This is a genomic window from Roseomonas sp. WA12, from assembly GCF_054165765.1.
This window is the reverse complement of the sequence record NZ_CM135108.1, coordinates 3033590-3088124: the sequence shown is the minus strand read 5'-3', so window position 1 is coordinate 3088124 and position 54535 is coordinate 3033590. Positions and strand designations below refer to the sequence as shown.

Sequence of the window (54535 nt, the reverse complement as noted above, 5' to 3'; positions counted from 1 at the left end):
TGGAACGACGCCGCGATCCTCTCGGAGATCCCGCTCGGCGAGTATGCGCGCAAGACCTATGGCGCCTCCTATCTCACCGTGCATCGCGGCGACTTCCACCAGCTGATGGTCGATGCCGTGCCCTCCGGCGGCATTCGCTACGACAAGAAGCTGACTGCGATCCAGGAGCGCGACCGCGACGTGCTGCTGCGCTTCGCCGATGGCACGACGGCCGAGGCCGATATCGTGATCGGCGCCGATGGCGTGAACTCGGTGATGCGCGAGCACATGCTGGGCACGGAGCTGCCGCGCTACACCGGCTATGTCGGGCACCGCGCGGTGTTCCCGGCCTCGGCGCTCGCCAAGTACAACTTCACCTTCGACCCGTGCGTGAAGTGGTGGTCCGAGGACCGGCACATGATGGTGTATTTCGTCACTGAGAAGCAGGACGAATACTACTACGTCACAGGCGTGCCGCAGGCCGAGTGGGACATGAGCAAGGCCTGGGTGCAGAGCAGCCAGGAGGAGATGCGCGAGGCCTTCGACGGCTACCACCCCATGGTGCAGTCGCTGATCGATGCCTGCTCCGAGATCACGAAATGGCCGCTGCTGGAGCGCGACCCGCTGCCGCTCTGGAGCCGCGGACGGCTGGTGATGCTGGGCGATGCCTGCCACCCGATGAAGCCGCATATGGCCCAGGGCGCGGCCATGGCGATCGAGGATGCGGCCATGCTCGCGCGCTGCTTCAAGGCGGTAGGGCTGGATGACTACGAGACGGCCTTCGCCCTGTACCGCGCCAACCGGATCGAGCGGGCGTCCCGCGTGCAGAAGGTGTCGCACGACAACACCTGGCTGCGCGAGAACGAGGACCCGTCCTGGGTGTTCGGCTACGACGTTTTCACCGCGCCGCTGGTCGAGCCGGCCCGCGCGGCGGCCTGATGGCCGACAGCGCCGCCCCGCCGCGCCGCCGCATCGGCCGCCGCCCGGCCGATCCGGAAGGCGTGCCGACGCAGGACGGCATCCTGGCGGTGGCCGCCCAGGTCTTCGCGGAGCACGGCTATGTCGCCGCCTCGCTGCGCGAGATCGCGGAGCGGGCGGATGTGACGCAGGCACTGATCATCTACTATTTCGGCAGCAAGCAGGCGCTGTTCGAGACGCTGTTCAAGCGCCGCGGCCTCGAGGTCTCGCGCGAGCGGCAGGCGCTGCTGGATGCGCTGCAGGCCCGCCCCGAGCCGCCCACCGTGCGGGAGCTGGTGACCGCCTATCTCACCCCGCAATTCGCGCTGCGCGGCGGCGGGCAGGAAGGGCTGGCCTTCGTGCGCATGCAGGCCCGGCTGCACCACGAGCCGGACGAGCTCGCGCTCCGCCTTCGCCGGGAGGTGTATGACCACGCCACGCGCAACTACATCGCGGCCCTGGCGCGCGCCGTGCCTGGGCTGGATGCCGGCGACGCGCATTGGCGCATGACCTTCGCGATCGGCACCTATCTCTACATGCTCTCGGGCTACGACCGGCTCGCCGAGATGTCGGATGGCCGGTTCACCACCGAGGACACGGCGGAGGTGGTGCGGCGGCTGACGGATTTCCTCGTCGCCGGCATCACCGCGCCCGCCAGCGCGTAGTCAGCCCAGCCACTCCGCCACGGCCTGGCGCAGGAAGGCGGTGTCCGTCGCGTTCCCCATCGGATTGCCGGCGCGGTGTCCCCAGATGCTCGGGATGGGGCGCAGCGCCGCGTTCCGCAGATGCGGCAGCTCCGCCTCGTTGTCGGCCACACGGAAGTACAGATCGGTCGCGCCGGGCATGAGCAGCACGCGGGCGGTGATGGCACGCAGGGCGGCCTGCAGGTCGCCGTTGAAGGCCGGGTTGTCGCTGATGTCGCCGGCGTCCCAGCAGCGCATCTGCGCCAGCAGGTTCGCGGCCTTCTTCACGTCGTACCGCGTCTCCCAGGTGCGGAGATAGGCTTCGAGGTCGGGCGTGGCGGGGGAGAGGTGCAGGCCGGCGCGGTAGAAGTCCTGGCTCATCGCCCAGCCCGCGTAGTTGCGGCCGAAGGCGCGCAGCGCGGCGGCGGGGTGGGCTGTGAAGCCACCATTCCCGTCGTATTCCGGCGCGGCTTCCAGGATCGCCATCTGCGCGCGCAGGAACACCAGGTTATGCGCGGCGGTGCGAGCGCTGCCGCAGTTGATCACCACGGCTTCCACTGCATCGGGGAACAAGGCCGCCCAGTGATAGGCCTGCTGCGCGCCCATGGACCAGCCGTAGACCGCCCGCAGCCGTTCGATCCCCATCACCTCCTGCAGCAGGCGACGCTGGGCGTGCACGTTGTCATAGGCGGTGACGAGGGCGGGATAGCCGGGCGTATCGGCGGGGGAGGTGGAAACACCGTTGCCGAACATGTCCACCTGCACGACGAACCAGCGCGCGGGATCCAGCACGCCATCCGGACCGATCAGCCATTCCAGCTCCGCCGTCGTCGCGCCATAGCTGGTGGGGTAGAGCACGGCGTTGTCCCGCGCGGGCGAGAGGGTGCCGTGCGTGCGCCAGTGCAGCACTGCACCCGGGATGGCCCCGCCCTTCAGCACGGGCAGGTCACCCAGGGCGAATTGCCCGCTTTCCTTGGCCCAATCGGTCATGAATCAACTCCGGCGGCGGCGCCCGGCATTTCAGCCCATGCCGGGCGCCGCCGCCAGAGAGGGCGCAGCTAGTCCAACTTCAGCCCGATACGCTGGACGATGTTCTGGTACAGCGCATATTCCCGGTCCAGGAAGGCGCGGGTGGAGGCGGGGGTGCTATCAAGCATCGGCGTGGTCCCGGTGCTCTCCAGCCGCTCGCGCACCCGCTGTTCGGACAAGGCGGCGTTGGCTGCCTTGCTCAGCGATTGCGCAACGTCGTCAGGCAGGTCCTTCGGCCCGACCATGACGGTCCAGGTGGTCAGCTCGTAATCGGGCAGCACGGCTTCGGCCACTGTCGGCACATCCGGGAAGTTCGTGTCGCGCGTGCGGGTGGTCACGGCCAGCAGCCGCAACGCGCCGTCCCGCACCTGGCCGACCACGGAGCCGAGCTGGTCCACCGCGTAGAGCGTCTCTCCCTTGATGAGGGATTCCGCCGTCTGCGAACCGCCGCGATAGGGGATGTGCTGCGCGCTCGTGCCGGCTAGGTTCGCCAGGTAGTCCGCGCCCAGATGCGATACGCCCCCAACGCCGGAGCTGGCATAGCCGATGCGGCCGGGCTCGGCCCGCAGCCGGTCCACCAGCTGCTTCACGGACGTGATGCCGGAGTTCGTCGGTACGACCACCCCCATCGGGCTGGTGCCGACAATGGTGATCGGCGTGAAGTCCTGGGTGGGATGGTAGCGCGCGGCGCTGGCGCCCGATGCTGGGGCGACGGCAAGGGTGGAGGCCGAGCCGACCAGCAGCGTGTAGCCATCTGGCCGGGCGCGCTTCACGTAATCGGCGCCGATCGCGCTGCCACCGCCCGGGCGGTTTTCCACCAGGGCACGGCCGTCTGCTGTCAGCAGCGGTCCCAGCCGATCGGCCAGCAGCCGACCCGCCAAATCGTTCGCCCCCCCAGGGGCGAAGGGGACGATGATGGTAATGGGCCGCTCGGGGAAGGCCGCCAGGGCCGGGCGGCTGAGGGTGACCCCGCCGGCGGCGAGGGCAAGGGCGGCGGTTCGGCCGCCAAGATGGCGTCGGGTGAGCATGGACGGATCTCCTCGCCGGCCCTGTCCCGGCCGGTCTTAGGCCCATGATGGCGCAGGCGGGCGGGGGCCGTCACCCACCCGCCCGAGGTCACGCGTCGCCCACCGTGACCGTGACCATCCCCGTGCCCTCGCAATCCGGGCAGGGCTTGTCCTGCAGGCTGCCTGAGCCGCCACAGGTCGGGCAGCTGTTCTCCGCCGTCTGCGAAGCGCTGGGCTCCGTCTCATCCCCTGGGCTGGGCGTTCCCGTGGCGGCGGGCACGGAAATGCCGCCGCGCGCTAGATCTCCCGACATTAGACGCTCTCCCGCTGGTCGAAGCGGAACGCGGCGGCGCGGGGCGGCGTTGCGGCCGCCCGCGCGCGCCTCAGGTCCCGAAGCCCTCCAGCACCACCTTGCCGCGGGCCCGGCCGCTCTCAAGCAGGGCATGGGCGCGGCGGAGATTGGCGGCGTTGATGGTGCCGAAGGTCTCGCCCAGCGTGGTGCGCAGTGTGCCGGCATCCACCAGCCGCGAGACCTCGTTAAGCAGCGCGCCCTGTTCCGCGATATCGGCCGTGTCGAACATCGAGCGGGTGAACATCAGCTCCCAGTGCAGGGAGATGGATTTGCGCTTCAGCAGGCTCACATCCAGCGTTGCCGGATCGTCGATCAGGGCGAAGCGGCCCTGGGGCGCGATCAGCTCCGCGATCTCCGCCAGGTGCTTGTCCGTCTGGGTGGTGGAAAACACGAAACCCGGCGCGCCCAGGCCGAGTGCCGCCACCTCCGCCGCCAGCGGCCGGGAATGGTCCACGACGTGGTGCGCGCCGAGATCCAGCGCCCAGTCCCGCGTCTCCGGGCGGGAGGCGGTGGCGATGACCGTGAGGTCCGTCAGCTTGCGGGCAAGCTGGATGGCGATGGAGCCGACACCGCCTGCGCCACCGACGATCATAACGGCCCGCGCGGCGCCCGGGACGGTGTGGGACCTTACCTGCAGCCGGTCGAACAGGGCTTCCCAGGCGGTGATGGCCGTCAGGGGCAGGGCGGCCGCTTCGGCGAAGCCGAGGGAGGCGGGCTTTGCCCCGACGATCCGCTCATCCACCAGATGCAGCTCGGCATTCGTGCCGGGGCGATTCAGATCACCGGCATAGAAGACCGCGTCGCCCGGCCTGAAGCGGCTGGCCTCAGGCCCGACGGCCTTCACGATGCCGGCGGCGTCCCAGCCCAGCACCTTGTACTCCCCCGCGGCCGGGGCGGCGCGCTTCCGCACCTTCGTGTCCACCGGGTTCACCGAGACGGCGCGGACCTCCACCAGGAGGTCCCGCCCCTTCGGCTCGGGGGCGGGCAGATCGAGGTCGAGAAGGGCCTCTGCCCCGTCGATGGGCAGGGGCTTGGCGTAACCGATGGCGCGCATGGCGCTGTCTCCGATGCGTTGTTGGCCACGGAGATGCGCGATACCCTCGGGTGCTGCAAGAACGCACATGAATCGCCCATAGTGTCGAAAAGGATACCGTGATGGCCCGAACCCGCCACGCCTCCCTCGACTGCAGCCCGGGCTGCGCGGTGGAGGCGACGCTCGCCCTGATCGACGGCAAGTGGAAGGGCGTGATTCTGCACCACCTGGGCGAGGGCACGATGCGGTTCAACGAGATCCGCCGCCGCCTACCCAAGGTCACCCAGCGCATGCTGACCAACCAGCTGCGCGAGCTGGAGGCCGACGGGCTCATCACACGCCGCGTCTATGCGGAGGTGCCGCCGAAGGTGGAGTACAGCCTGTCCGAGCGAGGGCGCAGCCTGGGGCCGGTGATCCGGGCTTTAAAGGAATGGGGGGATACGCATGTCATGGCGGGGGTGACGGCGCAGGCGGCCTGAAGGCCGGGGGAGGTGAACTCCCCCGGACCCCCTCCTTTCCTATCGGTCTGGCGTGCGTCCGGTCCTACGCCTCTTCCATCACCAGCAGTGTCTCGCCGGCTGTCACGGGCCGCCCTTGCCGGCAGCGGATGCTGCGGATGGTGCCGCTGACCGGAGCGGAGACGCGGAGCTCGGTCTTCATCGCCTCCAGGATGACCACGGCATCGCCGGCGGCGACCACCTGGCCCTCCTCCACCAGCACCTTCCACACGCTCCCATGGATATCGGCGGCGACCTTCTGGCCGTCCGTCTCCTCCACCTCGGGGCCGTCCACTGCCTCAGCGGCGGGCTGCACGTCCTCCTCCTTCCAAAGCGCCACCTCGCGCTCGAAAGCGACAGCCTGGCGGGCCTTGAATGCGGCGATGCTGTCGGCATTGGCGGCAAGGAACGCCTCATGCGCGCCGAGGTCGAACACCTCCTCCTCGATGCGAATGGTGGCGCGGCCCTCGCGAAAATCTTCGCGCAGACGGTCGAGCTCGGCCTCGGTCACCTCGTAGTAGCGGACCTGGTCGAAGAACTTTAGCAGCCAGGGTTCGCCCGGGGTGAAAACAGGGTTGCGCAGGAACTTGTTCCAGATCGGCAGCGTGCGGCCGACGAGCTGGTAGCCGCCTGGGGAATCCATCCCGTAGATGCACATGTACACGCCGCCGATGCCCACCGTGCCCTCGGCGGTGAAGGTGCGGGCGGGGTTGTACTTGCTGGTCAACAGGCGATGGCGCGGGTCCACGGGCACGGCGCAGGGGGCGCCGAGATATACGTCGCCCAGGCCGAGGATCATGTAGCTGGTCTCGAAGATGGTGCGCTTCACCTCCTCCCGCGTGGCCAGGCCGTTGATGCGCTGCATGAAGTCCACATTGTTCGGCAGCCAGGGCGCCTGCGCACGCACGGTCTCGCTGTAGCGCTGCACGGCGCCGAGCGTCGCACTGTCCTCGAAGGCCATGGGCATGTGGACGACGCGAGTCCGCACCTTCATGGCGGCCACCGGCGGCAGTCTCGCCTCGAGCGCGATCAGCGCGTCCAGCAGCGCGCGCTGGTGGATCACGCGGCTGTCGTAGTTGATCTGCAGCGATCGTACGCCCGGCGAGAGCTCCAGCACGCCCGCTACAGGATCGGCGCGCAGCGCCTCCATCAGCGCGTGGACGCGGAAGCGGAACCGCAGGTCCAGCACCGGCGGGCCGTATTCCAGCAGGATGTAGCGATCCCCGGCCTGGCGATAGGTCACCGCGGGCCGGTCGCCCTCGGGCGGCAACTCGGCCAGCATGCAGGCGGAAACGGTCCCGGCGGGCTGCAGATTCGGCGCGGGCGTCGGCACCGGGGACGGTGCGGCAAGCGATGCCACGGCGGCATCCTGCGCGTGCTCCAGCGCGAGCGCCGCGTCGAAGGTCATGGGCACGAAGCGGATGCGGTCGCCGGGCTTCGCCTGGCCCACCTTCCACAGCTCCGCCTTGGCGATGGTCACTGGGCAGACGAAGCCGCCGAGGCTGGGGCCATCCCGCGTCAGGATCACCGGGCTATCGCCGGTGAAGTTCACGCTGCCGATGGCGTACTCGCAGTCATGCACGTTTGAGGGGTGCAGCCCGGCTTCGCCACCATCGCTGCGCGTCCAGCCGGGCTTGGGGCCGATCAGGCGTATCCCCAAGCGGTTGGAGTTGTAGTGCACCTCCCAGGCCGCACCGAAGAAGGTCTCGATGGACTCCGGTGTGAAGAAATCCGGTGCTCCATGCGGGCCGTAAAGGACGCCCACCCTCCATTCCGTGGGGTAGGAGGGCACCAGCGCATCGGGTGCGGCGCCGGGCGTACCGGGGGCTGTGCGGCCGAGCGGCAGCATGTCGCCCGAGCGAAGCACGCGCCCGGCATGGCCGCCGAACTGGCCGAGCACGAAGGTCGAGCGGCTGCCGAGATACAGCGGCACATTGAAGCCGCCGCGCACGGCGAGGTAGCTGCGGCACCCGGATGTCGCGCGGCCGATGGCCAGCACCTGCCCGGCGCGCACCGGCACGGGGGCCCACCAGTTCACCGCCACGCCATCCAGCGTGGCGGGGGCGGGAGCGCCGGTCAGGGCGATCAGCCCATCCGTGTGGAAGCGCAGCGTCGGCCCGGCCAGCGTGCATTCCAGCCCGGCCGCGTCCTCCCCGTTGCCGACGATGCGGTTGCCCAGGCGAAAGGCGAGGTCGTCCATCGGGCCGGAGGGCGGCACGCCCACATCCCAGTGGCCGACGCGGCCGGGATAGTCCTGCACGGTGGTGAAGGTGCCGGGCTCCAGCACCTCCGCCGCCATGGCATGATAGGCAAAGCGAGAGAGGGCGCGGGTGGAGACGTCGCCTGCCAGGAAGTCGGGGGATGCGACGACCTGGCGCAGGTAGTCGAGATTGGTAGCGATGCCGCCGAGGCGCGTGGCGTCCAGCGCCGCGCGCAGTCTGCCTATGGCGTCGTCGCGATCCGCGCCGTGGACGATCAGCTTCGCCAGCATCGGGTCGTAATAGGGTGAGACCTCGGTGCCCGTGGAGACCCAGCCATCCACGCGGACATTGTCGGGGAACGACACCTCCGTCAGCGTGCCCGGCGAGGGCTGGAAGCCATGCGCCGGGTCCTCGGCATAGAGACGCACCTCGATCGAGGCGCCCTTCGGTGTCGGCAGTGCGTCCAGCGCCGGCGGCTCGCCGGCGGCGGTGCGGACCATCCATTCCACGAGGTCGATGCCCAGCACCGCTTCCGTCACGGGATGCTCCACCTGCAGCCGCGTGTTCACCTCGAGGAAGTAGAATTCCTCGCGCTCGCGGTCGTAGATGTATTCCACCGTGCCGGCGGAACGGTAGCCGACCGCTTGTCCCAGCCGCGCGGCCGATTCCAGCAGCTTGGCCCGGACTGTATCCGAAAGCTTCGGCGCGGGCGTTTCCTCCACCACCTTCTGGTTGCGCCGCTGCAGCGAGCAGTCGCGCTCGCCCAGCGCGACGACCTTGCCGCGGCCATCACCGAAGATCTGCACCTCGACATGGCGCGCATCGTCGATGCAGCGCTCGAGGAAGACGCCGCTATCCTTGAAGAAGTTCTGCGCCAGGCTCTGCACCGCGTCCCAGGCAGCCGCCAGCTCCGCCGCATCGGCGCAGCGGGTGAGGCCGATGCCGCCACCGCCCGCCGTGCTCTTCAGCATCACGGGGTAGCCCAGCCGCTCCGCTGCCGATGTTGCCTCGTCCAGGCTGGCGAGCAGGCTCGTGCCCGGGGTGAGCGGCACGCCCGCCTTCTCCGCGATGGCGCGGGCGGCGTGTTTCAGCCCGAAATCGCGCATCTGCGCCGGCGTCGGGCCGATGAAAGCCATCCTGGCGGCCTCGCAGGCCTCCGCAAAGTCGGCGTTCTCCGCCAGGAAGCCGTAACCGGGAATGACGGCCTGCGCGCCCTCCGCCTTCGCGGCGGCGATGATCAGCTCCCCGCGCAGATAGGTGTCACTTGCCGAGGCGCCGGGCAGCTCCACCGCCGCATCACAGGCGGCCACATGGGCGCTGTTGCGGTCCGCGGTGGAATGGACCGCGATGCTGCGGATGCCCATGGCGCGAAGCGTGCGGGCGATACGGACGGCGATCTCGCCGCGATTGGCGATCAGAACAGTTTGGAACACGTGCTGCGGGGCTCCGGGCTCTTGGCGCGCCAGGCCCCGCCCGATTTCGGGCGGTACCGGGCCGCGGAGCCCCCGCAGCAAGCCTCATGCCATCGGGCGGATTGCCGACCTCAGCTTGCCCGAAGGCCGGAGCGGGTAACGGTGATGGTGCTGGCGACACAGACATCGATGTTGCGCAGTTCCGCCGCCCGGCCATCCGTCCAGACGACGCGGAAGTCGTAGGCGCCCTGATTCGACGCGCGATAGGAGTTGGACCGCCCCGGCGGCAGCACGTTGCGCCCGAGCTGGTCGTTGCCCCAGCCTCGGAGTGAGGCATGGCTGAAATACAGTTCCTGCACCGTGGTGGAGGAGGCGTTCACCACCGTGAAGCTGGTATCGCAGCGCTGCGGGATGCCGACATATTGCGGTGCCATGCCATATTGCGGATCCGGCGCGACGCAGGCCGCAAGCGAGAGCATTCCCAGAACGGGCAGGGCACGGCGCAGCATGGGCGATCCTCCGCGGGCCATCCTTCAGGTCGTGGCCCATGGCCTCAGGATATAACGGTTCCGTATCGTCAGCAACGTTCCCTCGCTCCCTGGCGGATCGCCCTGCAACGGCCTAGCCTCCCCGCCGCACGGGCGCGGGGTCTTGACGGCATGCTGCATGGGCGGGTCTGGCGTGGTCTGTTCTTCGGCCTGGTGGCCCTGCTCGCGCCTCCGGAGACGCGGGCGCAGCCGGTGCCCGGAACCCTCACCGTCGCGGTGGAGAGTCCTTTCGGCATCGACCCGCATTTTCTTTTCGTCGGCCCCAACATGGGCGCCGCGCGGCATATCTACGACAGCGTAATCAACCGCGATTCTGAAAGCCGCTTCATTCCCGGCCTGGTGGAATCCTGGGAGGCGACGGACGAGACGTCCTGGACGCTCAGGCTGCGCCGCGGTGTCACCTTCTCCGATGGCAGCCCGTTCACGGCCGAGGACATCGCCTTCTCCATTGCCCGCGTGCCGGCCGTGCCGAACAACCCGGGCCCCTACACCTCCAACCTGCGAACGATCGCTTCCGTCGAGGTGATTGATCCCCACACGGTGCTGATCAGGACGGACCGCCCGAACCCCACGCTGATGGGGCAGCTCACCAACATCTTCGTCGTCTCCCACATGGCCGCGCGCGGCGATGGCTCGCCGGCGGGCGCCGCCACCGTCGATTTCAACAACGGCCGCGCCGCGATCGGCACCGGCCCCTATCGCCTTGTGCAGATGCGCGGCTCGGAGGGCATGTCGCTCGCGCGCAACCCCACCCATTGGGGCCCCGCGCCTGCCTATGAGAAGGTGGAAATCCGCGTCATCGGCAACGACGCGTCGCGCCTGGCCGCGCTGCTGTCGGGCGACGTGGATCTGATCGAGAGCGTGCCGCCCGGCGATGTGGCGCGGCTGGAACGCGAGCCGCGCGTTTCGGTGTTCCGCCGCAACTCGGACCGCATCATGTACCTCATCCCGCATGTCGGCGCCGAGCGGCTGGCGATGCTGACCGACGCCGACGGCAAGCCCCTGGCCGTCAACCCGCTGCGCGAGGTGCGGGTGCGGCAGGCGATGTCGATGGCGCTGGACCGGGCCGCGATAGCCGCGCGCGCGCTGGACGGGCAGGCCGTGCCCACCGGGCAGATGGTGCCCGAGCAGTTCGGCGCCTACGACCCTGGCTTCGCGGTTCCCCGCGCGGACCCGGAAGGGGCACGCCGCCTGCTCGCTGAAGCGGGCTATCCGCGCGGCTTCGGTCTGACCATCGGCTGCTCCAACAACCGCTTCGTCAACGACGCACGCGTCTGCCAGGCCATTGGCCAGATGTTCACCCGCGCCGGCTTCCAGGCAAAGGTGGAGACCATGCCCGGCAGTGTCTTCTTCCCGCGCACCGTCGAAGGGCGGAATGACTTCCCGGTCATCCTCTACGGCCTCTCGCTCTCCTCCTCGCGCGATGCGAGCTACATCCTCTCCACTGCCGTGCACACGCGGAACATTCGCGAGGCCTATGGCCAGGGCAACCGCGGCTCCTTTTCGGAACCCGAGATGGACCAGGCCGTCCAGGCCGCCATCACCCGCAGCGGCCCTGACCGAGAGGACGGCCTGCGCCGGACGATGCGCGCCGCCATCGACCGCGTGCCCATTATTCCCATGTACAACCAGGTGACACTCGTCGCAGCGCGGCGCGGCGTTCTCTATGAGCCGCGCATGGACGAGCAGTTGCTGGCGCAGCAAGCAAGGCCCGCTCCATGACCACACGCCCCCTCGTCTCCGGCCCGCGCCACGCCATCAGCGCCGGCCACTACCTCGCAACAGGCGCCGGCCTCGCCATCCTGGAAGCGGGCGGCAATGCAATCGATGCGGGCGTCGCGGCCGGGTTGGTGCTCGGCGTCGTGCAGCCGGATATCGTGAACTTCGGCGGCGTCGCGCCCATCCTCATCCGCCGCGCGGACGGCCGCGTGGAAAGCATCGCCGGCCTCGGCCACTGGCCCATGTCCCTGCCACCGGACATCTTCATGCGGGAGCATGGCGGCAAGATGCCCCGCGGCGTGCTGCGCACCGTCGTGCCCGCCGCACCCGATGCCTGGATCACCGCCCTGCAGCGCCACGGCACGATGGGCTTTGCCGATGTCGCGCAGGCCGCCATCCGCTTCGCGGAAGAGGGCTTCCCGGTCTATCCCATGTTCGCGGAGAGCATCGCCTCCCACGCCAAGGACTATGCGGGGTTCCCCAGCAACGCCGCCATCTTCTTACCCGGCGGAAAGCCACATCCCGTGGGCGCGCTGTTCATCCAGAAGGATCTCGCGGCCACCATCCGCCACATGGCCGATGAGGATCGTCGCGCCGGCGCGCAGGGTGGCCGCGAAGCGGGGCTGCAGGCCGCGCATGATGCGTTCTATCGCGGCGACATCGCGCAGAAGATCACCGCCTTCATGCGCCAGGAAGGCGGCTATCTCTCTGCCGAGGACCTCGCCAATTTCCGTTCCCGTATCGAGCCCGCGGTCACGCGCGACTGGCGCGGGCACCAGGTGACCACCTCCGGCCCCTGGTGCCAGGGCCCCGCGCTGCTCGAAGCGCTGCTGCTGATGGAGACCGCCGGGTTCGACGGCCTGGCCCATAACAGCCCCGAGTACCTACACCTGATGGCCGAGTGCCTGAAGGTCGCCATGGCTGACCGCGAGTACCATTTCGGCGATCCCGCCTTTCAGGATGTGCCGCTCGACGCCCTGCTGGGCGAAGCACATCTGTCCGCCCGCGCGGCCGCGATCGACCCCACCCGCGCCCATCCCGGCATGCCAAGCCCGCGCCTGAACGAAGGCACTGGCCGCCACGAACGTAGCGAGCGCCTCGTCGCGGCAATCGAGCCCGACACCTCCTACGTCGCCGTCGTGGACCGAGAGGGGAACGCCTTCTCCGCCACGCCCTCCGACGGCACATGGAACGTGCCGGTCATCCCTGGCCTCGGCTTCGTCGCGTCCCCGCGCGGCACGCAATCCCGCCCCGATCCCGCGCATCCCTGCGGCGTCCGTCCCGGCGCCCGCCCGCGCCTCACGCCCAATCCCGTGCTCGTCGTCACGCGGGATGGCGCCGTCATCCCGCTCGGCACGCCGGGCGGTGACGTGCAGATCCAGGCCATGCTGCAGGTCATCCTCAACCATCTGCATTTCGGCATGGACCTGCAGGAAGCGGTTGAGGCGCCGCGCGTCGCCACCTACTCCTTTCCCTCCTCCTTCGCGCCCTATGACTACTTCCCCGGCCGTCTCGCCGTGGAAGCGCGCATCCCCGCCAGCACGCGCGACGCGCTGCGCGCCCTCGGGCATGAAATCCAGGACTGGCCGGACTGGACCTGGCTGGCCGGCAGCGTGGAAGCGGTGCGCTACGATCCGGCGACCGGTGTGAAGATGGGTGCCGCGGACCCGCGCAGGCCCGCTTACGCGATGGCGATGTAGGCAAGGCGCTCGCTCCGGGGCGGGAACTTGCCGGAAGTGCTTTCCGAAACACCTTCGCGGTTGCAGCATCCCCCTGCCGCCATTCAGGAGCGGCAGGGGACGGAGCGATGATGGCAAAACCTGGCAGGCCACCCGAAGCGCCGCTCGACCTGCCCTCCCTGGCCGCCGCCGCGCGCGCCCAGGCGGCCGGCGACCCTTTCGCGACTCCAGCCCTCGCCATGGCGCTGGCCATCAGCCGCCGCCTGGATAATGGCGAGCTCGACCTGCCCCGCCTACGCGCCGCCCTGCGCCAACTCGGCGGCGAGGCCTTCACCGACCGCGCCGCCCGGCTGGCGCGCAATGTGGGCGGCCCGGATCCCGCAGCCACCGACGCCGCCCTCGTCGCCGTCGCCACCCGCGCCGCCCGACCGGACCCGGCGGACAGCCCCGTGCCCTTCGCCGCCTTCCGCCAGGGCTGTGAGCGCCCGCGGGCGGCCGCCGTCTTTACCGCCCACCCCACCTTCTCCCTGCCGCGCGCCACGAACCACGCCCTGGCCGAGGCGGCCTGCGGCACGCCGCCGCCCGAGGGGCTGCCGCTCCGCCCCGTGCCGCCGGACTTGGAGGAGGAGTTCTCCCAGGCCGTCGCCGCCATCAACAACGGGCGCGACGCGCTGGACCGCCTCTCCGCCGCCCTGCTCGGTGTCGCGCGCGACACCTGGCCGGACCGCTGGCGCAGCCTGATCCCCACCCCCGTCATCCTCTCCACCTGGGTCGGCTACGACACGGACGGCCGCACAGATATCGGCTGGCAGGACACGCTGCGCCTGAGGCTGCGCATGAAGGAGTTCGGCCTTGCCCGGCTGGAGGCGCAGATCGCCGCCCTTCCCGAGGACGGCACGGCGCCGCTGCGCGAGCGCCTCGCCCTGGCGCTCGACGCGGTGCGCGCCCAGATCGCCGCCTGCCCTCCGCCCGGCGCGCCGGAGGCCGAGACGGCGCAGCGCTTCGCCCAGCTTCTCGTCGGCCGGCGCGAGGACGCGCTGACGACGCCCGAACCCCTTCTGGAACTCTTTGGCGGCGCGATCGCCGCGGCGCCGGACGATCAGGCCCGCCTTGCCCTCCTCGTCGCGCGTGCCGGGTTGGTCGGGCACGGCCTGTCGCTCGCCCACACCCATGTGCGGCTGAACTCCGCGCAGCTGCACAACGCCGCCCGCCTGCGCGCCCCGCATCTCGGCGGCGCGCCGGACGACGCCACCCAGCGCCGCGCCCTGTTCGGCGCCGTCAACGCGGCGCTGGAGGATGCGAGGCCCGAGCCCGTGGACACCGGGGGACTGCTGGCTGAATCCGCCAGTGCCATGCGGCTGATGATGACGGTCGCGCAGATCGCCAAGCATATCGACGCATCGCAGCCCATCCGCTTCCTCGTTGCCGAGACGGAGAGCGGCTTCACCTTGCTCGCCGCGCTGCTGCTCGCCCGCATCTGCGGCGTAGAGCGTCATGTCGAGATCAGCCCGCTCTTCGAGACCGCGGAGGCGCTGGAACGGCGCGGCGAGCGCGTGATCGAGGAGGCGCTGCGTTCGCCGCACTGGCGCGCCTATCTCAAGGGCCTCGGGCGCCTGTGCCTGCAGTTCGGCTACTCGGATTCCGGCCGCTATGTTGGCCAGCCCGCCGCCAGCCACCTCATTGAGCGGCTGAAGCTGCGCGTGGCCGACCTGCTCGCCCGCCATGGCCTCGCGGATATCGAGGTGGTGTTGTTCGACACCCATGGTGAAGGCCTCGGCCGCGGTGGCCATCCGGATGGGCTGACCGCGCGCTTCGACTATCTCGACCCGCCCGCCACCCGCACCACCTTCGCCCGCGCGCGCATCCTCACGCGGCTGGAAACCAGCTTCCAGGGCGGTGACGGCTACCAGCTCTTCGGCACGCCCGCCCTGGCCCACGCCACCGTCGCGCGCATTGCCGAACACGCCTTCGCCCCCGTGCCGGCCGAGATCACCGATCCCGTCTATGCCGAGGCCGGCTTCGCCGCCGATCTGTTCGCCGGCATGCGCGGCGCGATGGAGGCGTTGGTGGAGGATCCCGGCTATGCCGGCCTGCTCGGCGGCTTCGGTCCAGCCCTGCTGGACCGCACGGGATCGCGCCCCGCGGCCCGCCAGAGCGACACCGGCGGCCCCGCCACCATCCGCCACCCCCGCGAGCTGCGCGCCATCCCCAACAACGCCGTGCTGCAGCAGATGGGATTCCTGGCGAACCTCACCCAGGGCCTGGGCGCCGGCGCTGCGCGCGAGCCGGAGGGCTTTGCGGAACTCCTGCGCAAATCCCCGCGCTTTGCCGGCGCCATGGCCTTCGCCCGCGCGGGACTGTCGCTCTCGGACCCCGACGTGCTGCGCGGCTACGTCGCTACCCTCGATCCCGGCATGTGGCTCGACCGTGCGGCGAATGCGCGCAGCCCCGCCAATGCGGCGGCGCTGTCGGCCGTCGCCACTGCGCTGGAGGAGCAGGGCCTTGGTGACCCCGTGCGCCGCACCTTCCGCCGCCTTCTCGCTGATGACACCGCGCTTCGCGGCGCCTGGCCGGATGACGAGAGGCCGCGCATGTCGGACCGCCTCTTTGCCCTGCACGCGTTGCGCCTGCTGCTGATCCACCGCATCTGGATGCGCGCGGTGAACATTCCCGAATTTTCGCCCCGCCATGGCGTGACGCGGGATGGGCTACTGCGCCGCCTGCTGCGCCTGGATGTGGAGGAAGCGGCCAAGCTGCTCGACGAGGTCTTTCCCGCCCATGAGCCGCCCAGCGCCGCGCTGGATTACGGCGAACCGCCCGCGCCCCGCCACGGCGGCTACGGCCGCGAGCACGCCGAGCTGATGGCGCCGCTGCGCGAGCTGTTCGCCATGGTGCGGGAGGTGAGCGCGGTGGTGTCGCTCGAATGCGGCGCGCATGGTTGAGGGCATGCGCCGATTACCCCGGACGGCCACCCCAGCCGATGCCGAGGCCATCTGGGATCTCACCCGCGCCGCCTATGCTAAATGGGTTCCGGTGATCGGCCGCGAACCGAAGCCAATGGCCGCGGATTACGACATGGCGGTGCGGAACCATCGCATCGACCTGCTTAGCGACGACGGCGTCCTCGCCGCCCTCATTGAGATGATCCCCGAAGCCGACCACCTGCTGATCGAGAACATCGCGGTTGCCCCGGCACATCAGGGCAGGGGTCTCGGCCGGCAGTTGATGGCCCATGCGGAGGAGGTGGCCGCTTCCATGGGCCTCTCGCTCCTCCGCCTCTACACGAACACCCTCTTCGCCGAGAACATCCGCCTCTACACCCGACTGGGCTACGCGGTGGATCGCGAGGAACCGTTCAGGGGCGGCACCGTCGTCCATATGAGCAAGCGCGTCGCGGCATGAGGATCAGGGCGTACCCGGCTTGTCACTCCCCTTCGCACGCTCCTCCTCGGGCGTGTCGCCTGCCCATTCGTCGGTGATCATCCCCTGCTGCTCGCTGATGTCGTCCAGCGCCTCGGGCGAGGGAGGGCGGGGGATCTTGCTTTCGCTGGCATGGTTGGCATCAAAATCGGCCTTGGGGCCTTCCGGCGGTCTGGCAGCCATGGGTGGAACTCCCTTTCCCTGTCCTCCCCTGAACGTGCCGGCCCATGGAAGGTTAGCCCCGCCACGCTTCCGCCACCCCCCGACGGCATCCTTCCATCTGTGACTCTGCCCCAACCCTGGCCCGGCGAACGGCCCGCGCTCCGCCGCGCCGTCTTCCTCCTGCTCTGCACCTTCGTCGCCGCGCCCCTTGCCGCGCTGCTCTGGCGCGTGCTCTCCCCGGGCGGCTGGACGGGATGGGAGGTGGCCATTTCCCTTCTCTACCTCGGCACCCTGCCCTGGACGGCGATCTGCGTGGCGAATGCCGTCACCGGCCTCGCGCTTCTGCTCACGAAGCCGGACGCCCCCGCCTTTCTCGTCCCGCAGATTGCCGCCCCACGCACCGGCCCGCCGCTTCGCACCGCCATCACCGTCTGCATCCGGAACGAGGCGATGGACCATGTCCTGCCGCCCCTCGCGCGGCTACTGGACGGGCTGGAGCGGGCAGGGGAGGGAGCCCGCTTCACCTTCTGGTTCCTCTCTGACACGCGGGATGCCGCCCATGCCGCCGCCGAGGATGCCGCGATCGCCGCATTCGCCGCGGGGCGCCCGCTTCCGCCGGAGCGGGGCGGCATCCCCATCCGCCACCGTCGCCGCACCGACAACACCGGCTTCAAGGCCGGCAACGTCATGGACTTCCTCGACCATCACGCGGAGAGCCATGACCTCGCCCTGATGCTGGACGCGGATTCCGAGATGTCGGCCGGGGCCGTGCTGCGCCTGCGCCGCGGGATGGAGGCCGATCCCCGCCTCGGCCTGATCCAGCAGCTCATCGTCGGCCGTCCCGCCCCGCGGGCCTTCCCGCGCCTGTTCCAGTTCGGCATGCGCGCGGGAATGCGGATCTGGGCGACCGGACAGGGCTGGTGGCAACTCGATGACGGCCCCTACTGGGGCCACAACGCCATGCTCCGCATCGCCCCCTTCCGCGAGCACGCCCGCCTCGCTCCGCTGCCCGACGGAAGCGCCATCCTCTCCCATGATCAGGTGGAGGCGGTGCGCCTGCACGCCGCCGGCTGGCGCGTGCGCTGCCTACCCGCTGAGGATGGCAGCCTGGAATCGAACCCGCCGGCGCTTCCCGAATTCCTGGCGCGGGACGTGCGCTGGGGCGCGGGCAACATGCAGTACCGCCACCTCATCCTGGCCCCCGGCCTGCGTCCGATGGGCCGCTGGCAGATGGCACAGGCCATGCTGCTCTTCCTCTGCGCACCGCTCTGGGTGGCGATGCTGCCGGCGGCGGTGGGAAACGCCCTGACAGGCGGCGGCGCGAGCACCCCGATGGGTGCCCTGGCCGCGTTGCTCGTCCTCACCTGGCTCGCCAATGCCGCGCCCAAGCTCCTCGGCTATACGGAACTGCTGCTGCGCCCGGATCGCGCCGCGCCCTATGGCGGTCGCGCGGCGGTGCTGCGCGGGGCAGGGGCCGAACTCCTCTTCTCCGTGCTGATCGAGCCGATCGGCCTCATCAACAAGACCATCGCCCTGGCCAGGCTGGCGCTCGGCGCGCGCGACGGCTGGGCGCCGCAGAACCGGGCCGATCGCGGGGTGGCCTGGGCCGATGCCGCCCGCCTGCTCTGGCCGCACACCCTCATCGGCGTGGCCGGGCTGGGCACGCTGGCCGCGGTTACGGCGCTGGCGGTGCTGATGGCGCTGCCCTTTCTCGCCGGGGCCGTGCTGGCCATCCCCCTCTGCGTCTGGACAGCCTCGCCCGGCCTATCCGGCTGGCTGCGCCGCCATGGGATCGCTGCCACGCCGGAGGAGCGGGCCGAGGCCCCGCCAGGCCCGATAGCGCGCGGCGTCGCCCGCGCCCAGGATGCCGCCCATCATGGCTGATTCACCGACCTGGGTCGTCGACACCCACCACCACATCTATGACGGGTCCATCCCGCCCATCCCCGGCACACGCGCCCATCCGGACGCGCTGCTGCCGGCCTATGCAGCCATGCGGGCGCGGCTGGGCATCACCCACCACGTGCTGGTCCAGCCCTCGACCTACGGCTTCGACAACGCGCTGCACCTGGCCGCCCGGGCCGAGGCGCCGGCGATCTCCCGCGTCGTCGCGGTGCTTCCACCCGACAGCAGCGCGGCGGAATGCCGGCGGCTCTCCGCGGCCGGGGTGGTCGGGCTGCGCGCCAATCTCAGCCATGGCGTGCCCCTCGGGCCGGGCGACGTGCCCGCCCTCGGCCGCCTCTGCGCGGAGCAGGGCTGGCACCTTCAGGTCTTCGCCGATGCCGGCCTGTTGGCCGAACTCGCCCCCGCCCTGCGCGCGCTGCCCTGCCCCCTAGTGCTGGACCACTTCGCCATGCTGCCGCCGAATGGCTTCGCGCGGCACCCGGCCTGGCCGATGGTGCGGGACATGCTCGGCGCCGGCCGCGCCTGGGTGAAGCTTTCTTCCCCCTATGCGCTGCCGCCCGGCGATCCCGCCCCGCTGATCCGCGCCCTGGCCGAGGCCGGCGCGCCCGGACTTCTCTGGGGCACCAACTGGCCGCACCCCAACACCGACCAGCCGCAGGACGAGGCGGCGCTGCGCGACGCAGCCCTCGCGCCCCTCACCCCCGCCCAGCGCGCAGCGGTGCTGTGGGACAACCCCGCGCGCCTCTACGGCTTCACCCGGGACACGGAGGGGTGAAGGATCTCTCGGCCTTCGACCTGAACCTGCTGCGCGTCTTCGACGCGGTGGCGCGGGAACGCCATGTCACCCGTGCCGCCGCGCGGCTGAACCTTTCTCAGCCCGCCGTCTCCAACGCCCTGAACCGGTTGCGCGCCGCGCTGGGCGACGAGCTGTTCCTGCGCGCCCCCCAGGGCGTGGAACCCACCAGCCTCGCCCTGGCCCTGATGCAGCCCGTGCAGGAGATGCTGGACCGGCTGCAGGAGACGCTCGCCGCCACTGCGCCCTTCGACCCTGCGACGAGCGACCGCGTCTTTACCCTCGCCTTCTCGGAATATGCGGAGGCCGTCCTCGCCCCGCCGCTCTTCGCTCGGCTGGCGGAGGAAGCGCCGAACATCCTCGTCGCGATCCGCCATGCCGACCGCACCAACGCCGCCGCGCTGCTCGAGGGGGGCGAGGCGCAGCTCGCCATCGCCATGCTCGCCGAACCCGCCGCGCTCTACACGCGCCTGCGCCTGCTGCCCGAGGCCTTCATGGTCCTTGCTCGCCCCGGCCATCCGCTGCTGGAAGGAGAGCTGACGCTCGATCGCTACGTCGCCTTCCCGCATCTGCTGCACTCGCCCAACGGCTCACGCGACGGCGCGATCGACCGTGTGTTGCAGGAGCTTGGCCGCAGCAGGCGCCTCGGCGCGGTGGTGGCGCATCTCTCCGCCGTTCCGGGCATCCTGCTGCACACGGACATGGTGATGACCCTGTCCTCGCGCCTGGCGCGTCAGCTCTCCGCCGCGCACGGGCTGGCGCTTCGCCCTATGCCCGAGGAGGTGGCGAAGGCGACCAAGCACACCCGCCTCTCCATGATCTTCCACCGTCGCTTCGAGGCCGATCAGGGCCATGCCTGGCTGCGCCGCCTGCTGCTGGCCCTGGCGCGGGAGGTGGTGGCGGATTGTCCCGCAGAGGGGCGCAAGGAGAGCCGCACGGTCGCCGACTAGACGGCAGGCATGTCGCCCTCCGCAACGGGCTGCCCCGGGCGACGTTGGGATAGTTCTGTCCCGCGCAACATGCCCGTGAAGGCAGGCGCCGGGAGACCGCCACCACCCGATCACGGAAGAGCCCCAATGCGCGTGACCCCCCGCCTGCTCGCCGCTCCCGTCCTCTGCCTGGCCCTGGGCCTCGCTCCCGCCCTGGCGCAGACGCCGCAGCCGAATTCCGGCGGCGCCAACGCTCCGGTCCATCCGCCCTCCGCCAGGGACACGAACCCCGACACGCCCACCCCTGCCGCGGCGGACATGCCCACCTATCTCGGCATGCTGCAGAAGGCCGAGGACGACTTGCGCCAGCAGATCTCCCGCGTGGAGCAGGGCGTTCGTCCGACCCAGGCCGGCGCGGAATCGCCGGACTTGATTCATCTCATGCAATCGGCGCGCGATGCCTGGCAGACCGCCCAGCGCGCCCCTCGCGGCTTCGCCGGCACGCCGCCTCATGATCAGGCGATGCGCGAGATGCGCGAGCGCTTCGGCGAGGTCGGCCATGGCCGACCCACCGGCCCGGCCTCGCGCGACATCGAATCCGCCCGCGCCGTGCTCCGCTCCCTCGAGGGGCTGCGCCAGGCGGCCTCCACCGCCCAGCCGGCCTAGTCCCGGCAAAGGGGGCGGGCGCGCGGGCGCCGCGCCCCCTGGCGGCTCAGTCCATCCGGGCGCCGGAGAGCTCCACCATCTCCTTCCACATCGGTCGCTCGCGCTCCGCGCGCTCACGAGCGCCGGCCGGCGTCGTGCCCATGGCCTGCCCGCCCGCGACGAGGAAGCGCTGCCGGATCACGGGATCGGCCGCCACGCTCTGCACGGCGTTGGAGAGCCGGTCCTGGACGGGCTGGGACAGCCCGGCCGGCCCGATCAGCGCGGACCAGGCGGTGACCACGAAGTCGGGCACCCCTGCCTCCGCCATGGTGGGCACGTGCGGCATGGTCGGCCAGCGCTCCGCCGTTGTCATCCCGAGCGCGGTCATCTGGCCCTGCTGGATGATGCCGGCATAGGAGGCGAGGTTGTCGATGGCGAAATCCACGTCGCCCGACAGCATCGCCGGGATCACCTGGGCCGCGCTGCGGAAGGGCACATGGGTGCAGGCCACGCCCGCGCGCTTGAACAGCAACTCCGAGCAGAGATGGGCGGAGGTGCCCACGCCCGAGGTGCCATAGACCACGCCGCCCTGCTTCGCCTTCGCCCAGGCCATGAAGTCCCGCATCGTGCGCGCCGGGACGAACTTCTCCGACACCACCGCGACGTTGGGCACCTCGAAGGCGAGCGAGACGGGCGTCAGGTCCCGCACGGGGTCATAGGGCATGGTGCGGTAGAGGAAGGGGTTGATGACGAAGTTGCCCACGGGCGCCGTGCCCAGCACATAGCCGTCAGGGGCGGATTTCGCGACCACGTCCACGCCGATATTGCCGCCCGCGCCCGAGCGGTTCTCCACCACCACGGGTTGGCCCAGCCGCTCCCGCAGGCCCTCCGCCAGGATGCGCGTCAGCACGTCCGTCGCGCCACCGGCGGGGTAGGGGCAGACGAGCCGGATGGGGCGCTCGGGATAGGCGGATTGCGCGCCGGCGCGGCCAGCGAGAAGGGCGGCGCCGGTGGAGCCCAGAAGAAGACGGCGTGAGAACATCGAAAATCCTGAACGCTGATGGGTGAGTGAGTCAGTCGGCGCGATGGCCTGCGCCGTCTTGGTGCAGGCCAGTTCCGTGCCAGTGCCGCGGATCAGCAGCCCAGGCGCTGTGCCAGGGCGACAAAATCCTCCGCTACCACGTCCCAGTCCTGCTCCGGCGCCAGATCCTTGGCCTGCCCCGGCCCGTGCTCCGTCGGCCGCGCGACGAAGGCCGTGCGCAGCCCGCAGCGCCGCGCGGCCGCCAGGTCCCCGTTATGCGCGGCCACGAGGCAAACCTCCTCTGGCCGCATCGCCAGCACCTCGGCGGTGCGCAGATAGGCCTCGGGGGAGGGCTTGTAGGCGCGCACCACCTCGGCCCCGAGGATCGCGTCCCAGGGCAGGCCGGCGCGCTTGGCCATGTCGGTCATCAGGATGATGTTGCCGTTGGAGAGCGGGGCGATGATGTGGCGCGCCTTCAGCCGCACCAGCCCGGCGACCGAATCCGGCCAGGGGTCCAGCCGGTGCCAGGCGAGGTTCAGCGCGTCCAGCTCGGCCGCGGGCACCGTGACCGGGTCGATGCCGAACTCCGGCAGCACCCCCTCCAGGTTCTCCCGGTGCAGCACGTCCAGCCGGGTGAAGGGGCGGGCGCCGCTGCGAACGGCTTCCATGGCAGGCTGGTAGCGGCGCCGCCAGCCATCGGCGAAGGCAGCGGGATCAGCCGAGGACCCGTGCCGGGCCAGGAAGGGCGCCGCCTCCCGCGCCACACCGCTGCGCCAGTCCACCACCGTGCCGAACACGTCGAATACCAGGGCGCGCACGCCTTCCAGGGCCATCGCGGAACGATCCTCCTCAGCTGCCGGCTGGTGTCGCTCAGCGCGGCTTGCGGCCACGACGCCGCGTTTCACCGGCTTTGTCCAGCGCGGCACCCAGGGCTGGCCGGGGCGCGTCCAGTGTCCCCGCCTCGATCACCTGCGCAACGCAGCCATCCACATGCTGCCGCAGCACAGTCTCTGCGGCATCCGGATCGCGGGCGAGGGCTGCTTCCAGAAGGCGCCGGTGTTCCTCGGCGGCAATGGCGCCGCGGAACACCACGGCGACCATCTGGTAGCGCAGATAGCGGTCGTAGATGGCTGCATGGGACTGCAGCAGCGCCCCCGATCCGCAGGCCGAGATCAGCGCGTGGTGGAACTCCCAGTCATAGCGCTTCCACAGCGAGGTGTCGGCAGGCTCCCCCGCCAGCAGGCCGCGTTCCAGCGAGGCGAGCTTGTGATGCGCCGCCACCACCCCGCCTTCCCATTCCAGCCCGCCCGCCGCGAAGGAGCGCCGGAGGGCATGGGTTTCCAGCAGCAACCGCAGCTCCGCCAGCTCGCGGAACTCCCCGGCCGAGACCGGGGCCACCTCGAATCCGCGCTGCCCCTCGGCGGTCACCAACCCCTCGGAGGAGAGGCGGCTGAGCAGCTCGCGCAGGGTGCTGACGCTCGCGCCATAGGTCTGGCGCATCCAGTCCAGGCCTAGCCTCTGCCCCGGCGCCAGCCGCCCGAAGAGGATATCCGCCCGGATGCGCCGATAGGCGGCTTCCCCGATCGAACCCTCATCCATGTCCCGAACCTACCTCGAATGCGTCCCAACCTGCACGCTGCGGCCCGCAATGACAAACCGCTGCTCGGAAACCGGTAAAGACAAAATCATCATACGAAAATCCATTCATAGGTTGATTCGGTATTGCTTCTTGGCCATCCTCCCGGCCGAAGAGGAAGCCGAGCCAACAATGTTAAGCCCTGGTTCCAACCGCGCCTGCCGAGACCGAGCCGAGCGGGTCGCCTGCCCGTGAGCCGCGTCATCCATGTGCTGAACGGCCCAAACCTGAACCGCCTCGGCCGGCGGGAGCCCGAGATCTACGGGCACACCACCCTCGCCGAGGTGGAGGCAATGTGCCGGGAGGCGGCAGGCGCCGATGCGGTCGTCTTCCGCCAGACGAATTACGAGGGACAACTCGTGGACTGGATCCACGAGGCGATCGACGCGCCGGCCAGCGGCGTCGTCATCAACCCCGCGGGCCTCACCTTCACCTCTATCCCCGTGCTGGACGCGCTGAAGATGTTCCCGGGCCCGCTGATCGAACTCCACATCACGAACATCCACCGGCGGGACGCGATCTATCACCGCTCCCTCGTCTCCACGGCCGCGACGGCCGTGATCGCCGGCCTCGGCGCGCGCGGCTACGTCACCGCCATCCGCGCCATGCAGGACCTGCTCGGCTGAGGCGCCAAGGCGCCCGCCGCACTCCAGAAGAAATCACAACAGCGAGGAACGGACCGATGACAGAACACCAGCCACCATCCCTGCGCCGGCGGCATCTTCTCGGCGGTATCGGCGCGCTTGGCGCGGCGGGCGCCATGCCCGCCCTGGCGCAGCAGCCCTATCCCAGCCGCCCCGTCACCATCATCGTGCCCTTCGCCCCCGGTGGGTCCACCGACTTCGTCGCGCGGTTGCTGGCTCAGTACCTGTCCACCAGCCTCGGCGGGTCGTTCGTGGTGGAGAACCGCGCGGGCGGCAGCGGCACGGTCGGCCATGGCGCCCTCGCACGTGCGCGGCCCGATGGCTACACGCTCGATGTCGCGCCCACCGGCACCTTCGCCGTCGCGCCCTTCCTGTTCAGCCCGCTGCCCTATGACAACGCCCGCGCCTTCGCGCCCATCAGCCTGCTGGCCAGCAACGCCATGTTCATCTGCGTGCACCCGACCAGCGGCATGAACAGCTTCGCGGATCTCGTGACGGCGGCGAAGGCGCAGCCCGGCCGGCTCACCTATGCGTCGCCCGGCTCAGGCACCGTTGGCCAGCTCGCGCCCGAGCTCATGCTCGACATGGCCGGGATCGACATGCTGCACGTCTCCTATCGGGGCGGCGCCCCGGCGCTGCAGGCGCTGCTGACGAAGGAGGCGACGATGGGCTTCGTCGATACCGTCACCGCCATCCCCTACATCCAGTCCGGCGAGTTGCGCGCGTTGGCCGTCACCGGACGCACGCGCGACCCCAAGGCGCCCAACGTGCCGACGCTCGCCGAGAGCGGCCTGGCCGGCTACCACGCCACCAACGACTTCGGCTTCTTCGCCCCCGCCGGCACACCCGAACCGATCGTCCAGCGCTTGGCCACTGCCGCGCGCGAGGTGCTGAACAATCCGGAGGTGAAGGCCAAGCTCGACGCCGCCTCGATCGACGTGGTCGGCGGCACGGCGGAAGCCTTCCCGCCCTTCCTCGCCGAGGAAGGCAGGCGCTGGGGCGATCTCATCCGCCGCCGCAACATCAAGGCCGAGTAGCGGCGCCTCAGCCCCAGGGGCCGCGGCGGCCGCGGGAGAAACGCTCCCAGGGGCGGCCCGCCGGCCCTCTCGGCGCGGGGCTGCCGGCCCAGGGACCGTGCGCGGGCCCAGGGCTGGCCGGCAGGGTTGGGAAAGTGCCGCCCGCCATCTCCATCAGCGCGCGCACCCGGTTCTCAGTGCTGGGATGGGTGGAGAACAGGCTGTCCATTCCCGTGCCGGACAGCGGGTTCACGATGAACAGATGCGCGGTTCCCGGATTCGCCTCGGCCGCCGGGTTGGGGATGGCGTGCCGCCCCGCCTCCAGCCGCTGCAGGGCATTTGCCAAGCCGCGCGGATGTCCGGCGATTTGCGCGCCCAGCCGGTCGGCCTCGTATTCGCGGGATCGGCTGATGGCCATCTGCACCACCATGGCGGCGAGCGGCGCCACGATGATCGCCAGCAGCACGCCAATGCCGCCCAGCGGGTTGTTGCGGTCCCGGTGCCCGAACAGCCCGCCGAACTGGGCGAGCATCCCGATGGCACCCGCCAGGCTCGCGGTCAGCGTCATGATCAGCGTGTCACGGTTGCGGATATGCGCCAGCTCATGCGCTACCACCCCCGCCACCTCCTCCTCCGGCATCATCTGCAGCAGACCGGCCGTGACGGCCACGGCGGAGCGCTCGGGCGACCGCCCGGTGGCAAAGGCGTTCGGCTGGTCCTCATGCAACAGGTAGAGCGCTGGCATGGGCAGCCCAGCCCGTGCGGCAAGGTCCCCGACGAGCTGGTAGAGACGGGGATTGTCGGCCGGCCCGATCGGCTCGGCATGGTGCATGCGAAGCACCATCCGGTCCGAGTTCCACCAGGAGAAGACGTTGATACCGACCCCAAAAAGGAAGGCGATCACCATTCCCTGCCGCCCACCCAACAGGAAGCCCACCCCGGCGAAAAGGGCGACCATTCCCGCCATGAGGATTGCGGTGCGCGCGTATCCCGACACGGCCCTGTTCCTCCTTTGCCATACCGACCCTATCTGGTGGGCATGGCCCACACAGACGACACCAAGACCCAGCCCCAGCCCCCGGTTTCGCCGGAGGCCGGAACGCCGCCGGCAGGCAACCCCGCAGCCAAGCCCCCGCTGCCGCCCGAGATCGGCGGCCCGACCGGCCCGGAGCCGACCCGCTTCGGCGATTGGGAGCGCAAGGGGCGCGTGAGCGACTTCTGACGAGCCGGGGCTAAAGCCCCAGAAAGTTCAGCGTTCGCGCCACCACCACGCGCTCGTCATACAATTCGAGCGCACGGGCACGACCGGCCGCGCCCATTGCCGCGCGCAGGCCGGAATCGCCCGCAAGGCGGTTCAGCGCCTCCGCGAGCGGCCCCACGGTCGTGGGCGGCACCAGCAGCCCCGTCTTCCCGGGCAACACCTGCTCGCGCGGGCCGCCGATACTGGTCGCGACCACGGGCAGCCCTGTCAGCATGGCCTCGATCACCGACATCGGCAGGCCCTCGAAATGGCTGGGCAGACAGAAGATATCGGAGGCCGCCAGAACCCGCTCGGTGTCGTGGCGGTAGCCCAGCCGGTGCAACCTTGGGCCGAGCAGTTCCGCGGCGCGGGCGAAATCGGGTTCCAGATCGGCGCCATGATCGCTCGCCAGACGCTCGCCAACCACGAGGAGCGTCGCGCCGGGCACGGATTCCATCGCCCGCAGCAGCTCGGGATAGCCCTTGTGCCGCACGAGGCGGGAGACGGCCGTGATCACCACGGCATCGGGCGCCACGCCCAGCTCGGCGCGGATCGCGGCGCGGGCGGCTGGGTCGGGGTGGAAGCGCGCGGGATCGCGGCCGTTGCGGGCGGGGGTGGGGTGGCGGTGGATGCGCAGGCGCCTCGCGTCCCGCGCCTCCTCCTCGCTGACAGTGAGGAAGACGTCCGTCATCCGCCCGCCAAGCCATTCCAGCACAAGCGACAGGGTACGGCGCCAGGCCGGGCCGGGCTGATTGAACAGGAAGCCGTGGACTGTGTAAGCGGTGCGCGGCACCCCCTCCATCCGCGCGGCGATCCGGGCGAGCAGGCCGGAGATGGGGAAATGCGCGTGCACCAGATCCGGTCGCACCTCCCGCATCAATCCACGCAGCGCCCGCAGGGCACGCAGGTTCGCGCGTGGCGAGAGGCTGCGCGCCATGGGCAGGGCGACCACCGTGAAGCCCTCGGCACGCGGAAGGTCCAGAAGCGGGCCTTCGGCACAGGCCGCGATCACCTCATGCCCGCGCTCACGCGCGCCGCGCATCAGCGGCAGGATGAAGTGACGCAGCGCGAAATCGACATTGGCGACGAAAAGAACCCGCATCCCGCCCCCTGATCCGCGGCCAAACGACCGGCGGCTTGGCGCATTTCGGGTCGGCTGTGCAGCCCCTCGGACGCGAAAAGGGGCCGCCGGCATTGCCGACGGCCCCTTTCATTGGGCGATGCCGCGCTATGCGCGGCGCCGCATCAGGAGTGCTGGCCGTCGCCGCCGGTGGCGCCGCTGCGCTCGAGGAAGGTAAGCGCCGGGCTCGCATCGCCGGTCATGCCATCGAAGCGGCCAGCATCGGCAGTGACGGAAACCTCGGGCACGGCTACCGGGCCGTCCACGGTCCAGCTGCTGCGGGCGAGGGCGCCATGGGACAGGGCCGAACCCAGAAGTGCGGTAGCGAGGCCGAGGGCGCGAAGAGTGTTAATGGTCATCGGAGGTGATCCTGGAAAACAACGGCGACGGCGAAGTGTCATCGCGTTGACACAGAAGGTGAGACCTCCGGTGCTCCGCTTCCAGCAGGTGATCTGGCATGGCTTCCATTCGCAGCGTGAATGGAATCTCACTGGATTGTGTCCAAGAACTCTTGGACTAGAACCCTAGCCGCGGCGGAAGCGCGCGACGAAGAACCCGTCCATCCCGCCCCGATCGCCCCAGAAATCCGGGCGCGTCCGCACTGCTCCGTTGGCGGTGATGGCCTCCTCTAACCCCGGCACCTCCTCCGGCTGCACCGGATCGGGGCGGAGGCCCAGCCCGGCCATGCGAGCGAGGTGCGCTTCGCCCTCCTCGGGCTGGAGCGAGCACACCGCGACCACGAGCCGCCCACCGGGCGCGACGAGACCGGCCGCGGCGTCGATCAGCGTGGCCTGTGTCGCAGCCAGCTTCACCACGTCGCGCACGCGGCGGAGATGCGGCACCTCGGGATGGCGGCGGATCGTGCCGGTGGCGGTGCAGGGAGCATCGAGCAGCACGGATTCGAAGGCGCCCTGGTGACTGGCGGCCCAGGGGACGGCATCGGCGATCACCACCTCCGCCTCCATCTTCAGCCGGGCCAGGTTCTCGCGCAGCCGAACGGCGCGCCGCTCCTCCTTCTCCACGGCGGTCACCTGCGCGCCCATGGCGACGAGCTGCGCGGTCTTGCCGCCGGGTGCGGCGCAGAGATCGGCCACGCGCTGGCCGGGTGAGGGCGCCAGAAGTCGCGCGGGCAGGCTGGCCGCGGCGTCCTGCGCCCAGAAGCCGCCCTCGGCAAAGCCGGGCAGTTCGGTGATACGGGTTCCGGCGGGCAGGCGGGCGGTGCCGTTGGGCAGGATCTCGGCACCTTCGGGGGCCGCGGTGCCGGGGAAGAGGGAGAGGTCCAGCGGCGCCGGGCGCTCATGCGCCTCGGCAATCGCGCGCACCTTCGGGCCGTAGGCGCCGTGCCATGAGGACCAGAGCCAGGGCGGCGTGTCCAACCGGGCGCCATCCAGCCCCTCCAACGCCGCCGGGCCTTCGGTGGCCACCTTGCGGAGCACGGCGTTCACCAGCCCGGCCAGTGGCTTCGGCGCCAGGGCCACGGCATTGGCGACCGCGGCATGGGGAGGAGTGCCGAGCAGCAGGAGCTCGGCCGCGCCGATCCGCAGCGCCTGCAGGGCAGGAGGGGAGGGCTCCCGGCGCAGATAGGGTTCCAGCACCGCGTCGATGCTGCCCAGCCGCCGCAGCACGGCGGCGGCGATGCGGTGGGCGGCGGCGCGGTCGCGCGGCTCGATATGGCCGGGCAGGGAATCCAGCGCCTCGTCGAGGGCGCGGTGGCGCTCCAGCACGGCGGAGACGAGGAGGGCGGCGGCGAACCGGGTGGGATTGGCGGGCATCGCCGCGCGACTTGGCGCATTTCGCGCCGGATGGGCAGCCCTAAACGGCAAAGGGGCCGCCGGCTCTCGCCGACAGCCCCTCAGGGTCGCTCAGTCCAAGGTGCTGGTCAGCCCTGCGGGCTGGCCTGGCCGGCCCGGCTGCTCAGCAGCAGGAAGCGAACGGCCCGGACGTCGGAGGCATCGCTCAGATCCTGCACGCCGGGAATGGTCGGGCCGGCAGTTTCGTCGGAGGTGACGAGGCCGTCGAAGGAAGCGGGTTCGCGGACGGCGAGGGCATCCTGCGCGAAGACCGGGCCGAGCAGCGCGGCCGCGAGGCCGAGCGTCCGGAGGGCCCGGAAGGGGTTTAGGCGGAACATGTTGATTGACCTTGTACTCATCAGGAGCAGCGGCCGAGTGTCGCTCTCTGCCCCTGATGTGCGCCTGTGCACGCTTCGCTTCCAACTGGCAGATGACATGCCACCCATTCGTGCGGTGAATGGGACCTCCCGGTAACGTGCGCTAGGTCGGGCGGGTCTCTCGCGCGCGGGCGCGGAACAGCAGGGTGAGCCCGCCCAGGGTCAGCATGCCGCCGGCGAGGTCCGCCCAGCCCAGGATCTCCCCGAGCAACGCCCATCCGATAACCGCCGCGACCGGCGGGGCCAGCAGCTGCAGCGCTGCAGCGGTGGAGGGCGGGAAGCGGCGGAGCATGATGAAGAGCAACGCGTAGCCGCCGATCCCCACCACCGTGACGCTGTAGGCCAGGCCGAGCCAGGCTGGCAGGCTGGCCGTGACAGGCATCGGCCCCTCGACCGCAAGGGCAAGGCCGAGCAGCAGCGCGGCGCTGACCAGGCTCTGCCCGGCGCTGGCGGACCAGAGGTCCACCCGGTTTCGCGCCGGCGCGAAAACAAGCAACCCAGCCGCCTGGGACACGGCGCCGAGCAGGGCAAGGCCGATCCCCAGTACCTCTCCCGCACCCTGTGGCCCGCCCAGATGCCCCGCGAGCCGCGCCCCGCCCAGCACCGCGACCCCGGCCCAGCCGAGGGCGAGCCCGGCCCAGGCCATGGCCGAGGGCCGGCGCCGGAGGAACACCGCCTCGCCCAGCGCGGCGACGAGAGGGGTGGTCGCCGTGATCAGGGCGACAAGGCCGGAGGGGACCAGCGACATGGCCCACCAGGACAAGGCGAGGTAGCCGCCCGTACCCAGCAGCCCCATCAGCACTACCCGCCCGAGGTCGCGCGGCGCAGGCCAGCGCGAGCGCGTGGCCCAGGCAATGGCCAGCAGAAGCGGCGCGGTGAGGACGAAGCGGAGCGCCAGCGCCCAGAAGGGCGGCCATTCCAGAACCACGACCCGCGCCGCAGTAAAGGCCGAGCCCCAGATAAGGATGAAGGCGGCAGCGAGGGCGAGGTCGGTGGGCTTCATTCCCGGCCGGTCCGGGATCCGATCTGGGCCAGCTGGGCCGCGAGGGCAGCCTGCGTTGCCTCAAGCCGCCGCAGCGTCAGGCCGATACTGCCGATCGCGAGCAGGGAAAGGGCGGAAACCGCGCCTGCGGCGGCGTAGAGGATGCGCGCCCGCGACCACTCTACTCCCAGCAGCGGCGTCGCCTGCAGTGCCAGCACGGCGCAGCCGAGAAGCGCCACGATGCCCACACCCTGCATCACCCGGAACAGCATAGGATCAGGCCAGGCCCGGGCCGTGGCCGTAGGATTGCTCGGGCGTCGCATGCGCCTCAGCCACCCCGCCATTCGGCTCCAGCGGCGCCTTGCCGCGTCGGGCAAGGGCAGCGTCCAGCGTGTTCTCCAGCAAGCAGGCGATGGTCATCGGGCCGACGCCGCCGGGGACGGGGGTGATCCAGCCGGCGTGTTGGCGCGCGGCCTCGAAATCCACATCGCCCACCAGCTTTCCCTTGGCGGTGCGGTTGATACCGACATCCACCACCACCGCCCCGGGCGCGATCCAGTCGCCGCGGACCATGCCCGCGCGGCCGACGGCGGCGACCACCACCTCCGCCCGCCTGCACTCCTCGGCGATATTGCGGGAGCGGGAGTGCAGCACGGTCACCGTGGCGTCCGCGGCCAGCAGAAGGGCCGCCATCGGGCGGCCGACGATGGCGCTGCGGCCGAGCACCACGGCCCGCGCCCCGGGCAGGGCCACCCCGGCCTCGGCCAGCAGGTGCATCACCCCCTTCGGCGTGCAGGGCACCAGCCCCGGCAGCCCGGCGGCCAGGCGGCCGGCATTGACGGGGTGGAAGCCGTCCACATCCTTGGCAGGATCCACCGCCTCCAGAATTTTCTGCGGGTCGATATGCTTCGGGAGCGGAAGCTGGACGAGGATGCCGTCCACCGCGGGATCGGCGTTCAGGCGGCGGATCGTGTCCAGCAGCGCCGATTCGGCCACGTCCTCGGGCAGCAGGATGGTCTCGCTGTCATAGCCCGCTTCCTTCGCGGCCCGGTCCTTGGAGCGGACATAGACGATGCTGGCCGGGTCCTCTCCCACCCGGACAACCCGCAGGCCGGGGCTGAAGGGCAGGGCGGCGACGCGCTCGGCCAGCCCGGCGCGAAGCCGGGCGCCGATCGCCTTGCCGTCGAGCAGCCGCGCCGCCATCAGGCCGCCAGCCGCCACAGGGCGGGGAAGACAGTGACGTTGAGGAAGATCCGCAGCGCCTGCAGCAGAAGGATCAGCACCAGCGGCGAGAGATCCACCCCGCCCAGATCGGGCAGGAAACGCCGGATGGGCCGCAGCACCGGCTCCGTGACCTTCCAGAGGAAGTCGCCGATCGTCCAGACCAGGCGGTTACGCGTGTCCAGCACATTGAAGGCGGTGAGCAGGCTGAACACCGCCGCGATGATGAGTACCCAGACATAGAGGCCGATCACCTGATCGATCAGCCAGAAGATCGCCGTCATCCTCGCCCCCGGAACCGCGTCGCGCGTTGTGTATGGCCCCGGATGGGGCCCGTCCAGCATCACCCCGGCCGCAACCCTGCGTCTGCGCTTGACGCCGGGCGGGAGGCGGGGAATAAGCCCGCCACGCGCCGGACCCCAAGCCTGCGCGGGCGGTGGTTAAGGGGCTGTAGCTCAGTTGGGAGAGCGCGTCGTTCGCAATGACGAGGCCAGGGGTTCGATTCCCCTCAGCTCCACCATCCCGCCCCGGCTCTCATTGCCGACGGCCTGACCGCCCTCTCCTTCATCCGCCTGCCTATGCCTCTCGAGACACAACCTCGGGTAAATTCCGTTCCCGTGCCGATTGCGGACTGCGACGATGAAACCTGCTACATAGCCCCGCGCTCCCATCCCACAAGCTGGGAGCATCCCGTCATGGGCATCATTATCACCATCATCATCGGCCTTCTCGCCGGTATCGTTGCCAAGTTCCTGATGCCGGGCCGCGACCCCGGCGGGTTCATCATCACCACGCTCCTCGGCATCGTCGGTGCCGTGGTCGCCACCTATCTCGGCCAGGCGATCGGCTGGTACCGGGCAGGCGAAGGCGCGGGCTTCATCGGTGCGGTGGTCGGGGCGATCATCCTGCTGGTGATCTACCGGATGGTCGCCGGGCGTTCGACGACGGTCTGATCCGCGGCCCGAAAGGGCTGCACGAATGGCGACGGGGTGCTTCCATGCGCCCCGTCGCTTTTTGCAGTACCGGCCCATGCATCAGGGCCGGGCGCGCAACGCATGAATCCTGCTGGGCACCGTCCCGTGTTCCTCAAGGCGGTGTCGCTCCGGTTTCTCCGGCCGAGGATCCTGTTGCGATCCTCGCGCCGGGATTGGCGGAAGAGGGGCGGCTTTGCGGCCCCATCTTGTCGCCTGTCAGAACGGGTCCTGGTTTCATCCTGACGACATGCCGGGGCTTGTCCCGCCGGCCGGCGCGCCGGCGCGCCGGCGCGCAACCTTCCCCTTCCTCCGCCGCTCCACGGTCGCAAGCCCGAGGGAGCCGACGCTATGTCCGCCACCACCATCCCGACCCCAACGGAGGGACGTTTCCGGGTGATTCGTGCCCTGGCCGGCGGCTGGTGGCTGTTGCTGCTGCGCGGAATCGTCTCCGTCCTGTTCGGTCTTTACGCCTTCCTCGTTCCCGGCCTGGGTCTCGCTGTGATCCTCGGCGTGCTGGCGGCCTGGCTGGCGCTGGACGGCATCTTCACCCTCACCCAGGCCTTTACCGGTCGCTCGGCCATGCCGGGGTCGGCGCGGCCGCATACGGGGTGGCTCTGGCTCGACGGGCTGCTCTCCCTCGTCGCGGCCGTCGTTCTGCTGATGATGCCGGTCGCCTCGGCGATCGTGCTGGTGTTGCTGGTTGCCGCTTGGTCCATCGCCACCGGCGTTTTCCGGATCGTCCTCGCCTATCGCAGCGGTAGCTGGCTGATGGGGCTCTGGGGCGCGCTGGGTGTCGCGATCGGGCTATGGATGGTGGCAGCGCCAGGGGCAGGGCTGCTGGCGCTGATCTGGGTGGTGGCGATCCAGGCGGTGGTGGGCGGAGTGCTGCTGGTCAGCCTGGCCTTCCGCCTGCGCCGCGTGCATTACGATCCCACGCCGGGCTGACCCGTCGGCCCGACATCCCGATCCCGCGGCCGGCACGCCGCCCGTTGCGCGCTCGCCAGTCCGGCGTTTCCATGCGCCGGCCGGGCCGGTGATTCGCCCCTGGCTTTTCCCGGGGGATCGCCGTGCTCTTCGCTATCGTCAGCCATGACAAACCGGACGCGCTGGAGCGCCGGCTGGCCGCGCGTCCGAAGCACCTGGTCTGGCTCGACGCTGCTGGGCCGCAGCTCCGCTACGTCGGGCCGCTGCTCGACGAGGAGGGGAAGCAGCGCGGCAGCATCGTGGTGACGGAACAGCCCGACCTCGAGACCGCCCGCATTTTCGCCAAGGCGGATCCCTTCTGGGAGGCCGATGTTTTCGCCACCCAGACCGTGCACGCCTTCCGCGAAATCTTCCGTGACGGGGCACGGGTGGCTTGACCGCCGCCCCACCCTCCTACTGGCTGGTGAAGAGCGAGCCGGACGCGTTCTCCTGGGACCAGCAGGTGACGAACGGCGTGGAGCCCTGGACCGGCGTGCGCAACTGGCAGGCAGCCAAGAATCTGCGCGAGATGAAGAAGGGCGATCTGTCCTTCTTCTACCATTCCAACGACGGTAGGGAGGTGGTGGGCATCGTGCAGGTGGTGCGGGAGGCCTATCCCGACCCCTCCGACGAGACCGGCCGCTGGATATGCGTGGACATGAAGGCCATGAAGCCGGTGCCGAAGCCGGTGACGCTCGCGGCCATGAAGGCGGAGCCGCGGCTGGACGGGCTGGCGCTGATTCGGCAGTCGCGCCTGTCCGTTGTGCCGGTCTCGGCGGAGCACTGGGCCGTCATCTCCGGCATGGCGGGACTCTAGCGCGGGGCTCAGCCATGAATGGGGTGCGAACCCTTTGCCGGCTGGAGGACATCCCAGACGGCGAGGCGCGGGGCTTTCCGCCAGTGCCGGGCGGCTACGGCCTCATTGCCGTCCGGCGCGGCGATCGGGTGCATGTCTATGTGAATTCCTGTCCGCATATCGGCATTCCGCTGGAGAGCCTGCCGGATCGCTTCCTGGACGGCGCGCGGCGACACCTTGTCTGCACCGCCCACGGTGCACGTTTCCGGGTCGAGGACGGGTTCTGCATTTCCGGCCCCTGCGCGGGCGATTTCCTGGAAGTGGTGACGGCGCGGATCGAGGCGGGTGCGGTCACGGTGCCTGGGGATGCCGGGCTGTAGCGCCCGCCGTTACCCTCCGCGACGATCCGCCCCCGCTCCGCCGCAATCCCGACGTGACCCTGCCCGCATCGCGACGTTGTATAGGACAGTGAAAGGGCCCTCCCGGCCCCCTGAAGAGAGGACGCCATGATGCGACAAGCCCTCGCCAAGCTCGGCCGAAAGGCCCTTATCCTGGGTGCGCTGCTGGGCGCGCCGATGATGGCCGCCGTGCCGGCCGCCCAGGCGCAGCCGATCCACGCCGCCCCGATCCAGGCCGCCGTCTTCGTCGGCGAGCCCGCCGCGGAGCTGGTGCCCGTGCAGTATTACGGCGAGCGTCGCCGCTACTACGGCCCGCGCCACTACTACCGCCCGCCGCCGCCGCGCTACTACCGCCGCCACTATGCCGGCCGCGGCTACGGTCCCCCGCCGCGCTACTATCGCCACGGCGGCCCGCGCTACTACCGCTGACGACGGCACGGGCCGGGGGGAGACCTCCGGCCCGCTTTGCGTTCGGCGGGTGGGGGCCGCGTACCCGCGCGCTCCGGAGACTTGACGCACCCGGGCAGGCGGCGACGATGCACCCCGAGAAGGGCCTAGCCCCCGGAGGACCGCTGCCGATGACCGACAACACCCTGATTCCGGTAAAGCCCGAGATTGCCGCCGGCAGCCATGCCGATGCGGAGCGCCGCGACGTCATGGTCGCCGAGGCCGCGCGCGACCCGGAAGGCTTCTGGAAGCGCGAGATGAACCGCCTCTCCTGGATGCGGGCGCCGACCAAGATCAAGAACACGAGCTTCGAGGGCGACGTCTCCATCCGCTGGTTCGAGGACGGGGTGCTGAACCTCACCGAATCCTGCCTGGACCGGCATGTGCAGGGCGGGCGCGGCGACGGGGTGGCGATCATCTGGGAGGGCGACGACCCGAACAGCCAGGCCCATGTCACCTATCGCCAGCTGCTGGAGCGTGTGTGCCGGCTGGCGAATGCGATGAAGCATCTCGGCGTGCGCCGCGGTGACCGGGTGACGATCTACCTGCCGATGATCGTCGAATCCGCCGTCGCCATGCTGGCCTGCGCGCGCATCGGAGCGGTGCATTCCGTGGTGTTCGGTGGTTTCTCGCCCGACAGCCTGTCCAGCCGCATCCAGGATTGCGAGAGCACGCTGCTCATCACCGCCGATGAGGGCCGCCGCGGCGGCCGCACGGTGTCGCTGAAGTCCAACGCCGACGAGGCGCTGAAGTCCTGCCCGACGATCCGCAACGTCATCGTCGCGAAGAATACGGGCGGCACCGTCTCCATGCAGGAGGGGCGCGACCATGACTGGGCGACGCTCTGCGACGCGCAATCCGCCGAATGCCCGGCCGAGCCGATGGGGGCGGAGGACCCGCTCTTCATTCTCTACACCTCCGGTTCCACCGGAAAGCCGAAGGGCGTGCTGCACACCACCGGAGGCTACGGCGTCTGGGCCGCCTTCACGCATGAGCTGGTCTTCGACTACCGCCCGGGCGAGGTGTACTGGTGCACGGCCGATGTCGGCTGGGTGACGGGCCACACCTACATCGTCTACGGCCCGCTCGCGAACGGCGCGACGACGCTGATGTTCGAGGGCGTGCCGAACTGGCCGGATTCCAGCCGCTTCTGGCAGGTGATCGACAAGCACAAGGTCAACATCTTCTACACCGCGCCCACCGCGATCCGTGCACTGATGCGCGAGGGCGAGGCGCCGGTAAAGAAGGCGTCGCGCACGTCGCTCCGCATCCTCGGCTCGGTTGGCGAGCCGATCAATCCGGAGGCCTGGCTCTGGTACTACCGCGTCGTCGGCGACGAGCGCTGCCCGATCGTGGACACCTGGTGGCAGACCGAGACCGGCGGCATCCTCATCTCTCCGCTGCCCGGCGCGGTGGCGCAAAAGCCGGGTTCCGCGACGCTTCCGCTGCCGGGCGTGATGCCCGCGCTGGTGGATGGGGACGGCAACAAGCTGGAGGGCGCGACCGAGGGCAACCTCGTCATCACCGATAGCTGGCCCGGCCAGATGCGCACGGTGTTCCGCGACCATGAGCGCTTCATCCAGACCTATTTCTCCACCTTCCCTGGCACCTATTTCACCGGCGATGGCGCGCGGCGCGACGAGGACGGCTACTGGTGGATCACCGGCCGCGTGGACGACGTGCTGAACGTCTCCGGCCACCGCATGGGCACGGCCGAGATCGAGAGCGCCCTGGTCGCGCATCCGAAGGTGGCAGAGGCCGCGGTCGTCGGTATGCCGCACGAGATCAAGGGGCAGGGCATCTACGCCTATGTCACCCTGAATGCCGATGAGGAGCCGACCGAGGCGCTGCGCAAGGAACTAGTGGCCTGGGTGCGCAAGGAGATCGGCCCGATCGCCAGTCCGGACGCCATCCAGTGGGCGCCGGGCCTGCCGAAGACGCGCTCGGGCAAGATCATGCGCCGCATCCTGCGCAAGATCGCGGCGAACGAGACCGACAGCCTCGGCGACACCTCGACCCTGGCCGATCCGACTGTCGTGCAGGACCTGATCGGCAACCGGGTGGGCTGACCTACCCGCCCTGCGCGAGCCGTTCGAGCAGGGCGGCAAGCGCATGGGCCTCGGCGGGCGTCAGCCCGGCAGTGATCCGGCGCTCATGCTCGGCGAGGATGGGGCGGAGCCGCTGCAGGGCGGCTCTCCCCTGCTGTGTTGCGTACAGGCCGAGGCTGCGGCGGTCCGTGCCGGCCCGACGCTCCAGTAGGCCGTCCCCCTCCAGCCGGTCGAGCAGCGGGGCGGCGCGGGAGCGGCCATGGCCCATGGCCTCGGCCAGATGCGCCGGCGCGATGCCGGGCGTTGCCTCCACGATGGACAGCGCGGCCAGGAGCGGCGGGGTGAAGCCCGCGGGCTGCAATGCGTCCTCCAGGTCGCGGATGACCCGGCGATAGGCCCGCTTCATGCTGTAGGACACGGTGCCGGACAGCAGCCCGTGGCCGCTCTCGCCGCCCTTATCGTTCAACTGTTGAACCTTCTCTCGTCGGCTGCCATCATCCGGCAAAACGGAGGAAGCAACCATGCGCGTGATCGTCTCCGGCGGCGGCATCGGCGGCCTGACCCTGGCCATGGCGCTGCACCAGGCCGGCATCGGGGTGGAGGTGCATGAGGCGGTCGCTCACCCCAAGCCGCTCGGCGTTGGCATCAACCTTCTGCCCCATGCCGTGCGGGAACTCACCGAGCTCGGCCTCGGCGAGCGCGTGCTGGCCGCCGGCGTTCCGACGCGGGAGCTGCTCTATGCCACCCGCCGCGGCGAGGAGGTGTGGCGGGAGGACCGGGGCCTCGCCGCCGGCTATCGCTGGCCGCAGGTGAGCATCCATCGCGGCACCCTGTTCATGCTGTTGCTGGAAGCGGCGCAGGAGCGTCTGGGGGATGCGATTCACCTCGGTTCGCGCGGGATCGGCGCGGAGTCCGACGCCGATGGCGCCACGCTGCATTTTGAGGGCGGCGGGCGCGCGCGGGGTGATGTGGTGGTGGCGGCCGATGGCATCCACAGCGCCATCCGCGCCGCATGGCACCCGCATGAGGGGGCCCCAAGCTGGAACGGCAGCTTGATGTGGCGCGCGGTGGCGGAGCACCCGGGCTACCTTACCGGCCGCACCATGGTGCAGGCGGGGCGGAGCGACCTCAAATTCGTCTGCTATCCCATCCGCGAGGCCACGGCGGAGCGCCCCGCCCTCATCAACTTCATCGCCGAGCGGCGAATGGACCCCGACGCGCTGCTCGCGCGGGAGGACTGGAACCGCCGGGGCCGGATCGAGGACTTCCTGCCGGACTTCGCGGACTGGGAATGGCCCTGGCTCTCCGTCCCCTCGCTGATCCGCGCGGCCCCGGATGTGTGGGAATTCCCGATGGTGGACCGCGATCCGCTGCCGGGATGGACGCGTGGCCGGGTGACGCTGCTCGGGGATGCGGCGCATCCGATGTACCCCATCGGCTCCAACGGCGCGTCGCAGGGCATCCTGGATGCCCGGGCTCTCGCTTTCCACCTTGCCACCGAGGACGGGGCCGAGGCCGGGCTGCGGGCCTATGAGGCCGCGCGCCGCCCTGCGACCTCGGCGCTGGTGCAGGCAGCGCGCGGGCAGGGGCCCGACCTGGTGTTGGACCTCGCCCATCAGCGCGCGCCGGACGGCTTCGACGCCGTGGGCGGGCGCGAGGCGGTGCTGCCGATGGCGGAGCTGGAGGGGATCTCGCGCGGCTACAAACGGGCGGCGGGCTTTGATCCTGTGCTGCTGAACGCGCGGCAGAGTTTTTCAGCCCGGCTAGATGGGGCGGCGCCCGCCAGCCGCTGAGGAAGCGAGCCGTCGCGCGGCGGCCGGATGGCCCGCCGCCGGTAGACGCGGCCGCGCCCGCGACACAGGATCGGGCGACCCTGCCGAGGAGAAGCCCTTGACCGAGCGCACGCCCCAGATCCTGCCGCGCGTGGAGGGGGACCTCCTCCTTACCGCCGAACCCGAGCCCTTCCCGATCCTGCCCTCCCGCACCGCGCTGATCGTGGTGGACATGCAGAACGCCTACGCGGCCGAGGAGGGCTATCTCGACAAGGCCGGGTTCGATCTCTCCGGCGCCCAATCTGTCATCGGCCGCGTCACCCAGGTGGTGGCGGCGGCGCGAATTCTCGGCATCACCATCGTCTGGTTTCAGAACGGGTGGGATCCCGAGGGGGTCGAAGCGGGCGGGGCCGGCTCGCCCAATTACTGGAAGTCGAACGCCCTTCGGCTGATGCGCGAGCGGCCGGAGCTGGATGGCACGCTGCTGGCCAAGGGCACATGGGATTACGCGCTGGTGCCGCAGATGCAACGCGCGCCGGGCGACATCCTCATCCAGAAGCCCCGCTACGGCGGCTTTAGCGGCACGCAGCTGGAGATGCTGCTGCGCGCGCGCGGGATCCGGGACATCCTGTTCTGCGGAGTCGCCACCAATGTCTGCGTGGAGAGCACGCTGCGCGAGGCCTTCCACCGCGAGTTTTGGCCGGTGCTGATCGAGGATGCCTGCTGGCAGGGCGGACCGCGCTTCGTGCACGACGCGACCGTGTTCAACACGCGCACCTTCTTCGGTTGGGTGGCGACGACCGAGGCGCTCACCACCCTGGCCGGCGGGGGCTGAGGGCGCTTCGCCCCCCACCTCCGCCGTCAAGGGAGCGTTTACGAAAGGGTCGGTAAGGTCCTCGCATCCGGCGTCGCCGGCCGCAGAGGAGTCGCGCGGTGCCCCTTCCGGTGCCTGCCCCAGGCGCGGGCGAGATCGCTGCGCGGGCCCCGACGCGCTCGGCCCCCTTCCGCTCGCTGTGGGAAATCCGCGGCGACCTGGCAATTATTCTGCTCATCCTGGCCATGCTCTGGGGCGCAATCGGCGCGCGGCTGGTCGAGGAGTGGCAGGAGATCGAGCGGGATGCCCGGCAGGGGGCGGCGAACATTGCCGGCGCCGCCGAGCAGGGCGTCGCCCGCACCATTGAGGCGATCGACCAGCGCCTGCGCTTTGCGCGCGACGCCTATGCGCGCGACCCCGCGGCCTTCTCGCTGGGCTTCGTCGCCAGCAGCAGCGGCTATGACGACGGCATGATGATGCAGCTTGCCCTGATCGATGCGGAGGGGCGGCTGCGGCAAACCAATCTCGGCCCGACGGAGGGCACGCTGGACCTCTCGGACCGGCCGCATTTCCGGGTGCACCGCGAACGGCCGGACGACGCGCTGTTCATCAGCGCACCCCTGATGGGGCGGGTCTCGCAGCGCTGGTCCGTGCAGTTCACCCGCAAACTCTACTCCCCGGAGGGGCACTTCGCCGGCGTCGTCGTCTGCTCGCTCGACCCTTACTGGCTGACCCAGTTCCACGAGCTGTTGGACGTGCGCGGCAGCATGCTTCTGATCGGGGATGATGGGATCGTACGGGCGGCGGCGCCGGAGCCGGGAATGCTCGGGCAGAATCTGTCGGGCCAGTCCCTGGGCCGCGCGGTGTCGGAATCCGGCCATGGCAGCCTGCGCTTGGCCGCGATGGGGGACATGCCCGAGCAACTCGTCAGCTTCCGCCGCCTGCGCCGCTATCCCGTGACCGTGGCGGTCGGGCTGGACATGGCGCCGCTGCTCGCAACCTATGGCCGCATCTTCCAGGTGACCACGGCACTCGGTACCGCGCTCACCCTGCTGGTGCTCGCGGCCGGGGGCATGCTGATCCGCCACAAGCGCCGCCTGCTCGCCTCGCGGCAGGTGCTGCGGGACGCGATGGAGAACCTGGACCAGGGCGTCGTCATGGTGGACCGGAACGGCCGGATCCTGCTGCAGAACGGCCGCTACATCGAGCTGCTGGACCTGCCGACGGAGTTGGCGCAGCCCGGTGCGGATTACGCAACCCTGGTGCGGTGGCAGGCCGCGCAGGGCGAGTTCGGGCCTTTGCTCCGTGATGCCAGTGTGGAGGAGCTGATCGCTTCGTTGGGGGGCGGCGGCATCCAAGGCGTGCAGCTGAAGGAACGGGTGCGGCCGAACGGACAGGCGCTGGAAATCCGGGTGCAGGCGCTCGCCGGCGGCGGGATGGTGAGCACCTTCACCGACATTACGGACCGCCGGCGCGCGGAGGCGGAGATCCATCACCTCGCCCATCACGACGGGCTGACGGATCTGGCCAACCGCACCTTGCTGGAGGAGCGGCTGACCCTGGCGCTGGCCGTGGCGGAGCGCAGCGGGGAGCGGGTGGCGGTGCTCTGACTCGATCTCGATCGCTTCAAGCCGGTGAACGACACCTTCGGCCACGCCGCCGGCGACGCGCTTCTGCAGCAGGCGGCGGCCCGGCTGCGCAATCTGGCGCGCGCCTCAGACGTCGTGGCACGGATCGGGGGCGACGAGTTCGTCGTGGTGCAGACCGGCGTGTCGGTGCCCGCCGATGTCGCGGCCCTGGCCGCGCGGATCATGGCCGATATCGCCATGCCCTATGACCTGGGTGGCCCGCAGGCGAGCGTCGACACCAGCATCGGCATCGCGCTCTTCCCCGCGGATGGCGGCACGGTGGAGGCGCTGCTGAAGAACGCCGACACCGCCCTGTACCGCGCCAAGAAGTCCGGCCGCGGTGTCGCGTGCTTCTTCGAGCCGGAGATGGAGGAGGCGCTGCGCGAGCGCAGCCAACTGGAGCACGACCTCAGGCGGGCGATGGCGCGGAGCGAGTTCTCCCTGACCTTCCAGCCGCTCTGGGGCTGCCGCACGCGAAAGGTGACGGCACATGAGGCGCTGCTGCGCTGGACCCATCCGCAACGCGGCCCGATCTCGCCTGCCGCTTTCATTCCGGTGGCGGAGGAGTGCGGCGTGATCCTGCCGCTCGGCCGCTGGGTGCTCGAGCAGGCCTGTGCCGCCGCCGCGGCCTGGCCAGAGGCGCTGACCGTCGCCGTCAACATCTCCCCCGTGCAGTTTCAGCGCGGCGACCTCCCCGGCGTGGTGGCTGAGGTATTGGCCGCCACCGGCCTGCCCGCCCATCGGCTGGAGCTGGAGGTGACGGAGGGGATGCTGCTGGAGGATTCCGATCGCGCCCTCGGCGTGATGCGGGCGCTGAAGGCGCAGGGTGTGCGGCTGGCGCTGGATGATTTCGGCACCGGTTATTCCAGCCTGAGCTACCTGCGCCGCTTCCCTTTCGACAAGATAAAGATCGACCGTTCCTTTATTCAGGCGATCGAGACGGATCCGGGCGCGCGGGCCATCGTGAACGCGGTGCTGGCGATGGGGCACAGCCTGAGGCTGCGAGCGACGGCGGAGGGGGTGGAGACCGAGCGGCAGCTCACGGTTCTGCAGGCGCTCGGCTGCGACGAGGTGCAAGGATACCTGCTCGGCAGGCCGGTGCCCGCGGTGGAGCTGGAACAGTTCTTCCGGCCCAGGCGGCTGGCGACGGTCTGAACGGCGTCCCGCTCCTTGCGCCCCCGCCCCGCGCCGCCGGGGCTGGTGCCGGGCCGCGCAGCGCCCCACCATGGTCCGGCATGTCCAGCACGTCCGACGAAGCCACGCGCACGCGCCGGCTCATCACCCTCTATGGCCTGACCGCCTTCACCACCTCCCTTTCGGCCCGCAGCCTCGACCCGATCCTGCCGGAGATCGCGCGGAGCTTCGTGGTCGCCACCGATTCCGTCGCCCTGCTCGCCTCGGCCTTCGCGCTGCCCTACGCGCTGATTCAGCCCTTCCTTGGCCCGGTCGGCGATGCGCTGGGCAAGCGGCGGATCATCGCGCTCGCCACCCTGCTGACCGGCCTGGCCCTCGTCGCCAGCGCGCTCACCCCCTCGCTCGGCTTGCTTTTCGTCTTCCGCGCGGTGGCCGGCGCCGCCGCGGGGGGCATCTACCCGCTGGTGATCGCCACTTTCGGGGACCGGGTGCCGCTGGAGGGGCGGCAGGTGGCGCTCAGCCGATTGCTGGCCTTCAGCACGGCCGGGCAGATCGCGGGCGGCGTGATCTCGGGGCTGGTGCACGGGCTGGTGGACTGGCGCGGCATCATCTTCGGTGGCGCGGCCTCGGTGCTGGTGATGGGGCTGGTGCTGTGGATGGATATCCGACGCGAGCCCGACCCGCCGGCCGGGCGGCTGGACGCCACCGCGGCCGCGCGGCGCTACGGCGAGATCGTTCGGCTGCGGGCAGCACGCATCCTCTACGCCTCGGTGGCCACCGAGGGACTGCTCGTTTTCGGCTTCTTCCCCTATCTCGCGGCGCTGATCGCGGGCTGGGGCCTGGGCGGGCCGGCCCAGGCGGGCTTCGCTATCGGCGCCTTCGGGGCTTCGGGGGTCGCATACACCTTCCTGGCGGGGCCCATGCTCTCGCGGCTGGGACTGCCGGCCATGCTGCGTCTGGCCGGGGTAATGGTGGGGATCGGCTACGCGGCCATTGCCTGGGCCGGGATGGGGCCCACCGCGATCGGGATCCTGCCGGTCGTCGCCGGCATGTTCGCGATCGGCCTGGGCTATTTCACCATGCACAACTCACTGCAGACGCGGGTGACGGAAGTAGCGCCCCGGGCCCGCGGATCGGCGGTGGCGTTGCACGCCTTCTCCTTCTTCGTCGGCCAGTCGCTGGGGCCATTGCTGTTCGGGCTGTTGCTGGCGCGGCTGGACGCGGTGACGGCGCTGCTGCTGGCCGGCAGCGGGATGGTGCTGCTCGGCTTCGCCCTCTCGCGGGCACTGCGGGTCCGGGCGGCGGGGCCCGTGTAGAGACCACCGTAACCCTCCGACACGATCCTTGATTTCGACGCCCCGGCCGGTTTGCGGTAAGGGGCGCGCCATGCCGCAAGACGCAAACACCCTTCCTCCCATCGGCCTGTTCGATGTCCGTGCCCAGCAGGCGCTGATCCGGCCCGAGATCGACCGGCGCATCGCCGCCGTGCTCGATTCCGGCCGCTTCGTGCAGGGGCCCGAGGTGGAGGAGGTGGAGCGCGCGCTGGCCGCCTTTGCTGGCGTCGGCCACTGCGTCGGCGTGTCCTCGGGCACGGATGCGCTGCAGATCGCGATGATGGCCGAGGGGATCGGGCGCGGCGATGCCGTGTTCCTGCCCGCCTTCACCTACACCGCGACCGCAGAGGTGCCGCTGGTGCTCGGCGCCACGCCGGTCTTCGTGGATGTGGACCCGCAGACCTTCAACATCGACGTCGCCGACCTGAAGAACCGCATCGCCCTGGTGAAAGCCGAGGGCCGGCTGCGCCCGCGCGCCGTGGTGGGGGTGGACCTGTTCGGCCTGCCCGCCGATTGGGAGGCGATCGAGGCGATCTGCGCCGATGAGGGCATGTTCGCGCTGGACGACGCGGCGCAGGCCTTTGGCGGCACGCTGAAGGGCCGCCGGCTGGGCAGCTGGGGCGGAGCGGCCGCGCTCTCCTTCTATCCTACCAAGACGCTGGGCTGTTACGGCGACGGCGGCGCGCTGCTGACGGATGATGCCGAGAAGGCCGAGCTCTACCGCTCGCTGCGCACGCATGGCGAGGGCAAGACTCGCTATGAGGTGATGCGCACCGGCATGAACGGCCGGCTGGATACGATCCAGGCGGCCATTCTGCTCTGCAAGCTGCCGCTGATGGAAAAGGAGCTGGCCGCCCGTGCCCGCATCGCCGGTCAGTACGCCGCCGCCCTGGACGGGAAGGTGCAGATCCCCGCCAGTCCCGAGGGCGCGGAGAGCGCTTACGGCCTCTACTCCATCCTGCTGGAGGACGAGGCGCAGCGGGGCCGGGTGCAGGAGGCCTGCAAGGCGCGCGGCGTCCCCACGGCGGTCTATTACCCGCTGCCGCTGCACCACCAGCCCGCCTATCGTGCCGCCCATGCGGCTGCCATCGGCCAGGCGCCGCCGCTGCCGGTGAGCGAGAGCCTGTGCAAGCGCATCCTGGCGCTGCCGATGCATCCCTACCTGGACGACGGCCAGGCGGCGCGGGTGACGGATGCGGTGATCGCGGGCCTCTAGCGCCGCCCTCTCAGGCGAGGCGGCGGCGTAGGAAGGCCGTGCGCTCCGCCGGATCGGCGATGCGCTGGGCCAGCTGGTCCCACAGCGCTGCAGCATCCGGCGCCGAGGCGGCTTCCCGCTGAACGAGGACGCGGCTGATGGGGCCGAGATAGGGCATGAGCGCCGCAGTGGCGGTGGCCAGCACCTCGGGGGGCAATCCGCCGGGTGCAGGACCGGCCAGGCTGGCCGCGGCCATGGAGCCGGACCCGGTGCGGAGGCCGGCCTGTGAGGCCGCCCCTGCCTCCCGCAGGGCTTCGTCGCGGAAACGCCGCCGCTCCGTCTCCTCCCCGATGTTGCGCGCCAGGCTGTCGCAAAGGTCTTCGAGGCTGCCCGCGCCGCGCGCCGCGCTGGCGACCAGCCGCGGCGCGATCGGCCCGATATAGGGCGTGAGCCGGCGGGCAATCCGGTTCAGCGTCTCCTCGGCGAAGGCCGGGGAGAGAACGGGGGCGAAGCCGGGCGCGATGGCCGGTGTTCGCGGCGCCAGCACGGTCCCATCCGCCTGGGCGTCTTGCAGCGCGTCACGCAGGGCGGCGGCCATGGCGTCGGCGCTGGCGAAGCGGTCCTCACGGTTGCGGGCGAGGGAGCGGGCGATCACCGAGGCGAGGCCGGGCGCCACGGCCAACACCTGATCCGGCAGGGTCGGGCGCGGGCCGTCCAGGATAGCGCGCGACACCTCGATAATGCTGCGGCCCTCGAAGGCGCGGCGGCCGGCCAGCAGCTCGAACAGCAGGACGCCGGTGGAGAACAGGTCCGCGCGGCCGTCCACCCGCTCGCCCAGGCACTGCTCGGGCGACATGTAGTTCGGCGTGCCCACGACATCGCCCACCTGGGTGACGTCCGAGCCCTCTACGCGGGAGATGCCGAAATCGGCCACCTTCGTCGCCCCGGTGCGGGCGAGGAGGATGTTGGCCGGCTTGATGTCGCGGTGGACCACGCCGTTCGCATGGGCGCAGGCGAGGGCCGAAAGAATGGACTGCACCAGCGCTGCCGCTTCGGGGATATTGGGCCGCAACCCGTTCCGCATCGCCTCCTTCAGGCTCGTCCCGTCCACATACTCCATCACCAGGAAGGGATGGCCCTCATGCAGGGCGTAGTCGTGGACGGCGACGATGTTGGGGTGGCTGCATCGGCCGGCGGCCTGCACCTCGTGCCGGAAGCGGTGCAGGAACTCCTCGCGTTCGGTGGAATCGAGCAGCTCGGTCGAGACGAGCTTGATGGCGACGACCCGGCCGATGACCGGGTCGCGCGCTTTGAGGATGGAGCCCATGGCGCCCCGGCCCACCTCGCCTTCGACGAGGTAGCGGCCGATCTGGCGCGGGCTGGCGGTGCTCTCGCTCAATGGCGCCTCACGGCGTGCCGAGCATCCGCATGGCGTTGTCCAGGCTGCGGCGCATCAGGTTGAAGGACCGGGCGAGGGAGGAGATCTCGTCATTCCCCGGCGGCTGGTATTCCGGGACGTTCTCCTCGCCTTCCGACACCGCCTTGGCCTGGGCGGCGATCTGCCGGACTGGGCGCACGATCATCAGGTGCAGCATGAGGTTGAGCGCGATCAGCATCACCAGGAAGACGCCGGAGAGGCTGAGCAGGAAGGTCTGCAGCGAGCCATTGGCCCGGGCCATCGCGACCTGAAGCGGCACCGAGACGATCTGCGCGCCGATCACGTCGTTCAACTGCCAGCCGAAGCCGTTGGATGGGCCATAGAGGTCCACCATGGTCCGCGGCGCGTTGACCGGGGTGGAGTGACAGGTGAGGCAGGCGGGATCGGTGATGCGGATGGGCTTGGCGAAGGTCAGCACCGGGCCCGAGATGGAATCGCGCTGGCTGACGAGTTCCGTCGATCCCTCATCCCGCTTGAAGGCGTTGATGATGTCCGCCTCCCAGTCCGTCGCGCGGTCCGCGGGGTTGGTGGGGTTCAGCGCGGCTTCCTTGTAGGCGTAGTCCGGGTAATCGCCGCGCAGCCCACGGAACACGGTCTGCGCCGCGAAGGAGGGGACCGTGTGCGGCAGGAAGCGCGTCGTCATCTGGTCCGACAGGAGCGGGTTCAGCTCCGTGGAGGTGTAGCCGCGCACCGCCGTGGCGTTGCGCATGATCATCAGCGCCTCGTTGAAGGTGCCGCGCCGCGCCTCCTCAAGGGTGAGGCCGTGGAAGACGACCGAGGCGACGCCCAGGCCGGCGACGAAGGTGCCGATCATCACGAGGTTGAACTTGGTGCGCAGCTTCACCGCGATTCTCCATCCCGCGCCTCGGCCGCGCGGTCCTAACCTGGCCTAGCGCGACAAACCCAGCAGCGCGGCGATCTGGGCGGGCGTCAGGCGCCCGCTGGCCTCGGCGCCCCCGGCGGCTTGATAGCGCCTTATGGCGGACCGAGTCTCCTGCCCGAAGGTCCCGTCCACACGGCCGCTGTAATGGCCGAGCACGCCGAGGCCCGCCTGGATGCGGCGGCGCTGCGTCTCGTTCAGCCCGGCCTCCTCGAAGGCAGGGGCGACTGCGACAGCGGGAGCGGCCGGGGCCGGCACGGCGCCCGCGAGCCCCGCGGAGGGCGGAGTGGCGATGGGCGGGGCGGCGACGGGCGGGGAGGTGGAGGCTGTGGCGGACGGAACAGGGGGTGGGGCAAGGCTCGGGCTGGCGGGCGGGGCAGGGGGCGGTGGGGCGCCGGCCAGGTACATGGGCCGTCTTGGTGCCACCGCCGCCAGGCGAGCGGCTTCCGGCACGCGGTTGCGCAGCGCGGCGCCGAGGGCAGTCAGTTCCACCGTCGGCCCGGCGAGTTCGGCGCGGAGGGCGGCGGCCAATGGGGTGACGGGAAGGTTGGCGGTGGTGCCGGAGGTGGCGATGAGGGCGGCATCCGCGGATGTGGCGCTCTCGGCCGCGGCAGCAAGGCCAGAGGCGGTGAGCGCGCTGCCACCCGGGCGCGGGGTCAGGTCGAGCACCGTGAGGCTGGGGCCGGTGGCGCCGCGGGAGGCCGCATCGGCCGCGTTGCGCGCCAGGATGCCCTGGGTAAGCGTGTCCGTCTCCCGCGCCAGGGTGGCTGAGGCCGGGACCAGGAAGGCGCGGTTGTTCCACTCCGTGGCCAGGCCGCAGACATAGATGACGGCCGGGGCCTCGGGGGCGGCGGCGCGGCCGCGGCTGAAGCTTCCCAGGGCGGCGTCGAACTCGCCCCGGCCGGGATCGTGGCGCTCGGTCACCGCGAAGCCGAGGGCGCGGAGGGCGCCGGCCACCGCCTCCGCCCCGCCGCGACAGGCCGGGACGGGCGGCTGGGAGGCGTAGGTGCTGCTGCCGATCACCAGGGCCATGCCCTGCGGCGCGGTCTGGGCCCCGGCCGTGAGCGGCGCGGCGGCGAGGCAAAATGCGAGAAGCCAAGCAGCGCCGCCAGGGCGAACTCGGTTCCGCACGGCCCCGGAAGGCTGTTCGGGGCGGGGTGGTCGGGCGGGGCTATCCGGCATGATCGTTGCGGCAACCTACGGGGGTTTGCCCCTGGGCGGGAGGGGCGGGTTCGCCCCGTGCGAAGGATTGCGGCAGGGATCATGCCGGTGTGGCGTTTGCGCTATGCTCGCCGCCTCACGGCCCGGAAGCCCGATGCTCGAGATCCAGAACCTTACTCGCCGATTTGGGGCGCGCAATGCAGTGGACGGCGTTTCGCTGAGCATCCCCGGCGGGCAGATGGTCGGTATCATCGGCCGGTCGGGTGCCGGCAAATCCACCCTGCTGCGGATGGTGAACCGACTGACCGAGCCCTCCTCGGGCCGCATCCTGCATGACGGCGTGGATGTCACCGCGCTCCGGGGTAAGGCACTGCGGGACTGGCGGACGCGCTGCGCCATGATCTTCCAGGGGTTCAACCTGGTGCAGCGGCTGGATGTGCTGACCAATGTGCTGGTGGGGCGGCTGAACCACCGGCCGGGACTGTGGGCGACGCTTAACTCCCTGTTCCTCCGCTTCACGCCGGAGGAGCGCGCCATGGCGCTGGAGGCGCTGGACCGCTTCGACCTGGCGGAGCAGGCGCTGCAGCAGGCCGACACGCTCTCGGGCGGGCAGCAGCAGCGGGTCGCCATCGCTCGCGCCATGCTGCAGGAGCCGAGGCTTCTGCTGGCGGACGAGCCCATCGCCTCGCTCGACCCGCGCAACGCGCGCGTGGTGATGGAGGCGCTGCGCGATGTGAACCGGCGGGACGGGCTGACGGTGATGGTGAACCTGCACCATCTCGACACCGCCCGCCGCTATTGCGACCGGATCGTCGCCATGCAGGCCGGGCGAGTGGTGTTCGACGGCACGCCCGCCGCGCTCACGGCGGATCAGGTGCAGTCCATCTATGGCGTGCCGGAGGAGGCGCTGGAGTCGGAGACGTCGCAGCCCTCCGGTGCCGTGCTCGCCTGAAGGGAAACCCCATGCCCAGCCGCCGCGCGCTCCTTGCCGGTTCCATCGCCCTTGCTGCCGCGTCGCCCGCGCTGGCGCAGACACGCCGCAGCACAGATCCCGGCGTCACATTCCCAGAGCCGGGACGCCGGGCCTGGGCGGATGGCATCCCCGTGCTGCGCATCGGGATCTCGGGCGGGGAGAACGAGACGGATCGCCTCGCTCGCAACGAGCCGTACCGGAAGCTGCTGGAGGAGACCTTCCGGTTGCCCGTGCGCCTCTATCCCAGCCCGGATTTCGCAGGGGTGGGCCAGGCCTTTGCCTCGGGCATGATCGAGATGGCGCAGATGGGTGCGGCGAACTACGCGGGCACCTGGATCGACACGCGAGGGGCGGTGGAGGCGCTGGTGGCGGCGGAGGGCGATGACGGGTCGCTCGGCTATGTCGCGGTCATGGTGGTGCGGGCGGATTCCGGCATCACCGACCTGGTGGGGATGCGCGGGAAGTCGCTGGCCTGGGCGGATCCGGCCTCCACATCCGGGTATTTCGCGCCGCGCGCGGCGCTGCGGGCGGCAGGGATCGAGCCCTCCTCCTACTTTTCCCGCACGGGCTTCGCGGGCGGGCATGAGCAGGCGGTGGTGGCCGTGCTGCACCGGCAATACGACGCGGGCTGCACCTGGGCATCCGGCCAGGGCGATCCGGCCGCCGGATACTCCCGCGGCGCGCTGCGGGTGATGGTGGACAAGGGGATGCTCGACATGCGCGAGCTGCGCGTGATCTGGCGCAGCGACCCTATTTCCGCCGGCCCCATCGCCTGCCGCGCCGACCTTCCGGAGGCCTTCAAGGAGGATATGCGTCGCTTCTTCCTGGCCATGCCGATCGCGCATCGCACCGTGTATGAGGGCATCGAGCGCGGCGGCGGCACCGGGTTTCGCACCGTGACGCATGCGGATTACGAGCTGGTCGTGCGCCTGCGCGAAGAGGAGGCGGCGGAGCGCCGGCGGCGGCGCTGAGCGCGGCACTCTCCTCCGCCGTTACGCGCGGTGAACAGGCTTTCAAGGACGCGCGGCGGACCCGTCGCACACGGCTGTTGCTGGGCCTGGCCCTCTTCCTTGCGGCCTTTCTCGCCAGCGCCTGGACGAGCGAGTTCTATCCCGGCGCCCTCCTCGCCGGGCTGCCGCGCGCGGGGGACTACTTCGTCCGCCTACTGCCGGACCTGCGCTGGGCCACGCTGTTCGGCGGGTGGGAGACGGAGGGCAGCATCGCCTTCTGGTTCTACCGCTTGGACAAATGGGCGCTGCTGCTGATCGAGACCGCGAACATGGCCGCGCTGGCGACGCTGGCGGGCGGGGTGCTCGCGCTGCTGCTGTGCTTTCCGGCCGCGCGCAATACAGCGCCCAGCACCTGGTCCTATCGCCTGGCCCGCCGCGGGCTGGAGGCGATGCGGACGGTGCCGGAGATCGTTTACGCGCTCATCCTCGTCTGGGCCTTCGGCATCGGGCCGCTGGCGGGGATCCTGGCCATCGCGCTGCATACGACCGGCGCCTTGGGCAAGCTGTTCGCGGAGGCGGTGGAGAACGCCGATCCCGGACCCTGGGACGGAGTGCGCGCCGCCGGCGGCAACTGGGCCCAGGCCTGCCGTTTCGCGATGCTGCCGCAGGTGGCGCCGAACATGGTTTCGTACTTGCTGCTGCGCTTCGAGATCAACGTGCGGGGTGCGAGCGTGATCGGCTTCGTCGGCGCGGGCGGGATCGGGCAGGAGCTGTATCTCGTCATCAGCCAGAACTACTACGAGGAGATCTCGGCCATCATCGTGCTGATCGTGCTGGTGGTGGCGATGATCGACCTTCTGTCGGACCGCATCCGGCGGCTGCTGGGCGGGGAAGCCCGGGCGTGAGCGGAGCGAACGTCCCGCCGGGTGTGAACGCGGTCGATGTGGCACGTTGGAAAGCGGCGCTGCCGGGTGCCTTCGGGCCCTCACCCCGCCAGCGCGCCTGGCGTATCGCGAGCGGTGTGGTGTTCCTGGGATGGCTGCTCTGGGCGCTGTGGCTGTTCGGCATCACGCCGGCCCGGCTGTGGAACGGGCTGTCCGGCCTGTTCACCATCGTCCGGCTGATGATCCCGCCCTCGCCGGGGGAGCTGTGGGGCGACATCCTGCGCGGCATTGCCGAGAGCGTGGCCATGGCCTTCGTGGGCACGGTACTGGCTGCGGTCGTCGCCGTGCCGCTCGGCTTCCTCGGCGCGCGCAACATCGTCACCTCCACCCTGCTGCGCTTCTCGCTGCGCCGAGTGTTCGACGGGCTGCGCGGGGTGGACCAGCTCATCTGGGCACTGGCCTTCGTGCGCGCGGTCGGCCTCGGGCCGCTGGCCGGCGTGCTCGCGCTGTTCGTGTCCGACTTGGCAACGCTGTCCAAGCTCTATGCCGAGGCGATTGAGAACGCTGAAAGGCGGCAGGCGGAAGGGGTGGTCGCGGCCGGCGGATCGCGGCTGATGGCGGTGCGGTTCGGCATCCTGCCGCAGGTACTGCCCATCATGCTGGCGCAGGCGCTCTATTTTTTCGAGAGCAACACGCGCTCCGCCTCCATCCTCGGCGTGGTCGGTGCGGGCGGGATCGGGCTGCAGATCGCCGAGCGCATCAAGGTGCGCCACTGGGACGAGGTGGCCTTCATCATCATCCTGATGGTGGTCACCGTCGCCGTGATCGACTGGATCGGCGGCAAGCTGCGGCGGCGGCTGATCGGCGGGCGGAGCGACTGAATGCAGAAAGGGCGCCGCTCCCCCTGAACGGCGCCCCTTCCTCTGCCGGTTGGAAACCTAGCCCAGCTTCCGCTCAGGCTGCATCCTCACGCCGGTCGCGCGCCTTCACGTAGGCGATGGACGAATGCTCGAGGCAGTAGGGCTTCCCGCCGAAGGCCTCGGAGGTGCAGAAGCGGAATTCCGGCGTGCCGGGCTCGCCGATCGGCCAGCAGCAGCTGCGGGCGGAGCTGCGCTGGAACGGCCGAACAACGGCAGGCGGCGGCGCGGAGCGCGTGGCGACCACGGGTGAAGGTGCGACAATGCGCGGAGCTGCCGGCGCCGCGGGCCGCGGCGCGGCAGTGGCAGGCGCGGCAACGCGCGGCGATGTATTGCCGGCGGTAGCCTGTTCGCGCTGGATGGGACTAGGACGCGCGGGCAGATGCAGGCGATGCGCCTTCCCCACCACCGCATTTTTCGAGATGCCCATGCGGCGCCCGATCTCGGCGGTGGAGTGACCCTCCGCCCAAAGCGCCCTGAGTTGCTCAATCGCTTCGGCTGACCAGTCCATTGCGCCCATCCCCGTCACCGTCGATACAAGATACGGTAGGTCAGGCAGTTGCTTTCCCACAAGATGCGGCGCACGAAAACTTGTGGACGGAAATGTGGGCATGTCTGTGGACAGGATTCGAGGGATGCATCGGATCAGCCGCTTGCCCCTCCGACTTCACACGCCGTCAGAAGAGAAGACCTTTCCTCAACATCCCGTGCACACCCTTCTCGCCGTTCACTGTCTGGGTCACACGGAAGTCCACCGCAAGCGAGCAGAACTGGTAGGCATCGGCTGGCGAGAGATTGGTGCGTGACGCAATGAATGCGATCATCTCGCGTAGCGCCTGCTTCATGGCGAGGTCCAGGTCCTCGTTCATGCCCATGGTGATGAAGTGGGTCGGCGTTTCGGCGCGCGGAAAACGCAGGACCGGATCGCGCGCCCCGCCGCCCTTCTCCACATCCAGGCGGAATGTGCCGGTGAGGCTGGTCTCCAGCGCGTTGATGCACACCTCGCCATCCCCCTGAACGCCGTGCCCGTCGCCGGCCGAGAAGCGCGCACCGGCCACATGCACGGGCAGCCACAGTGTGGTGCCCTCTACCAGCTCCTTGTTGTCGAGGTTGCCGCCATGGGCGCGCGGCTCCTTGGTGGAGATGCGGCCCCATTCGGCGGGCGGTGCCACGCCCATTACGCCGAAGAAGGGTGCGAGGTTCAGCTTGATGCCGCCGCCCATGGGCAGCACGCAGGTCTTAGCGGCCTGATCCACGGGGATGTGCAGCATGCGGCGGAAGGGGAAGTCCTCCGGCAGCGTGCCCATCAGCGGGCGGAAGCCGCAGAAGCCCCAATCGGTGCCGAGGTCGATTTTCTCGATCTCTACGCGCAGCGCATCGCCCGGCTCGGCGCCGCGCACCTCGACGGGGCCGGTGATGATATGGCCGGAAAGGCCCGCGGTGTTGGCCTGGGCGATGTCGCGCAGCGCCTGCGGCACCGTCATCCCGCTCTCCGGCCCCGGCACCGCGTCGCCCAGGCCCGAGACGCATTCCAGCGTCACCCGCTCGCCCGCCGCGATGCTCGCCACCGGCGGGAAGGCGGCGTCAAAGGTGCCGATGCGCGTGGTCTGCGGGCTGGCCGGGACGAAATGCGGTGCGGTCATGAGTCGGGCCTCCGTGCGGGCAGGCAGTCTCGCGCGCGCTGGCCGGTTTGGCGAGGTGGCGGTGTGGGCACCGGCCTGCGCAAACCGGCCCGGTGCGGCGTCAAAGCCTTGGCAACCCCTCGCCCTTACCCTCTTCTACCGGCAACGAAGAACGGGGACTCGTCCATGACTCAGCGCCACGGTCCTGGC

The 54535-nt window shown here is 70.5% G+C and carries 56 protein-coding genes, 1 tRNA gene and 1 pseudogene (2 of these 58 cut by a window edge); 33 read left to right on the top strand and 25 right to left on the bottom strand.

The genetic code is table 11. From position 1 onward, the window contains the following. Positions 1-918: the 3' portion of an FAD-dependent monooxygenase gene (locus ACVBD7_RS14850; protein ID WP_458094007.1), read on the top strand. It extends 234 nt beyond the left edge of the window; only the last 918 of its 1152 coding nucleotides appear in the window; the start codon falls outside the window, past its left edge; its stop codon occupies positions 916-918. Further along, the gene (locus ACVBD7_RS14845; protein WP_458094006.1) at positions 918-1601 is read left to right on the top strand and encodes a TetR/AcrR family transcriptional regulator; all 684 of its coding nucleotides are present in this window, start codon (positions 918-920) and stop codon (positions 1599-1601) included. Before ACVBD7_RS14850 ends, ACVBD7_RS14845 begins: the two co-directional genes overlap by 1 nt. Here ACVBD7_RS14845 and ACVBD7_RS14840 read toward each other — a convergent pair whose 3' ends face one another. The 4 genes from ACVBD7_RS14840 to ACVBD7_RS14825 form a co-directional block, all read right to left on the bottom strand. Further along, the gene (locus tag ACVBD7_RS14840) at positions 1602-2609 is read right to left on the bottom strand and encodes an alpha/beta fold hydrolase (protein WP_458094005.1); all 1008 of its coding nucleotides are present in this window, start codon (positions 2607-2609) and stop codon (positions 1602-1604) included. Between the two features lie 68 nt (positions 2610-2677). Next, positions 2678-3676, bottom strand: a complete 999-nt coding sequence (locus tag ACVBD7_RS14835; protein ID WP_458094004.1) for a Bug family tripartite tricarboxylate transporter substrate binding protein — start codon at positions 3674-3676, stop codon at positions 2678-2680. 88 nt (positions 3677-3764) lie between these two features. Next, positions 3765-3968, bottom strand: coding sequence for a hypothetical protein (locus ACVBD7_RS14830; protein WP_458094003.1), 204 nt, complete (start codon positions 3966-3968; stop codon positions 3765-3767). Positions 3969-4038: 70 nt separating this feature from the next. Then, entirely contained in the window at positions 4039-5061 is a 1023-nt protein-coding gene (locus tag ACVBD7_RS14825) for a zinc-binding alcohol dehydrogenase family protein (RefSeq protein ID WP_458094002.1), read from the bottom strand. A gap of 101 nt (positions 5062-5162) precedes the next feature. Here ACVBD7_RS14825 and ACVBD7_RS14820 point away from each other — a divergent pair, with 101 nt between their 5' ends. Next, complete coding sequence (locus ACVBD7_RS14820) at positions 5163-5519, top strand: winged helix-turn-helix transcriptional regulator (RefSeq protein WP_458094001.1); 357 nt, start codon at positions 5163-5165, stop codon at positions 5517-5519. A gap of 64 nt (positions 5520-5583) precedes the next feature. Here the strand turns inward: ACVBD7_RS14820 and uca are convergent, their stop codons facing one another. Continuing rightward, complete coding sequence (gene uca, locus ACVBD7_RS14815) at positions 5584-9171, bottom strand: urea carboxylase (RefSeq protein WP_458094000.1); 3588 nt, start codon at positions 9169-9171, stop codon at positions 5584-5586. A 110-nt stretch (positions 9172-9281) separates the two neighbouring features. Beyond that, positions 9282-9659, bottom strand: a complete 378-nt coding sequence (locus tag ACVBD7_RS14810; RefSeq protein WP_458093999.1) for a hypothetical protein — start codon at positions 9657-9659, stop codon at positions 9282-9284. Positions 9660-9809: 150 nt separating this feature from the next. On the opposite strand from ACVBD7_RS14810, the gene ACVBD7_RS14805 reads away from it, so the two are divergent. The 4 genes from ACVBD7_RS14805 to ACVBD7_RS14790 all read left to right on the top strand — a co-directional run bounded on the left by ACVBD7_RS14805 (position 9810) and on the right by ACVBD7_RS14790 (position 16498). Then, a complete protein-coding gene (locus tag ACVBD7_RS14805; RefSeq protein WP_458093998.1) occupies positions 9810-11420 on the top strand; it encodes an ABC transporter substrate-binding protein in 1611 nt (536 codons plus the stop codon). Continuing rightward, positions 11417-13117, top strand: coding sequence for a gamma-glutamyltransferase family protein (locus tag ACVBD7_RS14800; protein WP_458093997.1), 1701 nt, complete (start codon positions 11417-11419; stop codon positions 13115-13117). The genes ACVBD7_RS14805 and ACVBD7_RS14800 overlap by 4 nt, the downstream gene beginning before the upstream one ends. A 107-nt stretch (positions 13118-13224) precedes the next feature. After that, on the top strand, positions 13225-16038 hold the full coding sequence (locus tag ACVBD7_RS14795) for a phosphoenolpyruvate carboxylase (RefSeq protein ID WP_458093996.1): 2814 nt from the start codon (positions 13225-13227) through the stop codon (positions 16036-16038). 4 nt (positions 16039-16042) lie between these two features. Then, the gene (locus tag ACVBD7_RS14790) at positions 16043-16498 is read left to right on the top strand and encodes a GNAT family N-acetyltransferase (RefSeq protein ID WP_458093995.1); all 456 of its coding nucleotides are present in this window, start codon (positions 16043-16045) and stop codon (positions 16496-16498) included. 3 nt (positions 16499-16501) lie between these two features. On the opposite strand, the gene ACVBD7_RS14785 is transcribed toward ACVBD7_RS14790, so the two are convergent. Next, positions 16502-16699, bottom strand: a complete 198-nt coding sequence (locus tag ACVBD7_RS14785; protein ID WP_458093994.1) for a hypothetical protein — start codon at positions 16697-16699, stop codon at positions 16502-16504. Positions 16700-16798: 99 nt separating this feature from the next. Here ACVBD7_RS14785 and mdoH point away from each other — a divergent pair, with 99 nt between their 5' ends. The 4 genes from mdoH (at position 16799) to ACVBD7_RS14765 (ending at position 20971) form a co-directional block, all read left to right on the top strand. Further along, positions 16799-18562 carry a glucans biosynthesis glucosyltransferase MdoH gene (mdoH, locus tag ACVBD7_RS14780; protein WP_458093993.1) on the top strand — a complete coding sequence of 588 codons (1764 nt, stop codon included), beginning with the start codon at positions 16799-16801 and terminating at the stop codon, positions 18560-18562. Next, complete coding sequence (locus ACVBD7_RS14775) at positions 18555-19358, top strand: amidohydrolase family protein (protein ID WP_458093992.1); 804 nt, start codon at positions 18555-18557, stop codon at positions 19356-19358. The genes mdoH and ACVBD7_RS14775 overlap by 8 nt, the downstream gene beginning before the upstream one ends. Further along, positions 19355-20326 (top strand): LysR family transcriptional regulator, encoded by a 972-nt coding sequence (locus ACVBD7_RS14770; protein WP_458093991.1) that lies wholly within the window; start codon positions 19355-19357, stop codon positions 20324-20326. Before ACVBD7_RS14775 ends, ACVBD7_RS14770 begins: the two co-directional genes overlap by 4 nt. Before the next feature lie 126 nt (positions 20327-20452). Beyond that, a complete protein-coding gene (locus tag ACVBD7_RS14765; RefSeq protein ID WP_458093990.1) occupies positions 20453-20971 on the top strand; it encodes a hypothetical protein in 519 nt (172 codons plus the stop codon). 46 nt (positions 20972-21017) lie between these two features. On the opposite strand, the gene ACVBD7_RS14760 is transcribed toward ACVBD7_RS14765, so the two are convergent. From ACVBD7_RS14760 to ACVBD7_RS14750, 3 genes are all read right to left on the bottom strand, one after another. Next, a complete protein-coding gene (locus tag ACVBD7_RS14760) occupies positions 21018-21992 on the bottom strand; it encodes a Bug family tripartite tricarboxylate transporter substrate binding protein (RefSeq protein ID WP_458093989.1) in 975 nt (324 codons plus the stop codon). Between the two features lie 92 nt (positions 21993-22084). Further along, positions 22085-22804, bottom strand: a complete 720-nt coding sequence (locus ACVBD7_RS14755; protein WP_458093988.1) for a haloacid dehalogenase type II — start codon at positions 22802-22804, stop codon at positions 22085-22087. 37 nt (positions 22805-22841) lie between these two features. Beyond that, entirely contained in the window at positions 22842-23570 is a 729-nt protein-coding gene (locus ACVBD7_RS14750) for a GntR family transcriptional regulator (RefSeq protein ID WP_458093987.1), read from the bottom strand. A gap of 228 nt (positions 23571-23798) precedes the next feature. Between ACVBD7_RS14750 and ACVBD7_RS14745 the strand changes: the two genes are divergently transcribed. Beyond that, a complete protein-coding gene (locus tag ACVBD7_RS14745) occupies positions 23799-24233 on the top strand; it encodes a type II 3-dehydroquinate dehydratase (protein ID WP_458093986.1) in 435 nt (144 codons plus the stop codon). 56 nt (positions 24234-24289) lie between these two features. Continuing rightward, positions 24290-25288 carry a Bug family tripartite tricarboxylate transporter substrate binding protein gene (locus tag ACVBD7_RS14740; RefSeq protein ID WP_458093985.1) on the top strand — a complete coding sequence of 333 codons (999 nt, stop codon included), beginning with the start codon at positions 24290-24292 and terminating at the stop codon, positions 25286-25288. A gap of 7 nt (positions 25289-25295) precedes the next feature. Here the strand turns inward: ACVBD7_RS14740 and htpX are convergent, their stop codons facing one another. Further along, complete coding sequence (gene htpX, locus ACVBD7_RS14735) at positions 25296-26264, bottom strand: zinc metalloprotease HtpX (RefSeq protein ID WP_458093984.1); 969 nt, start codon at positions 26262-26264, stop codon at positions 25296-25298. 42 nt (positions 26265-26306) lie between these two features. Here htpX and ACVBD7_RS14730 point away from each other — a divergent pair, with 42 nt between their 5' ends. Continuing rightward, positions 26307-26489 carry a succinate dehydrogenase assembly factor 4 gene (locus ACVBD7_RS14730; protein ID WP_458093983.1) on the top strand — a complete coding sequence of 61 codons (183 nt, stop codon included), beginning with the start codon at positions 26307-26309 and terminating at the stop codon, positions 26487-26489. A gap of 10 nt (positions 26490-26499) precedes the next feature. Here ACVBD7_RS14730 and ACVBD7_RS14725 read toward each other — a convergent pair whose 3' ends face one another. From ACVBD7_RS14725 to ACVBD7_RS14690, 8 genes and pseudogenes are all read right to left on the bottom strand, one after another. Continuing rightward, positions 26500-27609: a glycosyltransferase family 4 protein gene (locus ACVBD7_RS14725; RefSeq protein WP_458093982.1), complete on the bottom strand. Its 1110-nt coding sequence runs from the start codon at positions 27607-27609 to the stop codon at positions 26500-26502. Between the two features lie 143 nt (positions 27610-27752). After that, positions 27753-27986: a hypothetical protein gene (locus ACVBD7_RS14720; RefSeq protein ID WP_458093981.1), complete on the bottom strand. Its 234-nt coding sequence runs from the start codon at positions 27984-27986 to the stop codon at positions 27753-27755. 165 nt (positions 27987-28151) lie between these two features. Beyond that, positions 28152-29399 (bottom strand): RsmB/NOP family class I SAM-dependent RNA methyltransferase, encoded by a 1248-nt coding sequence (locus ACVBD7_RS14715; RefSeq protein ID WP_458093980.1) that lies wholly within the window; start codon positions 29397-29399, stop codon positions 28152-28154. A gap of 107 nt (positions 29400-29506) precedes the next feature. Further along, a complete protein-coding gene (locus ACVBD7_RS14710) occupies positions 29507-29755 on the bottom strand; it encodes a hypothetical protein (RefSeq protein WP_458093979.1) in 249 nt (82 codons plus the stop codon). Between the two features lie 142 nt (positions 29756-29897). After that, positions 29898-30797: a DMT family transporter gene (locus ACVBD7_RS14705; RefSeq protein ID WP_458093978.1), complete on the bottom strand. Its 900-nt coding sequence runs from the start codon at positions 30795-30797 to the stop codon at positions 29898-29900. After that, the gene (locus ACVBD7_RS14700) at positions 30794-31048 is read right to left on the bottom strand and encodes a hypothetical protein (protein WP_458093977.1); all 255 of its coding nucleotides are present in this window, start codon (positions 31046-31048) and stop codon (positions 30794-30796) included. The genes ACVBD7_RS14705 and ACVBD7_RS14700 overlap by 4 nt, the downstream gene beginning before the upstream one ends. 94 nt (positions 31049-31142) lie before the next feature. Continuing rightward, positions 31143-31979, bottom strand: a pseudogene (folD, locus tag ACVBD7_RS14695) (bifunctional methylenetetrahydrofolate dehydrogenase/methenyltetrahydrofolate cyclohydrolase FolD); the annotation flags it as partial. Next, positions 31979-32281: a YggT family protein gene (locus tag ACVBD7_RS14690; RefSeq protein ID WP_458093976.1), complete on the bottom strand. Its 303-nt coding sequence runs from the start codon at positions 32279-32281 to the stop codon at positions 31979-31981. The pseudogene folD and the gene ACVBD7_RS14690, both read right to left, overlap by 1 nt. A gap of 160 nt (positions 32282-32441) precedes the next feature. Between ACVBD7_RS14690 and ACVBD7_RS14685 the strand changes: the two genes are divergently transcribed. From ACVBD7_RS14685 to acs, 8 genes are all read left to right on the top strand, one after another. Then, positions 32442-32517, top strand: a tRNA-Ala gene (locus ACVBD7_RS14685). Positions 32518-32692: 175 nt separating this feature from the next. After that, the gene (locus ACVBD7_RS14680) at positions 32693-32950 is read left to right on the top strand and encodes a GlsB/YeaQ/YmgE family stress response membrane protein (protein WP_458093975.1); all 258 of its coding nucleotides are present in this window, start codon (positions 32693-32695) and stop codon (positions 32948-32950) included. A 369-nt stretch (positions 32951-33319) separates the two neighbouring features. Then, positions 33320-33916, top strand: a complete 597-nt coding sequence (locus tag ACVBD7_RS14675; protein ID WP_458093974.1) for an HdeD family acid-resistance protein — start codon at positions 33320-33322, stop codon at positions 33914-33916. Between the two features lie 122 nt (positions 33917-34038). Then, on the top strand, positions 34039-34332 hold the full coding sequence (locus ACVBD7_RS14670; protein WP_458093973.1) for a YciI family protein: 294 nt from the start codon (positions 34039-34041) through the stop codon (positions 34330-34332). Next, the gene (locus ACVBD7_RS14665) at positions 34329-34751 is read left to right on the top strand and encodes an EVE domain-containing protein (RefSeq protein WP_458093972.1); all 423 of its coding nucleotides are present in this window, start codon (positions 34329-34331) and stop codon (positions 34749-34751) included. Before ACVBD7_RS14670 ends, ACVBD7_RS14665 begins: the two co-directional genes overlap by 4 nt. Positions 34752-34765: 14 nt before the next feature. Beyond that, entirely contained in the window at positions 34766-35110 is a 345-nt protein-coding gene (locus ACVBD7_RS14660) for a Rieske (2Fe-2S) protein (protein WP_458093971.1), read from the top strand. Between the two features lie 126 nt (positions 35111-35236). Then, complete coding sequence (locus ACVBD7_RS14655; protein WP_458093970.1) at positions 35237-35557, top strand: hypothetical protein; 321 nt, start codon at positions 35237-35239, stop codon at positions 35555-35557. Between the two features lie 149 nt (positions 35558-35706). After that, positions 35707-37644: an acetate--CoA ligase gene (gene acs / locus ACVBD7_RS14650; RefSeq protein ID WP_458093969.1), complete on the top strand. Its 1938-nt coding sequence runs from the start codon at positions 35707-35709 to the stop codon at positions 37642-37644. A 1-nt stretch (position 37645) separates the two neighbouring features. On the opposite strand, the gene ACVBD7_RS14645 is transcribed toward acs, so the two are convergent. After that, entirely contained in the window at positions 37646-38089 is a 444-nt protein-coding gene (locus ACVBD7_RS14645) for a MarR family winged helix-turn-helix transcriptional regulator (RefSeq protein WP_458093968.1), read from the bottom strand. 55 nt (positions 38090-38144) lie between these two features. Between ACVBD7_RS14645 and ACVBD7_RS14640 the strand changes: the two genes are divergently transcribed. The 6 genes from ACVBD7_RS14640 (at position 38145) to ACVBD7_RS14615 (ending at position 45521) form a co-directional block, all read left to right on the top strand. After that, entirely contained in the window at positions 38145-39416 is a 1272-nt protein-coding gene (locus ACVBD7_RS14640) for a flavin-dependent oxidoreductase (RefSeq protein ID WP_458093967.1), read from the top strand. Between the two features lie 97 nt (positions 39417-39513). Then, complete coding sequence (locus tag ACVBD7_RS14635) at positions 39514-40230, top strand: isochorismatase family protein (RefSeq protein WP_458093966.1); 717 nt, start codon at positions 39514-39516, stop codon at positions 40228-40230. A 98-nt stretch (positions 40231-40328) separates the two neighbouring features. Beyond that, on the top strand, positions 40329-41819 hold the full coding sequence (locus ACVBD7_RS14630) for a PAS-domain containing protein (protein WP_458093965.1): 1491 nt from the start codon (positions 40329-40331) through the stop codon (positions 41817-41819). A 24-nt stretch (positions 41820-41843) separates the two neighbouring features. After that, the gene (locus ACVBD7_RS14625; RefSeq protein WP_458093964.1) at positions 41844-42992 is read left to right on the top strand and encodes a putative bifunctional diguanylate cyclase/phosphodiesterase; all 1149 of its coding nucleotides are present in this window, start codon (positions 41844-41846) and stop codon (positions 42990-42992) included. A gap of 80 nt (positions 42993-43072) precedes the next feature. Continuing rightward, entirely contained in the window at positions 43073-44287 is a 1215-nt protein-coding gene (locus ACVBD7_RS14620) for an MFS transporter (protein WP_458093963.1), read from the top strand. 70 nt (positions 44288-44357) lie between these two features. After that, on the top strand, positions 44358-45521 hold the full coding sequence (locus ACVBD7_RS14615) for a DegT/DnrJ/EryC1/StrS family aminotransferase (RefSeq protein WP_458093962.1): 1164 nt from the start codon (positions 44358-44360) through the stop codon (positions 45519-45521). 10 nt (positions 45522-45531) lie between these two features. Here the strand turns inward: ACVBD7_RS14615 and ACVBD7_RS14610 are convergent, their stop codons facing one another. Genes ACVBD7_RS14610 through ACVBD7_RS14600 form a run of 3 tightly spaced genes read right to left on the bottom strand, consistent with a single transcriptional unit; the run spans position 45532 to position 48949 of the window. Continuing rightward, a complete protein-coding gene (locus tag ACVBD7_RS14610; protein WP_458093961.1) occupies positions 45532-46899 on the bottom strand; it encodes a serine/threonine-protein kinase in 1368 nt (455 codons plus the stop codon). A 7-nt stretch (positions 46900-46906) separates the two neighbouring features. After that, positions 46907-47782 carry a c-type heme family protein gene (locus tag ACVBD7_RS14605; protein WP_458093960.1) on the bottom strand — a complete coding sequence of 292 codons (876 nt, stop codon included), beginning with the start codon at positions 47780-47782 and terminating at the stop codon, positions 46907-46909. A gap of 45 nt (positions 47783-47827) precedes the next feature. Then, positions 47828-48949: a peptidoglycan-binding protein gene (locus ACVBD7_RS14600; RefSeq protein ID WP_458093959.1), complete on the bottom strand. Its 1122-nt coding sequence runs from the start codon at positions 48947-48949 to the stop codon at positions 47828-47830. Between the two features lie 184 nt (positions 48950-49133). On the opposite strand from ACVBD7_RS14600, the gene phnC reads away from it, so the two are divergent. The 4 genes from phnC (at position 49134) to phnE (ACVBD7_RS14580) (ending at position 52667) form a co-directional block, all read left to right on the top strand. Continuing rightward, complete coding sequence (gene phnC, locus ACVBD7_RS14595) at positions 49134-49931, top strand: phosphonate ABC transporter ATP-binding protein (protein WP_458093958.1); 798 nt, start codon at positions 49134-49136, stop codon at positions 49929-49931. 11 nt (positions 49932-49942) lie between these two features. After that, entirely contained in the window at positions 49943-50923 is a 981-nt protein-coding gene (gene phnD, locus ACVBD7_RS14590) for a phosphate/phosphite/phosphonate ABC transporter substrate-binding protein (protein ID WP_458093957.1), read from the top strand. A gap of 77 nt (positions 50924-51000) precedes the next feature. After that, entirely contained in the window at positions 51001-51807 is an 807-nt protein-coding gene (gene phnE, locus ACVBD7_RS14585; protein ID WP_458093956.1) for a phosphonate ABC transporter, permease protein PhnE, read from the top strand. Next, complete coding sequence (phnE, locus tag ACVBD7_RS14580) at positions 51804-52667, top strand: phosphonate ABC transporter, permease protein PhnE (RefSeq protein WP_458093955.1); 864 nt, start codon at positions 51804-51806, stop codon at positions 52665-52667. Before phnE (ACVBD7_RS14585) ends, phnE (ACVBD7_RS14580) begins: the two co-directional genes overlap by 4 nt. Positions 52668-52740: 73 nt before the next feature. On the opposite strand, the gene ACVBD7_RS14575 is transcribed toward phnE (ACVBD7_RS14580), so the two are convergent. Together ACVBD7_RS14575 and ACVBD7_RS14570 are read right to left on the bottom strand one after the other, a co-directional pair. Further along, a complete protein-coding gene (locus ACVBD7_RS14575) occupies positions 52741-53214 on the bottom strand; it encodes a GcrA family cell cycle regulator (protein ID WP_458093954.1) in 474 nt (157 codons plus the stop codon). A gap of 166 nt (positions 53215-53380) precedes the next feature. Further along, on the bottom strand, positions 53381-54346 hold the full coding sequence (locus ACVBD7_RS14570) for an acetamidase/formamidase family protein (protein ID WP_458093953.1): 966 nt from the start codon (positions 54344-54346) through the stop codon (positions 53381-53383). A 165-nt stretch (positions 54347-54511) separates the two neighbouring features. Between ACVBD7_RS14570 and ACVBD7_RS14565 the strand changes: the two genes are divergently transcribed. Continuing rightward, positions 54512-54535, top strand: the 5' portion of a protein-coding gene (locus tag ACVBD7_RS14565; RefSeq protein ID WP_458093952.1) for a tripartite tricarboxylate transporter substrate-binding protein. Its footprint extends 972 nt past the window's final position; only the first 24 of its 996 coding nucleotides appear in the window; the start codon lies at positions 54512-54514; its stop codon lies beyond the right edge, outside the window.

Excerpts from the sequence above, each read along its gene's own strand:
- ACVBD7_RS14845 (WP_458094006.1), top strand. The coding sequence starts at position 918 with ATGGCCGACAGCGCCGCCCCGCCGCGCCGCCGCATCGGCCGCCGCCCG.
- ACVBD7_RS14840 (WP_458094005.1), bottom strand. The coding sequence starts at position 2,609 with ATGACCGATTGGGCCAAGGAAAGCGGGCAATTCGCCCTGGGTGACCTG.
- ACVBD7_RS14835 (WP_458094004.1), bottom strand. The coding sequence starts at position 3,676 with ATGCTCACCCGACGCCATCTTGGCGGCCGAACCGCCGCCCTTGCCCTC.
- ACVBD7_RS14830 (WP_458094003.1), bottom strand. The coding sequence starts at position 3,968 with ATGTCGGGAGATCTAGCGCGCGGCGGCATTTCCGTGCCCGCCGCCACG.
- ACVBD7_RS14825 (WP_458094002.1), bottom strand. The coding sequence starts at position 5,061 with ATGCGCGCCATCGGTTACGCCAAGCCCCTGCCCATCGACGGGGCAGAG.
- ACVBD7_RS14820 (WP_458094001.1), top strand. The coding sequence starts at position 5,163 with ATGGCCCGAACCCGCCACGCCTCCCTCGACTGCAGCCCGGGCTGCGCG.
- ACVBD7_RS14810 (WP_458093999.1), bottom strand. The coding sequence starts at position 9,659 with ATGCTGCGCCGTGCCCTGCCCGTTCTGGGAATGCTCTCGCTTGCGGCC.
- ACVBD7_RS14805 (WP_458093998.1), top strand. The coding sequence starts at position 9,810 with ATGCTGCATGGGCGGGTCTGGCGTGGTCTGTTCTTCGGCCTGGTGGCC.
- ACVBD7_RS14800 (WP_458093997.1), top strand. The coding sequence starts at position 11,417 with ATGACCACACGCCCCCTCGTCTCCGGCCCGCGCCACGCCATCAGCGCC.
- ACVBD7_RS14795 (WP_458093996.1), top strand. The coding sequence starts at position 13,225 with ATGATGGCAAAACCTGGCAGGCCACCCGAAGCGCCGCTCGACCTGCCC.
- ACVBD7_RS14790 (WP_458093995.1), top strand. The coding sequence starts at position 16,043 with ATGCGCCGATTACCCCGGACGGCCACCCCAGCCGATGCCGAGGCCATC.
- ACVBD7_RS14785 (WP_458093994.1), bottom strand. The coding sequence starts at position 16,699 with ATGGCTGCCAGACCGCCGGAAGGCCCCAAGGCCGATTTTGATGCCAAC.
- ACVBD7_RS14775 (WP_458093992.1), top strand. The coding sequence starts at position 18,555 with ATGGCTGATTCACCGACCTGGGTCGTCGACACCCACCACCACATCTAT.
- ACVBD7_RS14765 (WP_458093990.1), top strand. The coding sequence starts at position 20,453 with ATGCGCGTGACCCCCCGCCTGCTCGCCGCTCCCGTCCTCTGCCTGGCC.
- ACVBD7_RS14760 (WP_458093989.1), bottom strand. The coding sequence starts at position 21,992 with ATGTTCTCACGCCGTCTTCTTCTGGGCTCCACCGGCGCCGCCCTTCTC.
- ACVBD7_RS14755 (WP_458093988.1), bottom strand. The coding sequence starts at position 22,804 with ATGGCCCTGGAAGGCGTGCGCGCCCTGGTATTCGACGTGTTCGGCACG.
- ACVBD7_RS14750 (WP_458093987.1), bottom strand. The coding sequence starts at position 23,570 with ATGGATGAGGGTTCGATCGGGGAAGCCGCCTATCGGCGCATCCGGGCG.
- ACVBD7_RS14740 (WP_458093985.1), top strand. The coding sequence starts at position 24,290 with ATGACAGAACACCAGCCACCATCCCTGCGCCGGCGGCATCTTCTCGGC.
- ACVBD7_RS14730 (WP_458093983.1), top strand. The coding sequence starts at position 26,307 with ATGGCCCACACAGACGACACCAAGACCCAGCCCCAGCCCCCGGTTTCG.
- ACVBD7_RS14725 (WP_458093982.1), bottom strand. The coding sequence starts at position 27,609 with ATGCGGGTTCTTTTCGTCGCCAATGTCGATTTCGCGCTGCGTCACTTC.
- ACVBD7_RS14720 (WP_458093981.1), bottom strand. The coding sequence starts at position 27,986 with ATGACCATTAACACTCTTCGCGCCCTCGGCCTCGCTACCGCACTTCTG.
- ACVBD7_RS14715 (WP_458093980.1), bottom strand. The coding sequence starts at position 29,399 with ATGCCCGCCAATCCCACCCGGTTCGCCGCCGCCCTCCTCGTCTCCGCC.
- ACVBD7_RS14710 (WP_458093979.1), bottom strand. The coding sequence starts at position 29,755 with ATGTTCCGCCTAAACCCCTTCCGGGCCCTCCGGACGCTCGGCCTCGCG.
- ACVBD7_RS14705 (WP_458093978.1), bottom strand. The coding sequence starts at position 30,797 with ATGAAGCCCACCGACCTCGCCCTCGCTGCCGCCTTCATCCTTATCTGG.
- ACVBD7_RS14700 (WP_458093977.1), bottom strand. The coding sequence starts at position 31,048 with ATGCTGTTCCGGGTGATGCAGGGTGTGGGCATCGTGGCGCTTCTCGGC.
- ACVBD7_RS14690 (WP_458093976.1), bottom strand. The coding sequence starts at position 32,281 with ATGACGGCGATCTTCTGGCTGATCGATCAGGTGATCGGCCTCTATGTC.
- ACVBD7_RS14680 (WP_458093975.1), top strand. The coding sequence starts at position 32,693 with ATGGGCATCATTATCACCATCATCATCGGCCTTCTCGCCGGTATCGTT.
- ACVBD7_RS14675 (WP_458093974.1), top strand. The coding sequence starts at position 33,320 with ATGTCCGCCACCACCATCCCGACCCCAACGGAGGGACGTTTCCGGGTG.
- ACVBD7_RS14660 (WP_458093971.1), top strand. The coding sequence starts at position 34,766 with ATGAATGGGGTGCGAACCCTTTGCCGGCTGGAGGACATCCCAGACGGC.
- ACVBD7_RS14655 (WP_458093970.1), top strand. The coding sequence starts at position 35,237 with ATGATGCGACAAGCCCTCGCCAAGCTCGGCCGAAAGGCCCTTATCCTG.
- acs (WP_458093969.1), top strand. The coding sequence starts at position 35,707 with ATGACCGACAACACCCTGATTCCGGTAAAGCCCGAGATTGCCGCCGGC.
- ACVBD7_RS14640 (WP_458093967.1), top strand. The coding sequence starts at position 38,145 with ATGCGCGTGATCGTCTCCGGCGGCGGCATCGGCGGCCTGACCCTGGCC.
- ACVBD7_RS14620 (WP_458093963.1), top strand. The coding sequence starts at position 43,073 with ATGTCCAGCACGTCCGACGAAGCCACGCGCACGCGCCGGCTCATCACC.
- ACVBD7_RS14615 (WP_458093962.1), top strand. The coding sequence starts at position 44,358 with ATGCCGCAAGACGCAAACACCCTTCCTCCCATCGGCCTGTTCGATGTC.
- phnC (WP_458093958.1), top strand. The coding sequence starts at position 49,134 with ATGCTCGAGATCCAGAACCTTACTCGCCGATTTGGGGCGCGCAATGCA.
- phnD (WP_458093957.1), top strand. The coding sequence starts at position 49,943 with ATGCCCAGCCGCCGCGCGCTCCTTGCCGGTTCCATCGCCCTTGCTGCC.
- ACVBD7_RS14575 (WP_458093954.1), bottom strand. The coding sequence starts at position 53,214 with ATGGACTGGTCAGCCGAAGCGATTGAGCAACTCAGGGCGCTTTGGGCG.
- ACVBD7_RS14570 (WP_458093953.1), bottom strand. The coding sequence starts at position 54,346 with ATGACCGCACCGCATTTCGTCCCGGCCAGCCCGCAGACCACGCGCATC.